Annotated in this window: 48 protein-coding genes (1 of these 48 running past the window's edge); 18 read left to right on the forward strand and 30 right to left on the reverse strand. The window is 70.2% G+C overall.

What is annotated here, in order from left to right; genetic code table 11:
- Positions 1-101: 101 nt before the first annotated feature.
- The 8 genes from ACGFU7_RS06785 to iolC form a co-directional block, all read right to left on the reverse strand.
- On the reverse strand, positions 102-1670 hold the full coding sequence (locus ACGFU7_RS06785; RefSeq protein WP_393693034.1) for a long-chain-fatty-acid--CoA ligase: 1569 nt from the start codon (positions 1668-1670) through the stop codon (positions 102-104).
- A 64-nt stretch (positions 1671-1734) separates the two neighbouring features.
- Positions 1735-4860: a beta-ketoacyl synthase N-terminal-like domain-containing protein gene (locus ACGFU7_RS06790; RefSeq protein WP_393693036.1), complete on the reverse strand. Its 3126-nt coding sequence runs from the start codon at positions 4858-4860 to the stop codon at positions 1735-1737.
- A 5-nt stretch (positions 4861-4865) separates the two neighbouring features.
- Complete coding sequence (locus ACGFU7_RS06795) at positions 4866-5330, reverse strand: acyl carrier protein (RefSeq protein WP_393693038.1); 465 nt, start codon at positions 5328-5330, stop codon at positions 4866-4868.
- 220 nt (positions 5331-5550) lie between these two features.
- The gene (gene mmsA / locus ACGFU7_RS06800; protein WP_393693040.1) at positions 5551-7050 is read right to left on the reverse strand and encodes a CoA-acylating methylmalonate-semialdehyde dehydrogenase; all 1500 of its coding nucleotides are present in this window, start codon (positions 7048-7050) and stop codon (positions 5551-5553) included.
- 12 nt (positions 7051-7062) lie between these two features.
- Positions 7063-8952: a 3D-(3,5/4)-trihydroxycyclohexane-1,2-dione acylhydrolase (decyclizing) gene (gene iolD, locus ACGFU7_RS06805; RefSeq protein ID WP_393693042.1), complete on the reverse strand. Its 1890-nt coding sequence runs from the start codon at positions 8950-8952 to the stop codon at positions 7063-7065.
- Positions 8949-9842, reverse strand: coding sequence for a 5-deoxy-glucuronate isomerase (iolB, locus tag ACGFU7_RS06810; protein ID WP_393693044.1), 894 nt, complete (start codon positions 9840-9842; stop codon positions 8949-8951). The genes iolD and iolB overlap by 4 nt, the downstream gene beginning before the upstream one ends.
- Entirely contained in the window at positions 9839-10774 is a 936-nt protein-coding gene (locus tag ACGFU7_RS06815; RefSeq protein WP_393693046.1) for a deoxyribose-phosphate aldolase, read from the reverse strand. The genes iolB and ACGFU7_RS06815 overlap by 4 nt, the downstream gene beginning before the upstream one ends.
- Positions 10771-11766, reverse strand: coding sequence for a 5-dehydro-2-deoxygluconokinase (gene iolC / locus ACGFU7_RS06820; RefSeq protein WP_393693048.1), 996 nt, complete (start codon positions 11764-11766; stop codon positions 10771-10773). The genes ACGFU7_RS06815 and iolC overlap by 4 nt, the downstream gene beginning before the upstream one ends.
- Before the next feature lie 132 nt (positions 11767-11898).
- Here iolC and ACGFU7_RS06825 point away from each other — a divergent pair, with 132 nt between their 5' ends.
- The 3 genes from ACGFU7_RS06825 (at position 11899) to ACGFU7_RS06835 (ending at position 13812) form a co-directional block, all read left to right on the forward strand.
- Positions 11899-12825: a sugar phosphate isomerase/epimerase family protein gene (locus tag ACGFU7_RS06825; protein WP_393693556.1), complete on the forward strand. Its 927-nt coding sequence runs from the start codon at positions 11899-11901 to the stop codon at positions 12823-12825.
- 128 nt (positions 12826-12953) lie between these two features.
- Positions 12954-13367 carry a peptidoglycan-binding protein gene (locus ACGFU7_RS06830; protein ID WP_393693050.1) on the forward strand — a complete coding sequence of 138 codons (414 nt, stop codon included), beginning with the start codon at positions 12954-12956 and terminating at the stop codon, positions 13365-13367.
- Between the two features lie 247 nt (positions 13368-13614).
- Positions 13615-13812: an AlpA family transcriptional regulator gene (locus ACGFU7_RS06835; RefSeq protein ID WP_093898674.1), complete on the forward strand. Its 198-nt coding sequence runs from the start codon at positions 13615-13617 to the stop codon at positions 13810-13812.
- Positions 13813-13863: 51 nt separating this feature from the next.
- Here ACGFU7_RS06835 and ACGFU7_RS06840 read toward each other — a convergent pair whose 3' ends face one another.
- A complete protein-coding gene (locus tag ACGFU7_RS06840; protein WP_393693051.1) occupies positions 13864-14937 on the reverse strand; it encodes a zinc-dependent alcohol dehydrogenase family protein in 1074 nt (357 codons plus the stop codon).
- 163 nt (positions 14938-15100) lie between these two features.
- Positions 15101-17350, reverse strand: a complete 2250-nt coding sequence (locus ACGFU7_RS06845; protein WP_393693053.1) for an MMPL family transporter — start codon at positions 17348-17350, stop codon at positions 15101-15103.
- A 281-nt stretch (positions 17351-17631) separates the two neighbouring features.
- On the opposite strand from ACGFU7_RS06845, the gene ACGFU7_RS06850 reads away from it, so the two are divergent.
- The 3 genes from ACGFU7_RS06850 to ACGFU7_RS06860 all read left to right on the forward strand — a co-directional run bounded on the left by ACGFU7_RS06850 (position 17632) and on the right by ACGFU7_RS06860 (position 21732).
- Entirely contained in the window at positions 17632-18411 is a 780-nt protein-coding gene (locus ACGFU7_RS06850; protein WP_393693558.1) for a TetR family transcriptional regulator, read from the forward strand.
- A gap of 372 nt (positions 18412-18783) precedes the next feature.
- Positions 18784-19092: a heavy-metal-associated domain-containing protein gene (locus tag ACGFU7_RS06855; protein ID WP_393693055.1), complete on the forward strand. Its 309-nt coding sequence runs from the start codon at positions 18784-18786 to the stop codon at positions 19090-19092.
- A gap of 120 nt (positions 19093-19212) precedes the next feature.
- Positions 19213-21732, forward strand: coding sequence for a heavy metal translocating P-type ATPase (locus tag ACGFU7_RS06860; protein ID WP_393693057.1), 2520 nt, complete (start codon positions 19213-19215; stop codon positions 21730-21732).
- A gap of 504 nt (positions 21733-22236) precedes the next feature.
- On the opposite strand, the gene ACGFU7_RS06865 is transcribed toward ACGFU7_RS06860, so the two are convergent.
- The 4 genes from ACGFU7_RS06865 to ACGFU7_RS06880 form a co-directional block, all read right to left on the reverse strand.
- On the reverse strand, positions 22237-23526 hold the full coding sequence (locus ACGFU7_RS06865; protein WP_393693059.1) for a citrate synthase: 1290 nt from the start codon (positions 23524-23526) through the stop codon (positions 22237-22239).
- Positions 23527-23655: 129 nt separating this feature from the next.
- Positions 23656-25956: an ATP-dependent RecD-like DNA helicase gene (locus tag ACGFU7_RS06870; protein ID WP_393693061.1), complete on the reverse strand. Its 2301-nt coding sequence runs from the start codon at positions 25954-25956 to the stop codon at positions 23656-23658.
- A 63-nt stretch (positions 25957-26019) separates the two neighbouring features.
- Positions 26020-26532 carry a DinB family protein gene (locus ACGFU7_RS06875; protein WP_393693062.1) on the reverse strand — a complete coding sequence of 171 codons (513 nt, stop codon included), beginning with the start codon at positions 26530-26532 and terminating at the stop codon, positions 26020-26022.
- Between the two features lie 60 nt (positions 26533-26592).
- A complete protein-coding gene (locus tag ACGFU7_RS06880; RefSeq protein WP_393693064.1) occupies positions 26593-27036 on the reverse strand; it encodes a hypothetical protein in 444 nt (147 codons plus the stop codon).
- Positions 27037-27209: 173 nt separating this feature from the next.
- Between ACGFU7_RS06880 and ACGFU7_RS06885 the strand changes: the two genes are divergently transcribed.
- Positions 27210-27716, forward strand: a complete 507-nt coding sequence (locus ACGFU7_RS06885; protein WP_393693066.1) for a DUF6584 family protein — start codon at positions 27210-27212, stop codon at positions 27714-27716.
- Positions 27717-28027: 311 nt separating this feature from the next.
- On the opposite strand, the gene ACGFU7_RS06890 is transcribed toward ACGFU7_RS06885, so the two are convergent.
- Positions 28028-28381, reverse strand: coding sequence for a hypothetical protein (locus ACGFU7_RS06890; RefSeq protein ID WP_393693068.1), 354 nt, complete (start codon positions 28379-28381; stop codon positions 28028-28030).
- Positions 28378-28662 (reverse strand): hypothetical protein, encoded by a 285-nt coding sequence (locus tag ACGFU7_RS06895; RefSeq protein WP_393693070.1) that lies wholly within the window; start codon positions 28660-28662, stop codon positions 28378-28380. The genes ACGFU7_RS06890 and ACGFU7_RS06895 overlap by 4 nt, the downstream gene beginning before the upstream one ends.
- 139 nt (positions 28663-28801) lie before the next feature.
- On the opposite strand from ACGFU7_RS06895, the gene ACGFU7_RS06900 reads away from it, so the two are divergent.
- Positions 28802-29626, forward strand: a complete 825-nt coding sequence (locus ACGFU7_RS06900) for a helix-turn-helix domain-containing protein (RefSeq protein ID WP_393693071.1) — start codon at positions 28802-28804, stop codon at positions 29624-29626.
- On the forward strand, positions 29613-29837 hold the full coding sequence (locus ACGFU7_RS06905; RefSeq protein ID WP_393693073.1) for a DUF397 domain-containing protein: 225 nt from the start codon (positions 29613-29615) through the stop codon (positions 29835-29837). The genes ACGFU7_RS06900 and ACGFU7_RS06905 overlap by 14 nt, the downstream gene beginning before the upstream one ends.
- Before the next feature lie 53 nt (positions 29838-29890).
- Here the strand turns inward: ACGFU7_RS06905 and ACGFU7_RS06910 are convergent, their stop codons facing one another.
- The 4 genes from ACGFU7_RS06910 to ACGFU7_RS06925 form a co-directional block, all read right to left on the reverse strand.
- A complete protein-coding gene (locus ACGFU7_RS06910; protein WP_393693075.1) occupies positions 29891-30250 on the reverse strand; it encodes a hypothetical protein in 360 nt (119 codons plus the stop codon).
- Between the two features lie 519 nt (positions 30251-30769).
- Positions 30770-31597: a sugar phosphate isomerase/epimerase family protein gene (locus tag ACGFU7_RS06915; RefSeq protein WP_393693077.1), complete on the reverse strand. Its 828-nt coding sequence runs from the start codon at positions 31595-31597 to the stop codon at positions 30770-30772.
- The gene (locus ACGFU7_RS06920) at positions 31594-32736 is read right to left on the reverse strand and encodes a dihydrodipicolinate synthase family protein (protein ID WP_393693079.1); all 1143 of its coding nucleotides are present in this window, start codon (positions 32734-32736) and stop codon (positions 31594-31596) included. The genes ACGFU7_RS06915 and ACGFU7_RS06920 overlap by 4 nt, the downstream gene beginning before the upstream one ends.
- A complete protein-coding gene (locus ACGFU7_RS06925; RefSeq protein ID WP_393693080.1) occupies positions 32733-33884 on the reverse strand; it encodes a Gfo/Idh/MocA family protein in 1152 nt (383 codons plus the stop codon). Before ACGFU7_RS06925 ends, ACGFU7_RS06920 begins: the two co-directional genes overlap by 4 nt.
- Before the next feature lie 139 nt (positions 33885-34023).
- Here ACGFU7_RS06925 and ACGFU7_RS06930 point away from each other — a divergent pair, with 139 nt between their 5' ends.
- Positions 34024-35091, forward strand: coding sequence for a LacI family DNA-binding transcriptional regulator (locus ACGFU7_RS06930; protein WP_393693082.1), 1068 nt, complete (start codon positions 34024-34026; stop codon positions 35089-35091).
- Positions 35092-35204: 113 nt separating this feature from the next.
- Positions 35205-35993, forward strand: a complete 789-nt coding sequence (locus tag ACGFU7_RS06935; protein ID WP_393693084.1) for a sugar phosphate isomerase/epimerase family protein — start codon at positions 35205-35207, stop codon at positions 35991-35993.
- A 9-nt stretch (positions 35994-36002) separates the two neighbouring features.
- Here ACGFU7_RS06935 and ACGFU7_RS06940 read toward each other — a convergent pair whose 3' ends face one another.
- Entirely contained in the window at positions 36003-36911 is a 909-nt protein-coding gene (locus ACGFU7_RS06940) for an EamA family transporter (RefSeq protein WP_393693086.1), read from the reverse strand.
- Between the two features lie 112 nt (positions 36912-37023).
- Between ACGFU7_RS06940 and ACGFU7_RS06945 the strand changes: the two genes are divergently transcribed.
- Positions 37024-37932: a LysR substrate-binding domain-containing protein gene (locus tag ACGFU7_RS06945; RefSeq protein ID WP_393693088.1), complete on the forward strand. Its 909-nt coding sequence runs from the start codon at positions 37024-37026 to the stop codon at positions 37930-37932.
- Positions 37933-38078: 146 nt separating this feature from the next.
- The gene (locus ACGFU7_RS06950) at positions 38079-39944 is read left to right on the forward strand and encodes a glycoside hydrolase family 3 protein (RefSeq protein WP_393693090.1); all 1866 of its coding nucleotides are present in this window, start codon (positions 38079-38081) and stop codon (positions 39942-39944) included.
- Positions 39945-40016: 72 nt separating this feature from the next.
- Here the strand turns inward: ACGFU7_RS06950 and ACGFU7_RS06955 are convergent, their stop codons facing one another.
- On the reverse strand, positions 40017-41486 hold the full coding sequence (locus tag ACGFU7_RS06955; protein WP_393693092.1) for a S28 family serine protease: 1470 nt from the start codon (positions 41484-41486) through the stop codon (positions 40017-40019).
- Between the two features lie 98 nt (positions 41487-41584).
- Positions 41585-41956 (reverse strand): hypothetical protein, encoded by a 372-nt coding sequence (locus ACGFU7_RS06960; protein ID WP_393693094.1) that lies wholly within the window; start codon positions 41954-41956, stop codon positions 41585-41587.
- A gap of 247 nt (positions 41957-42203) precedes the next feature.
- On the opposite strand from ACGFU7_RS06960, the gene ACGFU7_RS06965 reads away from it, so the two are divergent.
- A complete protein-coding gene (locus tag ACGFU7_RS06965) occupies positions 42204-42701 on the forward strand; it encodes a hypothetical protein (protein WP_393693095.1) in 498 nt (165 codons plus the stop codon).
- Between the two features lie 21 nt (positions 42702-42722).
- Here the strand turns inward: ACGFU7_RS06965 and ACGFU7_RS06970 are convergent, their stop codons facing one another.
- A complete protein-coding gene (locus ACGFU7_RS06970) occupies positions 42723-46466 on the reverse strand; it encodes an ABC transporter ATP-binding protein (RefSeq protein WP_393693097.1) in 3744 nt (1247 codons plus the stop codon).
- 191 nt (positions 46467-46657) lie between these two features.
- Between ACGFU7_RS06970 and ACGFU7_RS06975 the strand changes: the two genes are divergently transcribed.
- Together ACGFU7_RS06975 and ACGFU7_RS06980 are read left to right on the forward strand one after the other, a co-directional pair.
- Complete coding sequence (locus ACGFU7_RS06975; RefSeq protein WP_393693099.1) at positions 46658-47047, forward strand: type II toxin-antitoxin system RelE/ParE family toxin; 390 nt, start codon at positions 46658-46660, stop codon at positions 47045-47047.
- Positions 47047-47445, forward strand: a complete 399-nt coding sequence (locus ACGFU7_RS06980; RefSeq protein WP_393693101.1) for a helix-turn-helix domain-containing protein — start codon at positions 47047-47049, stop codon at positions 47443-47445. The genes ACGFU7_RS06975 and ACGFU7_RS06980 overlap by 1 nt, the downstream gene beginning before the upstream one ends.
- Before the next feature lie 98 nt (positions 47446-47543).
- On the opposite strand, the gene ACGFU7_RS06985 is transcribed toward ACGFU7_RS06980, so the two are convergent.
- A complete protein-coding gene (locus ACGFU7_RS06985; protein ID WP_393693103.1) occupies positions 47544-48506 on the reverse strand; it encodes a serine hydrolase in 963 nt (320 codons plus the stop codon).
- 167 nt (positions 48507-48673) lie between these two features.
- Here ACGFU7_RS06985 and ACGFU7_RS06990 point away from each other — a divergent pair, with 167 nt between their 5' ends.
- On the forward strand, positions 48674-49045 hold the full coding sequence (locus ACGFU7_RS06990) for a hypothetical protein (protein WP_393693104.1): 372 nt from the start codon (positions 48674-48676) through the stop codon (positions 49043-49045).
- A gap of 44 nt (positions 49046-49089) precedes the next feature.
- Here ACGFU7_RS06990 and ACGFU7_RS06995 read toward each other — a convergent pair whose 3' ends face one another.
- From ACGFU7_RS06995 to ACGFU7_RS07005, 3 genes are all read right to left on the reverse strand, one after another.
- Positions 49090-50775 carry a thiamine pyrophosphate-binding protein gene (locus ACGFU7_RS06995; protein ID WP_393693106.1) on the reverse strand — a complete coding sequence of 562 codons (1686 nt, stop codon included), beginning with the start codon at positions 50773-50775 and terminating at the stop codon, positions 49090-49092.
- Positions 50772-51740, reverse strand: coding sequence for an agmatinase (gene speB / locus ACGFU7_RS07000; protein ID WP_393693108.1), 969 nt, complete (start codon positions 51738-51740; stop codon positions 50772-50774). Before speB ends, ACGFU7_RS06995 begins: the two co-directional genes overlap by 4 nt.
- 139 nt (positions 51741-51879) lie before the next feature.
- Positions 51880-53349 carry a sodium:solute symporter gene (locus ACGFU7_RS07005; protein ID WP_393693110.1) on the reverse strand — a complete coding sequence of 490 codons (1470 nt, stop codon included), beginning with the start codon at positions 53347-53349 and terminating at the stop codon, positions 51880-51882.
- Between the two features lie 108 nt (positions 53350-53457).
- Here ACGFU7_RS07005 and ACGFU7_RS07010 point away from each other — a divergent pair, with 108 nt between their 5' ends.
- Entirely contained in the window at positions 53458-54957 is a 1500-nt protein-coding gene (locus ACGFU7_RS07010; RefSeq protein ID WP_393693112.1) for a PucR family transcriptional regulator, read from the forward strand.
- Between the two features lie 21 nt (positions 54958-54978).
- Here ACGFU7_RS07010 and ACGFU7_RS07015 read toward each other — a convergent pair whose 3' ends face one another.
- Positions 54979-55659, reverse strand: coding sequence for an epimerase (locus ACGFU7_RS07015; protein WP_393693114.1), 681 nt, complete (start codon positions 55657-55659; stop codon positions 54979-54981).
- 143 nt (positions 55660-55802) lie between these two features.
- Positions 55803-56926 carry the 3' portion of a cytochrome P450 gene (locus tag ACGFU7_RS07020; RefSeq protein ID WP_393693116.1) on the reverse strand. Its footprint extends 178 nt past the window's final position, so 1124 of the gene's 1302 nt are visible here — the last part of the coding sequence; the start codon falls outside the window, past its right edge; the stop codon is at positions 55803-55805.

Consider the following 56926-nt stretch of genomic DNA (forward strand, 5'->3'; position numbering starts at 1 on the left):
GCGTCCGGCGTCCGGCGTCCGGCGTCCGGCGTCCGGCGTCCGGCGTCCGGCGTCCGGCGTCCGGCGTCCGGCGTCCGGCGTCCGGCGTCCGGCGTCCGGCGTCAGTGGATCTTGCTGGCCCGTCCCGCCCAGAACCGGTCCCGCAGTTCGCGACGGAGCACCTTCCCGGTCGAGTTGCGGGGCAGGCCGTCCAGGAAGTCGTACCGGACGGGGATCTTGAAGTCGGCGATCCGCCCCTTCAGGGACAGCATCAGTTCCCTCGGGGTCGCGCGCATGCCCTCGTGCAGCACCACGCAGGCGTGCACCGCCTCGCCCCAGCGGGGGTGCGGGGCCCCGATGACCGCCACCTCGGCCACCGCCGGGTGCTTGCCGAGTGCCTCCTCGACCTCACCGGGGTAGACGTTCTCCCCCGCGACGATGATCGTGTCCTTGATCCGGTCGCAGAGGTAGAGATAGCCGTCCTCGTCGAGATAGCCGGCGTCCCCCATCCGCAGCCAGCCGTCCGCCAGGGTCTGCGCGCTGGCCTCCGGCAGGTTCCAGTAGCCCAGCATGACGGCGGGCGAACGCACCCATACCTCGCCGGTCTCACCGGTGGCGCAGGTCCTGCCGTCGGCGACGATCCGTATCTCCACCCCCGGGCAGGCACGTCCGGCGGCACGCAGCCGGGGGCTTCCCGGTACGTGGTCGGGCATCGGCAGAAGGGCCACCGCGTTGCCCGTCTCGGTGGCGGCGTACGCCTGCACCAGGTCGGCCTCCAGCACCTCGATGGAGCGGACCAGCAGCTCCTCGGCGATCGGCGAGCCGCCGTAGACCGCCTTGCGCAGTGTCGCGAAGGTTTCCCTGGACGCGGCGGGCTCGGCCAGCATCATCTGGAGCATGGCCGGGGCGACGAAGGTGGTGGTGACACCCACGTCCCGGATCAGGGCGACGGCGTCCTGGGCGACGAACATCCGCATGATCACGTTCGTCACGCCTGCGGTGAAGCCCTGCATGGACCAGGAGAGCCCTGCGATGTGCAGTCCCGGCAGCCCGATCAGACTCTTGTCGTCCGGCTTCCAGTCCACCCAGTCGAGACCGTTGTCGTCCATGGCCCGGCCCAGTGCGAAGAAGCTCCGGTGCGGCAGGACCACACCCTTCGGCAGCCCGGTGGTGCCGCTCGTGTACATCTGGGCGACGGGCTGGGCGGGATCGGGGCGGTACCCGGTGCCGGTGTCCGGGAAGGCGGACTTCCAGTCCAGGAAGCCCGCGCCGCGCCGTCCCTCGGTGTCCATGCCGACGACCGTTTTCAGCTCCGGCAGCTCGGGCTCGATCCGCTCGGCGGTGGCGCGGTACTCCTCCTCCACGAAGAGCAGCCGGGCGCAGGAGTCCCGCAGCTGGTGCTCGACCTCGCTCTCGGTGAGCCGCCAGTTGACCGGCACCAGGACGGTGCCGCTCTTGGCGCTGGCGAAGGCGATCTCGTAGTAGTGCTGCGACTCCATACCGAGGAACGCGACCCGGTCACCGGGAGCGAGCCCCGCGGCGAGCAGAGCGTGCGCGGCACGGTTGCTCTCGCGGTCGAGTTCGGCGTACGTCACCTCGGTGCCGAGATGGATCATGGCGACGTGATCGGGCCGGACGGCGGCGTGGTGTCCGGGGATGGCGGCGAGTGTCTCTGGCGTGGCCTCGTCCATGGTCTCTCCATCAACAGGTCCGGCTGATCCGGAGGTCGGTGCCCGGCCGTGTGCGGCGCGGGGTTCAGTCCGAGGTCAGCCGCTGCTCGGCGAACTCGGCCAGGGAACTGGCGCTGGGGTGGTCCATGACCTCGGACACCGTGGTCATGCGGCCCAGGGCCGTGCCCAGCTGCCCGCTGAGCCGGGCGGCGGCCAGCGAGTCGAGGCCCAGGTCGAGGAAGTGCGCACCGGGCTCGATCTCCGCGGGGTCGTCGAACTGCAGCTCGGCCGCCATCAGCGCACGGATGTGTCCGGTGAGGGCGGCGAGCCGTTCGCCCTGGTCCATGGAGAGCAGCCGTTCGGTGTCCAGCTCCGCCGGGGCGGTGGGCGCCACGGCGGGGCCTTCCGCAGCGGTGAGGGGCTGTGCGTCCTCTCCGGTACGGGGCGCGGAGCGGCGGGGGTTCGCCGACCGGAGCCAGTACTCCTGACGGTCGAAGGCGTAACCCGGCAGCACCACCCGGCGCATCCGCCGCTCCGCGTGGAAACCGGACCAGGACACCGGGTATCCGGCGGCGTACAGCTTGGCCGCCGAGGACAGCAGCGCCAGGTCGTCCTGTTGAGCGGGGCGCAGGCTGGTGAGCCAGGTGTCGCCCGGGGCATCGAGGTTCTCCCGGGCCAGCGAGGACAGCGTGGCGGACGGCCCGATCTCGATGAACGCGTGTCGGCCGCGCCGGGCCACGGTCCGCATACCGGCCGCGAAGTCCACCGGTTCGGCGATGTGCCGGACCCAGTAGTCGGGTTTGGAGATGTCCCGCCACCGGGCGACCTGGCCCGTGAGGTTGGAGATCAGGGTGAACTCGGGCTCGTGGAAGGCGATGTCGTCGAAGGCCGCGCGGAACTCCTCGGTGACCGCGCCCATCAGCGGCGAGTGGAAGGCGTGCGAGACGGGCAGCCGCTTGACCCGCACGCCCTTGGCGGACAGCCCGGCGGTCGCCGCGTCCAGCGAAGCGGCACCTCCCGAAATGACGCACTGCGTCGGTGCGTTGTACGCGGCGACGGCGAGGTCGTCGTACGGCTCCACCAGGGCGTTCGCCGTCTCCGCGTCGGCCCCGACGGCCGCCATGCCGCCGGGGGCGGTGACCGAGTCCATCAGCCGGGCCCGGACCGCGACCAGCCGGACCGCGTCGGGCACGGTGAAGAGGCCGGCGACGGCAGCGGCGACCACCTCGCCGATGCTGTGTCCGATGACGGCCGAAGGCCGCACACCCCAGGACAGCCACAGCCGCGCCAGCGCGTACTCCAGGACGAACAGGGCGGGCTGGGTGTACCGGGTGCGGTGCAGCTCTCCGGCGTCCTCGGTGCGGCCGAACATCAACTCCCTGATGGAGCGTCCCAGATGCGGGGTGAAGAGTTCGTCCAGCTCGTCGACGGTCCGGCGGAACAGCGGGTGACGCCCGTACAGGGCGAGGCCCATGCCCGGGTGCTGCGCGCCCTGCCCGGTGAACAGGAAGACCGCCTTGCGGATGGCCTCCGGCTTGGCCGTCGCGGGCCGGTCGGCCCGGTCGGCCCGGTCGGCGAGCAGCGCGGAGAGGCCGGCGTGGTCGCGGACGACTCCGGCGATCCGGTGGTCGAAGTGGGCACGCCCGGTGTTGCCCGTGTAGCAGATGGCGGAGACCGGAAGGCCGGGGCGGTCGGCCAGCAGTCGCTGATAGCGCTCGATCTGCAGGGCGAGCGAGCGGGCCGACTTGGCGGACAGGGTGAAGACATGGCCGCCGCGCTCGTTCGCGTCCCCGGCCCGCTCGTCCTCCTCACGGGCGGGACCGTCCGCACCGGCGGGCGCCTCTTCCAGCACGGCGGACGCCAGGGTGCCGGCGAAGCCGAAGGAGTTGACCATCGCCCGTCGGGTGCCGGACTTCCAGGGGCGGCACTCCGTGGGGATCTCGACCGGGGAGACCTCCCAGGGGATGCGTGTCGACGGCTTCTCGAAGTTGAGGTGGGGGAAGATCTCGCCGCTCCGCAGCTGGGCCACGGCCTTGATGACTCCGCCGATCCCCGCGGCCGGCTCCATGTGTCCGAGGTTGGTCTTGGACGAGCCGACGATCAGCGGATCGTTCCTGCTGTGCGAGTCCGCGAAGACCTCGCTGATCGCACCGATCTCGATCGGGTCGCCGAGGGGGGTTCCGGTGCCGTGCGCCTCCACGTACTGGATGTCGCCGGGCTCCAGCCGGGCGCTGCTGAGCGCCCGCCGTAACAGGGCCTCCTGTGCGGCACCGTTGGGCACGGTGAGCCCGGCGCTCTCCCCGTCCTGCCCGACGGCGCTGCCCCGGACGAGCGCCAGCACGGTGTCGCCGTCGCGCCGGGCGTCCGACAGCCGCTTCAGCACGATCATGCCGCAGCCCTCGGCCCGGCCGTAGCCGTCGGCCGTGTCGTCGAAGGTCTTGCACCGGCCGTCGGGCGAGAGCGCGCTCAGATCGGAGAAGAGCGCGGTGCTGCGGGGGTGGTGAATGGCGTTGACCCCGCCGGCCAGGGCGATGTCGCACTCGCGGCGGCGCAGCCCCTGGACGGCGAGGTGGAGTGCGACGAGGGAGGCCGAACAGGCGGTGTCCACGGTGAGGGAAGGGCCGCGCCAGCCGAGGAAGTACGAGAGTCTGCCGCAGATGCCCGAGTGCGAGACGCCGGCCGCGATCCGGCCGTCCAGTTCGTCGTCGCGGAGCTCGTCCATCTCCATCACGTAGTCGAGAGAGCTGGCCCCCACGTAGATGCCGCCGTTGCCGTGCCGCAGCGCGGTCGGGTCGATCCCGGCGTGTTCGAGGGACTCCCACGCGGTCTCCAGCACCAGCCGCTGCTGCGGGTCCAGGCAGTGCGCCTCGGCGGGGGCCGTCTTGAAGAACTTGGGGTCGAACCGTTCGAGCCCGTCGAGGAAGCCGCCGCCCGAGGTCCGGATGACACCGCGGCCCTCGCCGGACGCGTATGCCTCGACGTCCCAGCGGTCCTTCGGGAACGGTCCGATGGCGCTGCGTCCCTCGCGCAGGAACTCGGTGAATCCCTCCAGGGAGTCGTTTCCGCCGGGGAAGCGCAGGCCGACGCCCACGATCGCGATCGGTTCGTACTTCTCCTGCAGCAGCTCCTTCAGGAGTTCGCGCTGCTTGCGCAGGTCTTCCTGAGCCTGCTTCAGGGCGCTTTCGGTGGTCGCGTCGTCCAGATCTGCCATGTCTCCTACCCCTGGTAGAGGTTCGTGAGGGCTTCGTCGACCAGTGCGTCCGCCGAAGAGTCGGCCGAGCGGGGGGCAGCGGCGGATGCGGGCCCGTTCGGGGGCGCGGAGACGCTCGCGGGGCGGAACAGTCCGGGGAGCAGCTCGTCGCAGATGTGGTCCATCAGCTGCCCCACGGTGGGACTGTTGAACAGCAGGCTCGCGCTGAGTTCGTGTCCGATCATCGACTCCAGGCTCTGCTTCAGATCGGTGATCGTCAGCGAGGTGAGCCCCAGGTCGAAGTAGCTCTCGTCCAGGGGGAGTTCGTCATCGTCGTCCATGAGGAGCACGATCTTGAACTCGGCGACGACGAGATCCTCCAGTGCCTGCCGTCGCTCGGACCGGGGCAGATCGAGCAGGTCGTCCACAACCGTGGCGGCGCCCACCGCCTCAGGCCCCGAAGGGCGTTCGTCCACCGCACTCACTGCCATCGCCTCCGCCAGGTCGAGCCTCCGCAAGAGCCCCCGTACCGCGCTTCGTGGGTGCCTGCTCCATTCCAGTCGACGAGCACGAGAGCAGTCCAGCGCCGTCGGAACGGCGGTACGGGCATGTGTCCCCGGCGTCAGCGACACGTCAGCGCGGGGGTGCCGCGGACATGGCGACGGCCCGTACGGAACAGCTTCCGTACGGGCCGTCGGGCGTGTTTGTGGATCAGTGGTTGCGGGGGAAGCCCAGGTCCACGCCCGCCGGGGCGTCGGCCGGGTCCGGCCAGCGGGTGGTGACGACCTTGCCGCGGGTGTAGAAGTGCACGCCGTCGTTGCCGTAGATGTGGTGGTCGCCGAAGAGGGAGTCCTTCCAGCCACCGAAGGAGTGGTAGCCGACCGGCACCGGGATCGGCACGTTGACGCCGACCATGCCCGCCTCGATCTCCAGCTGGAAGCGGCGGGCGGCGCCGCCGTCGCGGGTGAAGATCGCGGTGCCGTTGCCGAACGGAGAGGCGTTCATGAGGGCGACGCCCTCTTCGTACGTCTCGGTGCGCAGGACGCACAGGACCGGGCCGAAGATCTCGTCCTTGTACGCGTCCGAGTCGGTGGACACGTTGTCGAGGAGGGAGAGGCCGAGCCAGTGGCCGTCCTCGAAGCCGTCGACGGTGTAGCCGGTGCCGTCGAGGACGACGTCGGCGCCCTGGGCGGCCGCGCCCGTGACGTAGGAGGCGACCTTGTCGCGGTGGGCGGCGGTGATCAGCGGGCCCATCTCGGACGTCGGGTCGTTGCCGGGGCCGATCTTGATCTTCTCGGCGCGCTCCTTGATCTTGGCGACGAGCTCGTCGGCGATGGAGGCGACCGCCACGACCGCGGAGATCGCCATGCAGCGCTCACCGGCGGAGCCGTACGCGGCGGAGACCGCGGCGTCGGCCGCGGCGTCGAGGTCCGCGTCCGGCAGCACCAGCATGTGGTTCTTCGCGCCGCCGAGCGCCTGGACGCGCTTGCCGTTGGCGGAGGCGGTGGCGTGGATGTAGCGGGCGATCGGGGTGGAGCCCACGAAGGAGACCGCGGCCACGTCGGGGTGGTTGAGCAGGCCGTCGACGGCGACCTTGTCGCCGTGCAGGACATTCAGCACGCCGTCCGGCAGACCGGCCTCGGCGGCCAGCTCGGCCAGCAGGTTGGCGGCCGACGGGTCCTTCTCGCTGGGCTTGAGCACAAAGGTGTTTCCGCAGGCGATGGCGAGCGGGAACATCCACATCGGCACCATGGCCGGGAAGTTGAACGGGGTGATACCGGCGACGACACCGATCGACTGGCGGATCGAGGAGACGTCGACCCGGCTGGAGACCTGGGTGGACAGCTCGCCCTTGAGCTGGGTGGTGATGCCGCAGGCCAGCTCGACGATCTCCAGACCGCGCGCGACCTCGCCCAGCGCGTCCGAGTGCACCTTGCCGTGCTCGGCGGTGATCAGCGCGGCGATCTCGTCGCGGTGGGCGTCGAGCAGTGCGCGGTAGCGGAAGAGGACCGCGGTGCGGGCGGCCAGCGAGGACGTGCCCCACGTGGCGTAGGCGTCCTTGGCGGCGGCGACCGCGGCGTCGACCTCTTCGAGGGAAGCGAGCGCGACCTGGGTGGTGACGGCGCCGGTGGCCGGGTCGGTGACCGGGCCGTAGTTGCCCGACGCACCCTCGACGGTCTTGCCACCGATCCAGTGGTTGACGGTCTTCATGACAGAACTCCTTCAAAGGTGGTGGCGTCGGTCGGCGACGTGACGGTCGTACTCTTCCCGGGCTTTCACGGCCGACGGCCGGGTGGCCGTTTCGGCTACGGGAACATCCCACCACGCCTGTGCCGGAGGGGGGCCCGACACTGTGTCTGTCGTTTCGGTCTCGACGTAGACACAAGTGGGACGGTCCGCGGCGCGCGCCTCGGCAAGGGCTTCGCGCAGGTCACGGACGGTCTTGGCACGCAGCACCCGCATCCCCAGCGAGCCGGCGTTGGCCGCGAGGTCGACGGGGAGCGGGGGGCCGGTGAAGCCGCCGTCCGCGGCGCGGTGGCGGTAGGCCGTACCGAAGCGCTCGCCGCCGACCGTCTCGGAGAGGCCGCCGATGGACGCGTAGCCGTGGTTCTGGAGGACGACCAGCTTCACGGGGAGTTCCTGCTGCACCGCGGTGACGATCTCGGTGGGATTCATCAGATATGTGCCGTCGCCGACGAGGGCCCAGACGGGGCGGTCGGGGGCGGCCAGCTGGACTCCGATCGCGGCCGGGATCTCGTAGCCCATGCAGGAGTAGCCGTATTCGACGTGGTACTGGTGCGGGGAGCGGGCCCGCCAGAGTTTGTGCAGGTCGCCGGGGAGCGAGCCGGCGGCGTTGATCAGGATGTCGTCCTCGGTGACGAGGGCGTCGAGCAGGCCGAGGACCTGGGCCTGGGTGGGGCGGGCGTGCGGGTCCTCGGCGGTGAACGCGGCGGTGACGCGCTGCTCCCACTTCTCCTTGGCCTCGGTGTACTCGGTCTCGTAGGACGGGTCGACGCGGTGGTTGCGTGCGGCGAGCTCGGCGGTGAGGGCTTCGAGGGCGGTGCGGGCGTCGGCGACGAGCGGGAGCGCACCGAGCTTGTGGGCGTCGAAGCCGGTGATGTTGAGGTTGAGGAAGCGGACCGCCGGGTTTGAGAAGAGCGTGGCGGAGGCGGTGGTGAAGTCGGAGTAGCGGGTGCCGACGCCGATCACCAGGTCGGCGGTGCGGGCCAGCTCGTCGGCGGTCGCGGTGCCGGTGTGGCCGATGCCGCCGACGTCGGCGGGGTGGTCGTGACGCAGGGAGCCCTTGCCGGCCTGGGTGGAGCCGACGGGGATACGGGTGGCGGCGGCGAACGCGGCGAGGGTCTCCTCGGCCGCGCTGTGGTGGACGCCGCCGCCCGCCACGATCAGCGGCCGGCGGGCGGTGCGCACGGCCCGTACCGCCCGGTCGAGCTCGTGCGGATCGGGGGCCGGCCTGCGTACGTACCAGATGCGCTCGGCGAAGAACTCCTCCGGCCAGTCGTACGCCTGGGCCTGCACGTCCTGCGGCAGCGCGAGCGTGACCGCGCCGGTCCCCGCCGGGTCGGCGAGGGTCCGCATGGCCTGGAGCGCGGCCGGGATCAGCGCCTCGGGGCGGGTGATCCGGTCGAAGTAACGGGAGACGGGACGCAGACAGTCGTTGACCGAGATGTCGCCGGCGGACGGGACTTCGAGCTGCTGGAGCACGGGGTCGGCGGGCCTGGTCGCGAAGGTGTCCCCGGGCAGGAGGAGGACGGGGAGATGGTTGATGGTGGCGAGGGCGGCGCCGGTCACGAGGTTGGTGGCGCCGGGGCCGATGGAGGTGGTGACGGCGTGCGCGGAGAGCCGGCCGGACTGGCGGGCGTAGCCGACGGCGGCGTGCACCATGGCCTGCTCGTTGCGGCCCTGGAGATAGGGCATGGCGCGGCCCGACTCGACGAGCGCCTGACCGACTCCGGCGACGTTGCCGTGGCCGAAGATGCCCCAGGTGGCGCTGATCAGGCGCTGCCGCCGGCCGTCGCGCTCGGTGTACTGGCGGGACAGGAAGGACACCAGGGCCTGGGCGGTGGTGAGCCTGCGGGTGCGTGGTGCGCTCATGAGGTCGCCTCCGTCCCGTGGTCCGTCCCGTAGAACGGCAGTCTGGGGTCCACCGGCTGCGACGGCCAGGTGTCGCGGATCCAGCTGTGGTCGGGATGGTCGCTGATCAGCCACTCCCGCTGTTCCCCCGGGCCCGCCATCACGTTGAGGTAGTAGAGGGTGCGGCCGGGGGCGGCGATGGACGGGCCGTGCCAGCCGTCGGGAATGAGGACCGCGTCACCGCTGCGGACCTCGGCGAGGACATCCGTACCGCCGTCCCTCGACGGCGACACCCGGTGGTAGCCGAGGCCGTCGTTCTCCACCTCGAAGTAGTAGATCTCCTCCAGGACGGACTCGACACCGGGACGGTGCTCGTCGTGCTTGTGCGGTGGGTAGGACGACCAGTTGCCGCCCGGGGTGAGGACCTCGACGGCGATCAGCCGGTCGCACTCGAAGGTGTCGGCGGCGGCGAAGTTGTTGACCTGGCGGGAGCAGTTCCCGGAGCCGCGCAGCTCGATGGGTACCTCCGGCGCGGGGCCGTAGCGAGCGGGGAGTCGTCGCTCGCACTTCGCTCCTGCCAGGGCGAAGCGGCCTCCTGCGCCGGAGGCGATCTGTGCATGGGCGTCACGCGGTACGTACGCGAAGTCGGATACCCCGCTGAACACGCTTTCCCGGCCCAGCAGTTCAAAGATCTCATCTGAGGTGTGCACCGTACAGCCACCGGTCAACGGCAGGACGATCCACTCGCTCTCCCCGGTGACGAGCGTGTGAATTCTGCCCGGCTCCAGTTCCAGCACACGCAGGCTCGACCGGTCCCAGCCGGCGCGCTTCGGATCGATGTCGAGGGTGTAAGGGCCGCTTGCCGCGCTCCCGGCGCCGAGGTGGTACCGCGGTTCGTTGTCCGTCGTCATACCCATTCCCTACCCGTTACCCGGTACGTGTCCGTTCCTCTCGGCTCCAGCAGCGATACGGCCGTGTCGACGGCCGCGGCCACCTCCCCGTCGGCCGGGTAGAGCAGCGAACGCCCCACCACCAGGCCCTGGACGGTCGGCAGTTGCAGCGCCGTGCGCCACTTCTCGAAGGCGCCGTCCAGGTTGTCGCCCACCTCGCCGCCCAGCAGCACGGCGGGCAGCGTCGAGGCCTTCATCACCCGGGCCATGTCGTCGGGGTTCTCGGTGACGGGGACCTTGAGCCAGGTGTACGCGGATGTCCCGGCCAGCCCCGAGGCGATGGCGATCGAGGTGGTGACCGCCTCCGCACCGAGGTCGTTGCGGACGTGGCCGTCCATGCGGCGACAGAGGAACGGCTCGACGAAGACGGGCAGCCGGTGCGCGGCCATGGCGTCGATGGCACGGGCGGTGGCGTGCATGGTGTCGAGCGAGCCGGGGTCGTCGTAATCGATACGGAGCAGCAGCTTGCCCGCGTCGAAGCGGAGCCGGGCGAGGTCTTCGGGGCGGTGGCCGGTGAAGCGGTCGTCGAGTTCGAAGGCGGCGCCCGCGAGTCCGCCGCGGTTCATCGAGCCGACGACGACCTTGTTCTCCAGTGCGCCGAGGAGCAGCAGGTCGTCGAGGATGTCGGCGGTGGCGAGGACGCCGTCGACGCCTGGGCGGGAGAGGGCGAGGCAGAGCCGTTCCAGGAGCTCGAAGCGGTTGGCCATGGCCAGTTCACGGTCGCCGACGGCGAGGGAGCCACGGGCCGGATGGTCCGCCGCGATGATCATCAGGCGGCCGCCGCTGCCGACGAGGGGGCGTCTGCGGCGCCGTGCGGCGGCTTCGGCGACGGCCTCGGGGTGGCGCACGCGCAACTGGACGAGTTCGGAGACCGAGGTGGCCGGGGGCGTCATGGGGTGGCTCCGGTGGGGCGGGAGGTGACGGCACCTTCGGTCAGGGCCGCTTCGACTTCGTACGGGAACGGCATGGCGGACGAGCAGGCAAGCCGGGAAGCGACGATGGCACCGGCGGCGTTGGCGTACCGCATGATGCGCTCGGTCTCCCAGCCGGCGAGCAGCCCGTGGCAGAGCGCCCCGCCGAAGGCGTCACCGGCACCGAGGCCGTTGACGACCTCGACGGGCAGCGGCGGCACATCGGCCACCGTGCCGTCGCGGCGGACGGCGAGGACGCCCTTGGGGCCCTGTTTGACGACGGCCAGCTCGACGCCCGCGGCGATCAGGGAGCGGGCGGCCGCGTACGGTTCGCGCTCGCCGGTCGCGATCTCGCACTCGTCGAGGTTGCCGACGGCGACGGTGGCATGGGCGAGGGCCTCGCGGTAGCGGGCGGTGGGGCGGGAGCCGGGTGCGGGTTCTGCGGTGTCCCAGAACATCGGGCGCCAGTCGAGGTCGAAGACGGTGATACCGGAGCGGTCGCGGGCCCGCAGCGCGGCGAGGGTCGCGGTACGGCTCGGTTCGGCGCACAGCCCCGTGCCCGTCATCCAGAAGACCCGGGCGGAGCGCACCGCGTCGAGGTCCAGCTCCGACTCGTGGATCTCCAGGTCGGGGGCCTTGGGCTGCCGGTAGAAGTAGAGCGGGAAGTCGTCGGGCGGGAAGATCTCGCAGAAGGTGACCGGCGTCGGATACGCGTCGACGGGCGTCACCCACCGGTCGTCCACCCCGAACTCCCGCAACTGGTGGTGGAGATACTCCCCGAAGGCGTCCCGGCCCGTGCGGGTCACCACTGCGGTCCGCCGGCCGAGCCGGGCTGCCGCGACGGCGACATTGGTGGGTGAGCCGCCGAGGAACTTCCCGAAGGTCTCGACCCGGGCCAGCGGCAGACCGGTCTGCAGGGGGTAGAGATCCACACCGATCCGGCCCATGGTGATCACGTCGTACAGCTCAGGCATATGCATCCCTTCGACCGGTGACCGGGGCGGCTGCTCCCAGGTCTAGCCCTCCCCCGCAACCCTGTCAATGCTTTGTCCGGACATACGGACGAATGATTGACACGCGTCGTCCGGGACTGGACGCTGGACGTCATGACCTCCTCCGCAGCGCCTCCGGCCCGTATCCGTATCGGTTCGGCACCCGACTCGTGGGGTGTGTGGTTCCCCGACGATCCGCAGCAAGTGCCCTGGCAGCGCTTCCTCGACGAGGTCTCCGCGGCGGGTTACGAGTGGATCGAGCTCGGCCCGTACGGCTACCTCCCGACCGACCCGGCCCGCCTCGCCGACGAGACCCGCCGCCGCGGGCTCACGGTCTCGGCCGGGACCGTTTTCACCGGATTGCACCATGGACCGGACGTCTGGGACCGGACCTGGGCGCATGTCGCCGGCATCGCGGCACTCACCCGGGCGATGGGCGCCGGGCATCTCGTCGTCATCCCGTCGTTCTGGCGCGACGACAGGACGGGCGAGGTCCTGGAGGACCGCAGCCTCACCGCGGAGCAGTGGCGCAACCTCACCACCCAGACGGAGCGGCTGGGCCGCGAGGTACGGGACCGTTTCGGGCTGCGCATCGTCGTCCATCCGCATGCCGACACCCATATCGACAGCGAGGAGAACGTCAGCCGCTTCCTCGACGCCACCGATCCCGACCTGGTCTCGCTCTGCCTCGACACCGGCCACTACGCCTACTGCGGCGGCGACAGCGTCAAGCTGATCGAGACCTACGGCGAACGGATCGGCTATCTGCATCTCAAGCAGGTGGACCCGGAGATCCTGGCCGAAGTCGTGGCCGACGAGGTGCCGTTCGGGCCCGCCGTGGCGCGCGGAGTGATGTGCGAACCGCCGGGCGGGGTGCCCGCGCTGGAGCCCGTACTCGCCGCCGCCCGCAAGCTGGACGTCGATCTCTTCGCCATCGTCGAGCAGGACATGTATCCGTGCCCGCCCGACAAGCCCCTCCCCATCGCCCGCCGCACCCGGGACTTCCTCCGCTCCTGCGGCAGCCCGCACCGGGCTCCCTGACACGCCGAGCGGCCCCGGGAAGTGACGTAGTGGCGGTACGCGGTGTTGTTCTCGGTGAGAAGCCGGTGCGCGGCCCCGGCCGCGCACCGCCACCGCACGCACCACCACCGCGCAAGGAGCAACTCGACATGATCCGGAAGATGCTGTCGTCCCGCAGGACGGCCGGGGCCTCGGCCCTGGCCGCGGTCGCCGTGGCCGCCGCCCTCGCCGCGGCCCCGGGCGCCTCGGCCGACGAGCACAACCCGCCGCCACCGCCAGGCTCCAGCCCGGTCTGCGCCTTCTACGACGGCAACGGGCTGACCGTGTACGGCGAGGAGGGCGAGCGGGTCTCCCAGGTGCAGTGCATGCTGGCCAACCGCCACTATCTGCCGTGGTCCGCGCTCGACGGAACGTTCGGGCCACAGACCCTCCTCGCCGTACAGCGCTTCCAGGCGGACCACCCGCCGCTCGTGCCGGACGGCCTGGTCACCCCGGCCACCTGGTCGGCGCTCTGGCACGCGGGACCGACCCGCACGACGCCTCTCCCCTATCCGCCGGTGTAACTCCGCGCACCGGCCCCCTCCCCCGTAACGCCCTTGGGCACCATGCGTGCCTTCTGTCACAGAGATCACCCCCTCGTCACGCATGTCTCCATTACGTGGGTCTTCCGTCACAGGCGCTCGACAGCCCCTCCCCGGAACTCACTCCCTGTCGTTGCACCGAGCACAGGCTGAGTGATCGTCAGCGTCCGCGCCGTAGCTCCCCCGACGGCCTTCCCGGCTGCCGCTGTGGTGCAGAGAGGTGTCATCTATGACGGACAGAAGACTCTGGTCCTACAAGGACATTGCCGCGCACATCCGGGTGCAGCCGGACACCGTCCGCTCCTACCGCAAGCACGGCCTCCTCCCGTCACCCGACCATGTGGAGAGCGGCAAGCCCTACTGGTACGCGGACACCATCCGTGCCTGGGTCGCCTCAAGACCCGGCAACAGAGGACGCAGGGACTGACACCTCCGGCCCCGTACGGCGAGCGAACCCCTCCCGCCGCCGTGCGGGGCTTCACTTCTTCGCCGGGGCGTACGCACCGCCCCTCGACGGTTCGATGATCGTCACCCCTGCTCCGGGCACCGTTCCCATCGCGGCGAGCGCCGCCGGGGCCGCGTCCAGGCCGATGGTGGAGGTCACCAGCAGGTCGGGGCGCAGAGTGCCGGCCAGGACCATGTCCATCATCGGCGGGTACGCGTGCGCGGCCATGCCGTGGCTGCCCAGGATCTCCAGCTCCAGACCGATCACTCGGGCCATGGGCACGACGGGGTCACCGGCCGCCGTGGGGAGCAGCCCGACCTGTACATGGCGGCCCTGTCGGCGCAGGCTCCGCACGGAGGCGGCGCAGGTGACCGGGGAACCCAGCGCGTCGAGCGACAGATGGGCCCCGCCGCCTGTCAGTTCGCGTACCGGCTCGTCCGCCCCGCCCGGGTACGCGGACGCGTCCACGCACTCCACCGCACCGAACGCCCGCGCCAGTTCGAGAGCGGCCGCCGAGACGTCGACCGCGACGACCCTGGCCCCACAAGCCACCGCGATCATGACGGCCGACAGCCCGACCCCTCCGCAGCCGTGCACCGCGACCCACTCCCCCGGCGCCACCCGTCCCTGAGCCACGACCGCCCGGAACGCCGTAGCGAACCTGCACCCCAGACCGGCCGCCGTGGCGAAGGACAGCCCCTCGGGCACGGAAACCAGATTGACGTCGCCCTGCTCCAGCGCCACGTACTCGGCGAACGAGCCCCAGTGGGTGAAGCCGGGCTGGGTCTGCCGCTCGCAGACCTGCTGGGCCCCGGCCGTGCAGGCGGGGCAGTGGCCGCACGCGCAGACAAAGGGCACGGTGACCCGGTCGCCGGGCCGCCAGTTGACGACACCGCTCCCCACTGCCTCGACCACACCGGCGAGTTCATGACCGGGCACATGAGGCAGGGCGATGTCCGGGTCGTGGCCCATCCAGCCGTGCCAGTCGCTGCGGCACAGCCCGGTGGCCTCGACGCGGACCACGACACCCTGGCCGGAGGGGCTCGGGTCCGGCACCTCCCGCACCCGGGCGTCCTGCCCGAACTCCTCGAACACCACTGCTCGCATCGGCCCAGCCCTTCGTTCAGCCCCGTTGTCCGGTCCACGCCGTCGTCCGGTCCACGCCGTTGTCCGCTCCGCGCCGTTGTTCAGTCGACGCCGGTGTTCGGTCCACGCCGGTGTTCGGTCCACGCCGTGATGCGCTCCGCGCCCGTCGTCCGGGCGCCCGAATCTACGCTCCGCTGGTGATCTTGTCCCGCTCCGGGGCGTCCATCGATATCTCCTCGGCCGGCACCGGCGCGGACTCCCCTTCGCTCAGGCCGAATCTCCGGTGGAAGGCCCGCAGTGGGGCGGGCGCCCACCAGGTGACCTTGCCCATCAGCTTCATCACGGAAGGAACCAGCAGGCTGCGCACCACCATGGCGTCCATCAGCACGGCCAGGGCGATACCGAGGCCCAGCATCTTGGTGTTGGCCACCCGTGACGTACCGATGGCGACCATCACCACCGCCAGGATCACGGCTGCCGCGGTGATCAGCCCGCCGGTGTGCCGCAGCCCGAAGGTCACCGATCGCTCGTGGTCCCCGGTGCGGTCGTACTCCTCCTTGATCCGGGAGAGCAGGAACACCCCGTAGTCCATGGAGAGTCCGAAGGCGACGCAGAACATCAGTACCGGCAGTGTCGTCTCTATGTCCCCGGTGCTGGTGAAGGAGAGCAGTCCGGACAGATGCCCGTCCTGGAAGACCCAGACGACCGCTCCGAACATCGCGGTGAGACTGAGCGCGTTGAGTGCGACCGCCTGGAGAGGGATCAGCACGCTTCCGGTGAGCAGGAAGACCAGGAGCAGTGTCACCACGACGATGATGCCCACCGCCCAGGGCAGCCGGTCCGCGATGGCGTGCTTGGAGTCGACCAGGACGGCTGCCGTGCCCGTCACCGAGGTGTCAAAGGGGGCGGGCTCGGCCCGGAGGTCCCGGACGAGCCGTTGGGACTCCTCCCCCACGGACTCGCCGGCGGGCAGCACGCTGAAGTAGGCGAACCGCCCTTCCGTGACCGGCCCGTCGACCCGCAGCACACCGGGAAGCCCGGTGATCCTTTTGCGGTATTCGGCGTACTGGGCCGGCGTCGCCGCACCCTTCGCGAGCACTTCGAGGCCTCCGCCCGGGCTGCCGGGGAAGCCGTCCCGGATGTGCTGCTGGACGACATGCGATTCGGCGGTCGCGGGCAGCTGGCGGTCGTCCGCCGTACCGAACTTCACCCCGAGGAACGGCAGCCCGAGCAGGACGAGACCCACGGCGGTGACAACGGCGAAGACCGGCGCCCGACGCATCACGAGGGTCGCGAACCGACCCCACCCGCTGGCGGATTCGACCGCGGCGGACGCGAACGGCTCGGCACTCCCACCCGGGCGCCCGCCCCCGCGTCGCAGCAGGCGGCGCAGATCCAGGGAGTTGACCCGCGGCCCGAGCAGCATCAGCGCGGCCGGGAGCAGGATCAGTGCGGCGGCGGCCGCCAGCAGCACCACGGCGATCCCCGCGTAGGCGAACGAGCGCAGGAAGTACTGCGGGAAGACAAGCATCGCGGCGAGCGAAACCGCAACGGTCAGCGCGGAGAACAGCACCGTGCGACCCGCGGTGCGCAGCGTCGCCCCCACAGCCGCCCGGGTGTCCGCCCCGGCCGCGAGCTCCTCTCTGAACCGGCGCACGATGAACAACGCGTAGTCGATGGCGAGTCCGAGGCCGAGAGCTGTGGTGAGGTTCTGAGCGAAGACCGAGACATCGGTGAATTCGGTGATGCCACGAAGCGCGGCGTTGGTCCCCAGGATCGCGACGATGCCCACGCCGAGCGGCAGCAGGGCGGCGATCGCGCTGCCGAAGACCATGACCAGCAGCACGAGTGTCACCGGCAAGGCGATCATCTCGGCCCGCAGCAGGTCCTCCTGGATGATCGTCTGCATCTCGTGCCGCACGGCGACCGGCCCGCCGACCGATACCTCCACCGGGCCGTGCGCACCCCGGTATGCAGGGGTTATCCGGTCCAGGACCTCGCCCATCGCCTTGTCGTCGCCCTCGATCCGGGCGGCGATCAACGCCTCCCGCCCGTCCTCGGCGCGGAGTGCGGGTGACTTGCTCTGCCAGTACGAGCCGACGCCCGTGATGTCCTTCTCGCCGGCCAGCCGCTCGGTCAGCCGGGCCGCCTCGGCGGCCACCGCGGGATCGTCGACCGATGCGCTGCCGCTGTCCACGAGCAGCAGCAGATTCGGCTGGGACGCGGGGAACTCACGCTCCAGCGTCTTGGTCGTATAGGTCGATTCGGCGCCCGGGGCCTCCCAGCCGCCGCTGCCCATCCGGTCGGCCACCCCGCTGCCCGCGAACACGGCGAGCGCCGTGATCACCAGGGCCGCAAGCAACGCGAGCCGTGGCCGCGCAGTGACGAAGCGGGTCCAGCCCCCCAGACGCTCCGGACTGTTGACTTCAGGCATGGTGCGGTGTCCCCTTCCCCCCAGATCCAGCAGCGCGAGGCGGCCACGCAAAGCGGCGGCACAAGGCAGCATGGATCAGTCGTTGCCAATTACACTGGCAAACACGAGTCATCGCTCGCGTTTCATCAAGAATGCGAGCGACCACTCGCGTTTGTCAACCGCGTCATGAAAGCTGGGGATTGACCGTGTCGGAGGTCGGAGCGAAGGGCACCGAAGGCGCCAGGGGCACGGGGGACGCCGCGGACCGGTCAGGCACGAGCGGCACCGGAGGCACGGGCGGCATCGCCGGCGGCACAGGCAGCACCGACAAAGCGGGAAGCGCTCGCAGCGCAGGCAGCACCGACAGCCCCCGTAGCGCGGGCAACGCCGACAGCACAGGAGGTGCAGGCAACGTCGGCAGCGCACGCCCCGAAGCAGCCGCCGGCGCCACCCGCCCCCGCCGCCGCCAGGCCCGCGGCGAAGCCCGTATCGCGCAGCTCCTCAAAGCGGCTGCCAGCGTCTTCTGCACAACCGGCTACACCGCGGCGAGCACCAACGCCATCGCCCGCGAGGCCGGCGTCTCACCGGGCACGCTCTACCAGTTCTTCCCCAACAAGGAGGCCATCGCCGTCGAGCTCGGCGACCAACTCCTGAACCGCTGGCGGGAGACGTACGGCGCCGCATTCCTTCCGGACCATCTGACGCTCCCGCTGGACCGGATGCTGGATGCCGTCCTCGACCCGCTGATCGCCTTCAACTGTGAGAATCCGGCCTTCACGGTCCTGATGCACGGTTCCGAGCTCCCCGGAATGATCACCCAGGGGCACGACGCGCTGCACATGACCATGCTCGACCGCGTAGAAACGATCCTCGGCGGCTACCTGCCGGACACCCCGCCCGCCCAAATCACCCGTATCGCCAACATGATCTTCATCCTCTTCAAGGGCGGGCTCGCCCTGATCATGGCTCACGAGGGCGACGAGCGGGACGCGTACGCCAGGGAGTTGAAGACCGTGTTGTTCCGTTACCTGGAGCCACTGGTCGGCACCGCCCTGCTCTCCACTCCCCCGAATGCCCCATAACCCCACAGGCCACTCTGCGCGCCCTACTGGAGACCGAGGTGCTCGCACCGTTCGGGCACGGCCTCCGGACGGTGATCGCCGATGGCGTCCCGTTCTCCTTCCGGAGGCCGAACGGGCGTTTCCGCTTCGCCGCGCCCGCGATCGCCACATACCTCGGCGTCGCCGTGCTGCACTCACCCTGGGACTCGATGCACTGCATCGATCCGGCTCGTCGCACCGGCCTGCCTGCAGCCGCCGGCGCGGAGCGCGCGCGGACAGCGGGGCGGTCGCATTCATACCCCCTAGGGGTATAGTGTGATGAGTGTTGGGGCACACCGGGTCTCCCGGGATTCCCGGCACCACACCCTTGCGCTCGTCGAAGAGGAGAACACCATGACCGCCGAGACCCAGCTCCCCCAGGCCACCGGCTCCTGCTGCTCGCCCAGCGGCTCCTGCCACGACGGTGCGGACTCCGGCGCCCCGGCGGACGGGGTGACCACCGTCTACCAGGTGTCCGGCATGACCTGCGGACACTGCGAAGGCGCCGTCTCCGAGGAGATCTCCGGCATCGATGGTGTCACCTCGGTGAAGGCCGTCGCCTCCACCGGCCAGGTGACCGTCGTCTCCCGGGCCCCGCTGGCCGAGGACGTCGTGCGCGCCGCGGTCGACGAGGCCGGCTACGAGCTCGCCGGCCGGGCCTGAACGCCATCGGGGCACACCCGATACGCCGGATACACCCGTATCACCCCCTTTGCCGCCGGGCCGGACCGACCAGCAGATACTGGTGGGGTACGGCCCGGTCGGCGTTTCAGGAGTTCGGACATGCACAGCGCAACAGAGGCCGCGACCCCGGCAGCGGAGAGTTCGCGGGCCGAACTCACGATCGGCGGGATGACCTGCGCCTCCTGCGCGGCCCGCGTCGAGAAGAAGCTCAACCGGATGGACGGCGTCACCGCCACCGTCAACTACGCGACCGAGAAGGCCCGTGTTGCCTTCGGTCCGGGAACCGACCTCGCGGATCTGATCGCCACGGTCGAGAAGACCGGCTATACGGCGCAGTCGGTACGCCGCCCTGAACCGACCCCGCCCGCCCCGGCACCGTCCGCCGCACGGGTCACGCCCGCAGACACCCCCGCGAGCGGCGGCCCGCAAAGCGCCCGAGTCCGCGCCGAGCAAGCCGCCGAAAGCCCGACCGAAATCCCGACCGGCACCGAAGCCGGCACCGAAGCTGCCCCTGAGGCCGAGACCGGTGCCAAGGCCGAGAGCGGCGCCGGCGCCGAATCCGGCACCGTGGCCGAATCCGGCGCCGTGGCCGAATCCGGCGCCGAATCCGGCATCTACGCCGACGACCCCGCCGAGCGGAAGGCCGCCGACGCCCTCGCCTCGCTGCGTCAGCGTCTGATCGTCTCGGCCGTCCTCGCCGCCCCCGTCGTCGTGCTCGCGATGGTCCCCGCCCTCCAGTTCGACAACTGGCAGTGGCTCTCCCTCACCCTCGCCGCCCCCGTCGTCGTCTGGGGCGGACTGCCCTTCCACCGCGCCACCTGGACCAATCTCCGGCACGGCGCGGCCACCATGGACACCCTGGTCTCGGTCGGCACCCTCGCCGCCTTCGGCTGGTCCCTGTGGGCGCTGTTCTTCGGCGACGCGGGCATGACCGGGATGCGGCACGGCTTCGACTTCACGGTCTCGCGGGCCGATGGTTCGTCCACCATCTATCTGGAGGTCGCGGCCGGCGTCGTCACCTTCATCCTGCTGGGCCGCCATCTGGAAGCGAAGTCCAAGCGGAAGGCCGGTTCCGCCCTGCGCGCGCTGATGCACCTGGGTGCGAAGGACGTCTCCGTCCTCCGGGGCGGCACGGAGGTACGTATCCCCGTCGGCCGGCTCACCGTCGGCGACCGCTTCGTCGTCCGCCCAGGCGAGAAGATCGCCACCGACGGCACCGTGGTCGAGGGCGCGTCCGCCGTGGACGCCTCCATGCTCACCGGCGAGTCCGTCCCCGTCGATGCGGGCGTGGGCGACTCCGTCACCGGGGCCACCGTGAACGTCTCCGGCCGGCTTGTCGTCGAAGCGACCCGGGTCGGCGCCGACACCCAGCTGGCCCGGATGGCGAAGCTCGTCGAGGACGCCCAGAACGGCAAGGCCGAGGTGCAGCGCCTCGCCGACCGGATCTCCGCGGTCTTCGTCCCCGTGGTGCTGGTGCTCGCGGTGGCCACCCTGATCGTGTGGCTGCTCGTCACGGGCGACGTGACCGCCGCGTTCACCGCCGCCGTCGCCGTACTGATCATCGCCTGCCCCTGCGCCCTGGGCCTCGCCACTCCGACCGCCCTCATGGTCGGTACGGGGCGCGGCGCCCAGCTCGGCATCCTGATCAAGGGCCCCGAGGTCCTGGAGACCACCCGTCGCGTCGACACGATCGTCCTCGACAAGACCGGCACGGTCACCACCGGCCGGATGACGCTCCAGGGCATCCACCCCGCACCCGGCACCGACGAGACCCGGCTTCTGCGGCTGGCCGGCGCGCTGGAGCACTCCTCCGAGCACCCCATCGCCCAGGCCGTCGCCGCCGGAGCCGCTGAACGCATCGGCGGCCCCCTGCCCGTCCCCGAGGACTTCGCCAACATCGCGGGCCTCGGCGTACGCGGCACGGTCGACGGGCACCAGGTACTGGTCGGCCGCCCGCAATTGCTCGCCGACGCGGGCATCGACGTCCCCGAGGCCCTGTCCCGCGCCGTGGCGGACGCGGCGGCCCGGGGCCGTACAGCAATCACGGTCGCCTGGGACGGGCAGGCGCGCGGCGTCCTCGCCGTCGCCGACGCGGTCAAGGAGTCCAGCGCGGCAGCCGTCGCCGAGCTGCGCGCGCTCGGCCTCCATCCCGTTCTGCTGACCGGCGACAACCGGGCCGTGGCGGACGCCGTGGCCCACGCGGTCGGGATCGACGAGGTCCACGCCGAGGTCCTGCCCGAGGAGAAGGTCCACGTCATCGAGCGGCTCCGGGCCCAGGGGCGCTCCGTCGCCATGGTCGGCGACGGGGTCAACGACGCGGCCGCACTCGCCACCGCCGATCTCGGCCTGGCGATGGGGACCGGTACGGACGCCGCGATCGAGGCGAGCGATCTCACCCTCGTTCGTGGAGATCTCAAGGTGGCGGCCGACGCCATCCGGCTCTCCCGGCGCACCCTGGCCACCATCAAGGGCAATCTCCTCTGGGCATTCGGTTATAACGTCGCCGTCCTGCCCCTTGCGGCATTTGGCCTGCTCAACCCTATGATTGCGGGAGCGGCGATGGCGTTCTCATCGGTCTTCGTCGTGACGAACAGCCTGCGGTTGCGCTCCTTCACGTAACTTCCACAAAGAGATTTAGATCACACCGGTTTCAGGGTAACCATCCGGTGGGTTCGCGAGTCTAAGAGTGCGATGCCAAGGATGTCTTGGGGGACGTCCGTCGAAGTGTCTTGGGGGATGCTTCGGGCAAGCGTTGGCCGGGGCACGTGCACCGGGGAGCTTTGAGCGGCCCTCCCGTGCGTACGTACCCCGGCAGACCGCACTGGAAGTACAAGTGAAGAGCGCAGCTCGCAGTAGGTGAGGAGCGCCCAGGAGCTTCGGCTCCCGCAGACGCCCGGCCGGATCCCGTGGGGGGAATCCGCTCCGGGATATGGGAAGCGCCTCGCTGTCGGCCCGTGGGGGGATCGATGGCGGGGCGCTTCTCGCTGTCTGCCCGGCGGGGGTCGGCGATGAAGAGCCGAGCACGCAAATCGCCCCGGACACCGCGCTCTGTGCGAAAGCGCGGTACTCGGGGCGAAGACGACCGGCCTCGGCGGCCGGGGTGGTGCAGGGGCGGTACGGGGCTCAGCGGCCCTCGACCGGGACGAAGTCGCGCAGGACCTCGCCGGTGTAGATCTGGCGCGGGCGGCCGATGCGGGAACCCGGCTCCTTGATCATCTCGTGCCACTGGGCGATCCAGCCGGGGAGCCGGCCGATCGCGAAGAGCACGGTGAACATCTCGCTCGGGAAGCCCATGGCCCGGTAGATCAGACCCGTGTAGAAGTCCACGTTGGGGTAGAGGTTGCGCGAGACGAAGTAGTCGTCGGAGAGCGCGTGCTCCTCCAGCTTGAGCGCGATGTCGAGCAGCTCGTCGGACTTGCCGAGCGACGACAGCACGTCGTGGGCCGCGGCCTTAATAATCTTGGCGCGCGGGTCGAAGGACTTGTACACCCGGTGGCCGAAGCCCATCAGGCGGACGCCGTCCTCCTTGTTCTTCACCTTGCGGATGAAGGAGTCGACATCGCCGCCGTTGGCCTGGATGCCTTCCAGCATCTCCAGCACCGACTGGTTGGCGCCACCGTGCAGCGGGCCCCACAGCGCCGAGATACCGGCGGAGATCGAGGCGAACATGTTCGCCTGCGAGGAGCCGACCAGACGCACGGTGGAGGTCGAACAGTTCTGCTCGTGGTCCGCGTGCAGGATGAGCAGCTTGTCGAGCGCGGAGACGACGACCGGGTCCAGTTCGTACTCCTGGGCGGGGACCGAGAAGGTCATGCGCAGGAAGTTCTCGACGTACCCGAGGTCGTTGCGCGGGTAGACGAAGGGGTGGCCGATCGACTTCTTGTACGCGTACGCCGCGATCGTCGGCAGCTTGGCCAGCAGCCGGATCGTCGAGAGGTGGCGCTGCTCCTCGTCGAACGGGTTGTGGCTGTCCTGGTAGAACGTGGACAGCGCGCTGACGACCGAGGACAGCATGGCCATCGGGTGGGCGTCGCGCGGGAAGCCGTCGAAGAACCGCTTGACGTCTTCGTGCAGCAGCGTGTGCTGGGTGATCTCGTTCTTGAAGGTCGACAGCTCGTCGACCTTGGGAAGCTCACCGTTGATGAGCGTGTACGCGACCTCGAGGAACGTCGAGCGCTCGGCGAGCTGCTCGATCGGGTAGCCGCGGTAGCGCAGGATGCCCTTCTCACCATCGAGATAGGTGATGGCGGATTTATACGCTGCGGTGTTGCCGTATCCGCTGTCCAGCGTGACCAGGCCCGTATTGGCCCGGAGCTTCCCGATGTCGAAGCCCTTGTCGCCGACGGTGCTGTCGATCACCGGGTAGGTGTACTCGCCATCGCCGTACCGCAGTACTACAGAGTTGTCGCTCACGTCATCCCTCACCGACGTAGTGCCTCTTCTTCGAGGTTCCCTGACTGTCTCCACCCTCCCCCATTTGGCTCAGGAGAGTGCACTCGGGGTCGTCCATTGGACCTACTCGCGGCACTCAGTGCCGCGAACTTACTCATCCTGCCCCCTTGACACCGGTTCCGGAAGACCTCCGTGATGTTTCCCACCGATTTGATCGATCATTTTTTCCGCGGATCCTCCGCCCGGACCCCCCGACAGCCGGTAATCCAGCGCCGTACAGCGTCTGCCTGCGGAAACTGTGCGGACCGCCTGGCCGATCGCCTGCCGCGAGCCGACCAGCACGACGAGCTTCTTCGCCCTGGTCACGGCGGTGTACAGCAGGTTCCGCTGGAGCATCATCCAGGCGCTCTTGGTGACGGGGATGACGACGGCCGGGTACTCGCTGCCCTGGGAGCGGTGGATCGTCATGGCGTACGCGTGGGCCAGCTCGTCCAGCTCGTCGAAGTCGTACGGAATCTCCTCGTCCTCGTCCGTGAGGACGGTCAGCTTCTGCTCATCCAGGTCGAGGGCGGTGACGACGCCGACCGTGCCGTTGAAGACGCCGTTCTCCCCCTTGTCGTAGTTGTTGCGGATCTGGGTGACCTTGTCGCCGACCCGGAAGACCCGGCCGCCGAACCGCTTCTCGGGCACGTCGGGCCGGGCCGGGGTGATGGCCTGCTGGAGGAGTCCGTTGAGCGTGCCCGCACCGGCCGGGCCGCGGTGCATCGGGGCCAGGACCTGTACGTCACGCCGCGCGTCGAGCCCGAATTTGGCCGGAATACGGCGGGCGGCGACGTCCACCGCGAGCACGCCCGCGTCCTCCGTCTCGTCCTCCACGAAGAGGAAGAAGTCCTTGAGGCCCTGGGTGAGGGGCGGTACGCCGGAGTTGATCCGGTGCGCGTTGGTGACGACTCCGGACTGCTGGGCCTGGCGGAAGATCGTGGTCAGCCGGACCGCCGGAACGGGGCCGCTGTCGGCGAGCAGGTCGCGCAGCACCTCCCCCGCGCCGACCGACGGCAGCTGGTCGACATCCCCGACGAGCAGCAGATGGGCACCGGGTGCCACCGCCTTCAGTAGCTTGTTGGCGAGCAGCAGATCCAGCATCGATGCCTCGTCGACGACGACGAGATCGGCGTCCAGCGGACGGTCCCGGTCGTACGCGGCATCGCCCCCCGGCTTCAGTTCGAGCAGCCGGTGCACGGTGGACGCCTCGGCCCCCGTCAGCTCGGAAAGCCGCTTGGCCGCCCTCCCTGTGGGCGCGGCCAGCACCACCTTGGCCTTCTTGGCACGCGCCAGCTCCACGATGGACCGTACAGTGAACGACTTCCCGCAGCCGGGCCCACCGGTCAGGACGGCGACCTTACGGCTGAGCGCGAGCCGGACCGCGGCCTCCTGTTCGGGAGCCAGCTTCGCCCCCGTACGGCCCGCGAGCCAGATCAACGCCTTGCCCCAGTCCACGTCGGCGAAGGCCGGCATCCGTTCCTCCGGTGTCCGCAGCAGCCGCTGCACCTGCGCGGCGAGCGCGACCTCGGCCCGGTGGAAGGGCACCAGGTAGACGGCGGTGACCGGCTCGCCGCCCTCGGGCGAGGGCACCTTCTCCCGTACGACGCCTTCCGGGTCCTCGGCCAGTTCGGCGAGGCACTCGATGACCAGTCCCGTATCGACCTGGAGCAGCTTCACCCCGTCGGCGATCAGCCGCTCCTCGGGGAGGAAGCAGTGGCCCTGGTCGGTGGATTGCGACAGCGCGTACTGCAGCCCGGCCTTCACCCGCTCCGGGCTGTCGTGCGGGATGCCGACGGCCTGGGCGATCTTGTCGGCGGTGAGGAAGCCGATGCCCCAGACGTCGGCGGCCAGCCGGTAGGGCTGGTTCTTCACGACGGAGATCGACGCGTCCTCGTACTTCTTGTAGATACGGACGGCGATGGAGGTGGAGACCCCGACCCCCTGGAGGAAGACCATCACCTCCTTGATCGCCTTCTGCTCCTCCCAGGCCGCGGCGATCATCTTCGTCCGCTTCGGCCCGAGACCGGGCACCTCGACCAGCCGCTTCGGCTGCTGCTCGATGATGTCGAGGGTGTCGACCCCGAAGTGCGTGGTGATCCTGTCCGCCATCACCGGGCCGATGCCCTTGATCAGGCCGGAGCCGAGGTACCGGCGGATGCCCTGGATGGTGGCGGGGAGGATCGTCGTGTAGTTCTCGACGGTGAACTGCTTGCCGTACTGGGAGTGCGAGCTCCAGCGCCCCTCCATGCGCAGCGATTCACCGGGCTGCGCACCGAGCAGCGAACCGACCACGGTGAGCAGATCGTTGGCACCGCGCCCGGTGTCGACGCGCGCGACCGTGTACCCGTTCTCCTCGTTGGCGTAGGTGATCCGCTCCAGGACCCCTTCGAGGACGGCCATGTTGGACATGGACCGACGCTATCGGCTCACACTGACAACCCCGGCCCGGCCCCCTCGCACGATCGTCGGCTCTCAGACCCCCGTCCGGCCGTCGATGCGCTCGCGGATGAGGTCGGCGTGCCCGCAGTGGCGGGCGTACTCACCGATCATGTGCGTGTAGATCCAACGCAGGGTGACCTGCCCGCCCATGAACGGGCTGGTGTCGTCGAGTGACCGGGCGGCGCAGTTCGCCCTGGCCCGCTCCACCTCGGACTGCCATATCGACAGCGCCGTGTCGTAACCGGCGCCCTCGGCGAGATCGAACCCGCCGTCGCTCGCCGACGGGTCGGCGTCGGGGGTGAAGATCGGCGGCGCGTCCTCCTGGACCAGGACCCGACAAAACCAGTTCCGCTCGACCTCCGCCATGTGCTGGACGAGGCCGAGCAGGCTGATCGGCGAGGGCTCCACGGATGCCTCACGCAACCGCTCGTCGTCGAGTCCCTCGCACTTCCGGGCAAGGGTGGTGCGGTAGAAGTCCAGCCAACTCGTCAGCGAGGTCCGCTCGTCGGCGTCCAGGGGCGGCATGGCGCGCTCGGGAGTACTCATGGACGACACCCTGGCACGAGGGTCCGACAGCGGCAGTGATCACCGGGGCTGCCGCCGCGCTCACACACGGCGGGGTTCGGGCTGGATGACGTCCTTCGTCAACGGCCACGGAGTCGCGGCTGACCAGCCGACGACCGGCATGGTCTCGTCATAGTGCGACGCGAAGTCGGCGCACACCAGCGCGGGCATGCGGTAATCGGAGTCGCGGACGTGGGCCAGGAACGTTTCGGGCAGGGCAACGTGATGCGTCGCGAGGTAATGCGAGAAGTCCTGCCGCCACAGCCAGGACCCGTCCGTGACCAGCGACGAGCACCCTGCGGAATAGCGGTGCGGAAGCCCGGTGAGGACGTCCCGCCCGGCTTCCATCACGTCCAGCAGCACATGACCAGCATCCAAATAGGCCACGATCTCGCCCTCGTCGGCCTCGCCGGCAGGACGCACGGCGTCACGCAGCCGGCCGTTCGGCCGCACCCCCGCGTCATTGAACTCGTCGTAGAAGCCCAACAGCCCCAACACCGCACCGACCTCCCCTACGCATGTGCGCCCACGTTGTCGGACCACCCTCGGCCGCATCGAGCGCACTTCCGACCATGCACAGAAGCTACAACCGGCCGGTCTCCGGGCACCTTGAAATAATTCACTCACACACATCCGCGGGCACGCCTGATGATGTGCACATGGCACTGAAGGAGACGCTGGAGCGCGTGGACGCGGACCTCGCCGCGGGACGTGTGCCCATGGCCCGCCAACGACTGCGCGGACTGGTCTCGTCCTACCCGCACTACCCGGCTCTGCGCCGACGCCTGGCCGAGATCTACCGGATGTACGGCGACCCTGCCGAGGCCGGCCGTTGGACGTACCTCGAAGAGGACAGGCTCCCGGAAGAGGTCGCCGCGTTCGAGAAGAGGTACAGCGACCCGGTGCGCCGGATGCGCACCCTGGCCTGGCAAGGCCCGGAATCGGCGGCCGGCTCCCCCTTCGTCGAGGAGCAGTTGGCAACCGTGCGGACCGCCGCCTCCGAGGCCCTCGGCCATCCGGTCACCTGGGACACCCTCGCCGAGGTACGGGGTGACGCGCCGGAGGCCGGGTCGTTCCGCCGGTCCCTGGCGGCCGTGGGCTGCGCGCTCTTGGCGATCGTGTTCGTTGCGATCTGGGTGAACGGGTTCCTCGACCTCTTCCGCTGACAGCGAATGCCTCGAAGCCACCCGTGGCTACGCCACCGCCCCTGTCCGCGACGCCGCCGTGCCCGGTGTCGGCGCGGGCGACGGTGTACCCGTTCTCCTCGTTGGCGTAGGTGATGCGCTCAAGCACACCTTCGGGGACGGCCGGCATCGACCATCTTGCGGGCGTAGGCGATGTTCGTGGTGAACGCCTCGAACTGGCTGGTGCGCGGCCCGGGAATGGCCCTCCGTAAGCCCCCGTACTGTCACATGTTCGCTGAGCTGCGTGAACAGGTTTGGTGACAGCCCGGGAGCTCGTCAAGCGGTTGGCCGACTCACCGGTTGTCGATGTCCGGTTCTCGATGCGCTGGCCGGTCGCTGTCCAGAACGGACGCACTCGCGTCCTGTCGCGAACCCCGGCTCTCCGCGACCCGCTTGACCTCCTGCAACGACTCGCTCAGCCGGCTGGCGAGGAAGTGGAGCTCCGGGCCCGTGACCCGTCGGTCCGCCAGAAGGTCGGCGGCGTGGCCGAGCAGGTCGTCCGCCATGCCGAGTTGGACGCTCTCGATACCGTCGGCCATCCGTGACACATAGCCGGTGCCGTCCCCCAGGACGTAACTCGGCTTGCCCTCCGCCCCTGTCCAGGGCAGCAACCTGAACGTGTGGCGTTCGCCCTGCTCCCCGTTCACGCGGCGACCTCGGCTCGGCGAAGGGGCTGGGGCCTGATGTCCACACCGCGCACGGCGATCCACAACGTGCGCCGCCGACGCCGCGCCTCGGCCATCCGCCGCTCGTGCACTTCGAGATACGGACGGACCAGCGGGCTGTCCTCCCCGCGCGGCGGACGCTCACCGGTACGGCGGGCGGTGGGACCGGCCACGTATACGCAGGAGTATGGATGGACGGTGGCGGGTGCCGGACGCACCAGCCGCACCAGCGACTCGGTGAACCGGCGGACGAGATCCTTCATGTCGGCGTGCTCTCCTTCTGACTTACCCACGAACGGATGCGTTCTGTGGCGAACTCATCACAGAATGGGTTCAGGCGTGGCTACGCTCCAGAGGTTCGGGCTTGACAGCCCGCCGGTCAGGCAAGGGAGTTGAGGCTGGATGGCGATGAACCGGAAGCCGCGTACGCCGAGGGAGAAGTACGGGGAGGAGCTGAGGCTGCGGCGGACGGCTGCGGGCCTGACTCAGGAGGCCCTGGGTGATCAGGTGGTGTGCTCGCCGACGCTGATCAGTCATTACGAGGCGGGGCGGCGGCTGCCGAAGCCGGATGACGCGCACCGCCTCGACATCGCGTTGCGGACTGACGGCTTCTTCGTCCGCTGGCTGGATGACTTGGACTCGAAGTTCGCCCAGTACTTCGCGGCAGTCGCCGAGTTGGAGCGTGAGGCTACGGAGATCCGCCAGTACGCCGCGTCTCTCATCCCCGGCCTGCTCCAGACGGACGCATACGCCCGTGCCGTGTTCCAGGCATATCACCCCAACTTCCGCGCGGAAGAACTTGACGAGTTCGTTGTCAACCGCTTGGAGCGCGGCCGGCTGCTCACCAAGTCATCGACTCCGGTTGCCTGGACACTGCTCGACGAAGCCGCGCTCAGGCGCCGCATCGGCGGGCCACACGTCATGGCGCAACAGCTGCACAAGGTGGCAGACATGGCCGAGTCCGGTCGCCTGCGCCTGCACGTGCTGACTTTCGCATCAGGAGCACACGCACTCCTGGAAAGCATGGTCTACCTGCTGAACTTCGCGGATGCCGCTCCGATCTCGTACGTCGAGGGTCTTCGCACTGGACATCTGATGGACGATCCGGCGCTGGTCGAGGCGTGTCACACGTCCTACACTCTCGCCTTGGGCGACGCGGCCCCGCATCAGGAGTCAGTGGCCCTCGTCAGAGCCATCGCGGAGGAGCACGAGCATGCACAGCACTGAGCCCACCATCGTTGACGGCAGGGCGCTGACCGGGTGGCGCAAGTCCAGCTACAGCGGAGGCTCCAACGGCGAGTGCCTTGAGGTCGCCGACGGCTACGACACCGTCCCCGTACGCGACAGCAAGACCCCGAGCGGCCCCGCACTCGTCTTCTCCGCCGACGGGTGGTCGTCGTTCATCGCTGCGGTCAAGGGCAACCGCATCACGGTCTGACGCGTTCCATGCCTCGCAACCGATCGACCTGGGCGAACGGATGCGAGGCATTGTCACGCACCCCCGAGAAACCCTTCACGCACGGTCGGATCGCATAGCAGGCCCAGCACGTCGTCCTCGCCGTCGAAAAGGCTCTCGGCGACCGGGAGGACGGACTGGTGGAACATCGCGGCCAGTACATCCACCAGCGGGCGGTCCCAGGCGATGCGGACCACGTCCCGCGCCTTGTCGTGCTGTCCCCTGTGCATGGCAATCCACCACTGAATGAGGAAGAGGCCCGCGGTTCGGTACGCATAGAGGCGTCCCTTGAGCAGTGAGCCTCGATTGAGCCCGAACACATCAATGCTGTCGATTCCTTGAGGACTCAACGCTTCGTATCGTCCTGCGCCCAGAATCGAGTGAAGGTGCTCCAACGGGTCCTGGATCGCCGGATCCAGAAGCAGCGGGTGTCCGTCCTCATCGCGCGGGAAGGTGTGCCGCTTTTACGCGGAGAACGCGGCAAGTTTCGAACCGCTGGACGCCGCCGACGAGGAAGGCTACAAAGCCGGGCTCCTATGGTTGGAACGGCTGCGCTCTGCGTACGATCGCGGCCTCGCACCGTCCGAGGCCCTGAGTCGGCTGGCCGACCTGCCGGACGAAAACGGGTCCGGGCACGTCGATGCGGCGGTGGCTCCGGACCGAACGGACCTCGATTCGCTGCGGGAGCTGGCGGCCGGTCACTGAGCAGGGAGCTCAACTCTTTGTGACGGTCCCGACCATGCGAAACGGGGCCCGGTCAGAAGACCGGACCCCCCTCGCTTTCCCCCTCCGTCGGTGCTTCCCGATCCCCCCGGATCCCTCCCCGGAAGCGACCGACGCCAGATATGACCCGGCAGGGTGCCGAACGGTTGCACGTCTTGGCGATCTCTTTACCCTGGCGGCAAAATGCCTTCTCAGCAGGCGTGTTCGGCGTACCGGGACGCGACCTCCGCGAGGACTTCGGCGCCGTCCCGGGCCCAGAGGTTCTCGTTGAAGATCTCCACCTCGATGGGGCCGTCGAAGCCGGTGGCCTCGACCAGCGAACGGAACGCGCGGAAGTCCACGGCCCCGTCGCCCAATTGCCCCCGGCCGACCAGGACGCCCGCCGGAAGCGGGGTGATCCAGTCCGCAAGTTGGAAGGAGTGGATACGGCCGCCCGCGCCCGCCCGGGCGATCTGCGCGGCCGCCTGGTCGTCCCACCAGATGTGGTACGTGTCGACGACCACCCCGACCTGCTCGGCCGGGAAGCGTTCCGCGATGTCCAGTGCCTGGGAGAGCGTGGAGACGACGCAGCGGTCCGAGGCGAACATCGGGTGCAGCGGTTCGATCGCCAGACGTACACCGCGCTCGGCCGCGTACGGGGCGAGTTCGCCCAGGGCGTCCGCGATGCGTTCGCGGGCGCCGTGCAGGTCCTTGCTGCCCGCCGGGAGGCCGCCGGAGACGAGGACCAGGGTGTCGGTGGACAGGGCCGCCGCCTCGTCGAGCGCGGCACGGTTGTCGTCCAGGGCGCGGGCCCGTTCCGCCGGGTCGAGTGCGGTGAAGAAGCCGCCCCGGCAGAGGCTGGTGACGGAAAGGCCGCAGTCGGCGAGCAGTCGGGCGGTGCGCTCGATGCCGTATTCCTGAACGGGGGCCCGCCACAGGCCGACCTTGTCGATGCCTGCCTTGACGCAGCCCTCGGCGAGCTCGGGCAGCGACCACTGCTTGATGGTCTCCTGGTTGATGGAGAGACGGCCGTCGCTCATCGTGTGCCTCCGTTGACCGCGAGCAGGGCGCGCATCCGGGATTCGGCCAGCTCCGGGTCGGGGAACAGGCCCAGCCGGTCCGCGAGTTCGTACGCCTTCGCCAGATGCGGCAGCGAGCGGGCGGACTGCAGGCCGCCGACCATGGTGAAGTGGTCCTGGTGGCCGGCCAGCCAGGCGAGGAGGACCACGCCCGTCTTGTAGAAGCGGGTGGGCGCCCGGAAGAGGTGGCGGGACAGTTCGACCGTGGGGTCGAGGAGGTCCCGGAAGCCCTTCGCGTCACCCGTGTCGAGGACCCGTACCGCGTGTGCGGCCAGCGGGCCCAGCGGGTCGAAGATGCCGAGCAGGGCGTGGCTGAAGCCCCGGTCGTCGCCCGCGATCAGCTCGGGGTAGTTGAAGTCGTCGCCGGTGTAGCAGCGGACTCCGCTGGGAAGGCGGCGGCGTACGTCGATCTCGCGCTCGGCGTCCAGGAGCGAGATCTTGATGCCGTCGACCTTGTCCGGGTGCTCGGCGATGACCTTCAGGAAGGTGTCGGTGGCGGCGTCGAGGTCCGTCGAACCCCAGTAGCCCTCCAGCGCCGGGTCGAACATCGGGCCGAGCCAGTGCAGGACGACCGGTTCCGAGGCCTGGCGCAGGAGGTGCGCGTACGTCTCCAGGTAGTCCTCGGGCCCCTTTGCGGCGGCGGCGAGCGCGCGGGAGGCCATCAGGATGGCCTGGGCGCCGCTCTCCTCGACGAGGGTGAGCTGCTCCTCGTACGCGGACCGCACCTCGGAGAGGGAGGCGGGGCCGGTGAGTTGGTCGGTACCGACGCCGCAGGCGATGCGGCCGCCGACCGCCTTCGCCTCGGCGGCGGAGCGGCGGATCAGCTCGGCGGCGCCCGCCCAGTCCAGCCCCATGCCGCGCTGGGCGGTGTCCATCGCCTCGGCGACGCCGAGACCGTGCGACCAGAGATGGCGGCGGAAGGCGAGGGTGGCGTCCCAGTCGACGGCGGCCGGTGAGTCGGGGCTGATGTCGGCGTACGGGTCGGCGACGACATGGGCGGCGGAGAAGACCGTACGGGAGGCGAGGGGTGCGCCGCCGGGGGCGAGGTCGAGCGGGGTGGTGCGGGGTTCGTAGGGGCCCTGCGGGAGGTGGATCGTCACAGCGTCAGCTCCGGTACGTCGAAGCGGCGGCCGTCGGCACAGGACTTCAGGCCCAGCTCGGCGAGCTGCACACCGCGGGCGCCGGCCATCAGGTCCCAGGTGTACGGCTCGTCGAGCACGATGTGGCGCAGGAAGAGCTCCCACTGGGCCTTGAAGCCGTTGTCGAAGACGGCGTTGTCGGGGACTTCCTGCCACTGGTCGCGGAACGACTCGGTGACCGGGAGGTCCGGGTTCCAGACCGGCTTGGGGGTGGCCGAGCGGTGCTGGACACGGCAGTTGCGGAGTCCGGCGACGGCGGAGCCGTGGGTTCCGTCGACCTGGAACTCAACGAGCTCGTCGCGGTTGACGCGGACCGTCCAGGAGGAGTTGATCTGCGCGACGGCGCCGCTCTCCAGCTGGAAGATGCCGTATGCGGCGTCGTCCGCGGTGGCGGCGTACGGCTTCCCCTGCTCGTCCCAGCGCTGCGGGATGTGCGTCTGGACGTGCGCCTGGACGGTGGAGACCCGGCCGAACAGCTCGTGGAGCACGTACTCCCAGTGCGGGAACATGTCGACGACGATGCCGCCGCCGTCCTCGGCGCGGTAGTTCCACGACGGGCGCTGGGCCTCCTGCCAGTCGCCCTCGAAGACCCAGTAGCCGAACTCGCCGCGTACGGAAAGGATCTCGCCGAAGAAGCCGCCGTCGATGAGGCGCTTCAGCTTCAGCAGACCCGGCAGGAAGATCTTGTCCTGGACGACACCGTGCTTGATTCCGGCGTCACGGGCCAGGCGGGCCAGCTCCAGGGCGCCCTCGACGTCCGTGGCGGTGGGCTTCTCGGTGTAGATGTGCTTGCCCGCGGCGATCGCCTTCTTGATCGCCTCGACGCGGGCCGACGTGACCTGGGCGTCGAAGTAGATGTCGATGGTGTCGTCCGCGAGGACCGCGTCGAGGTCGGTCGACCACTCGGTCAGACCGTGCTGTGCGGCGAGTTCCTCCAGCGCATGGGCGCGGCGGCCGACCAGAACGGGCTCGGGCCACAGCACGTCGCCGTTGCCGAGAGCGAGGCCGCCCTGCTCGCGGATCGCGAGGATCGAGCGCACCAGGTGCTGCCGGTATCCCATGCGACCCGTGACGCCGTTCATGGCGATGCGCACTGTCCTGCGTGTCACGAAAGTTCCTCCATACAGTCGTAGCAAGCGCTTTCTATCGGTGATGACGCTAGCCTGCCGACAGCGGCCCGGACAAGAGGGGGCGCGCTGCCGGTCGGTCCTACTCCTCTCACTCCTCGTCACTCCTCGGAGGAAAGCGATGACAGTCACCCTGGCGGATGTGGCCGCCCGCGCCCGGGTGTCCCCGGCCACCGTCTCCCGCGTGTTGAACGGCAACTACCCGGTGGCCGCATCCACCCGGGAGCGGGTGCTGCGCGCGGTGGACGACCTGGACTATGTGCTCAACGGGCCCGCGAGTTCACTGGCGGCGGCCACGTCCGACCTGGTCGGCATCCTGGTCAACGACATCGCCGACCCGTTCTTCGGGATCATGGCGGGGGCGGCGCAGACCGAGATCGGCGGGCCCGGGGACGGTTCGGGCCGGGCGGGCGGCGAGAAGCTCGCCGTCGTCTGCAACACCGGCGGCTCCCCCGAGCGCGAACTCACCTATCTCACCCTGCTCCAGCGCCAGCGAGCCGCGGCGGTCGTCCTGACCGGAGGCGCCGTGGAGGACCCGGCGCACCAGGCAGCGATGTCCGCCAAGCTGACGAAGCTCGCGGACGCGGGTACGCGGGTGGTGCTGTGCGGGCGGCCCCCGCTGCCGGACAGCGAGGCGATCGTCGCCGCGCTGGCCTTCGACAACCGGGGCGGGGGGCGTCGCCTCACCGAGCATCTGCTCTCGCTCGGCCACCGGCGGATCGGGTACGTCGCGGGCCCGTTGGAGCGGACGACGACCCGCCACCGTCTGGAGGGCCACCGCGACGCGATGAGGGCGGCGGGCCTCGTCGGCGACGAGGAGCGCCTCACCGTCCACGGCCCCTACGACCGCCGCTCCGGCTACGACGCCACCCTCGAACTCCTGCGCCGCGAACCGGAGGTGACGGCCGTCGTCGCCGCCAACGACACGGTGGCGCTGGGCGCGAGTGCGGCGATCCGGGACCGCGGTCTGCGTATCCCCGAGGACATCTCGGTGGCGGGCTTCGACGATCTGCCGTTCTCGGTGGACGCGGTCCCGGCGCTGACGACCGTACGGCTGCCGCTGTTCGAGGCGGGCGCGCGGGCGGGCCGGCTGGCGATGGGCAAGGAGGCGCCGCCGCCGGGGGGCATCGCGACGATCGCGGCGGAGCTGATGGTGCGGGGGTCGACGGCGCCGCCGCGGGTGGGCTGAGGTTGTACCCCCGGGCCGGGGGTACCGGTATGTCACACCCCGGGCCGATGATGTGCTGGCCGCTGTCCGGTGCGTACGGCGCGGTGGCACGTACCGATGGAAGGAACACGCACGTGAAGCTCGCTTTCTCGACCCTCGGAGTGCCGGGGATGCCGATCGCCGACGTCGTCCGGCTCGCCGTCGACCACGGCTACCAGGGGGTGGAGCTGCGCGCCCACCCCGAGGAGCCGGTGCACCCGGGCATTTCGGCGCTCGAACGGGCCGATGTCGTCGAGGCGTTCAAGAAGGGTGGCGTCGAGATCCTGACGGTCGCCGGGTATGTCCGGGTCGCGGCCGAGGGGGACGACCGGGCCGCGCTGGACGAGCTCGCCGGGCTGGTGGAGCTGGCGCACGACCTGGGTGCGAAGAACGTCCGGGTCTTCCCGGGCGGCGGCGACCAGGACCCCGCCGTGGCCGACGCGACGGCCGCGCGCCGGCTGGCCGCCGCCGCTCCGCACGCCGCCGACATGGGCGTACGCATCCTGCTCGAAACCCATGACTCGCACCGGGCGGGCGCCGATGCGGCCCGGGTCGTCGGGACGGTCGGGCACGGGCAGATCGGTGCGCTGTGGGACATCATGCACACCTGGCTGGCGGGCGAGGAACCGGCCGCGAGCCATGCGGTGCTGGCCCCGCACCTGGGCTACGTTCAGGTGAAGGACATCGCGTCGGCAGAGGACAGGGAGCCGTTGGCGCTGGGCGCCGGGGTGCTGCCGCTGGGGGCCTGTCTGGACACGCTGGACCCGGACAGCTGGGTCTGCTGGGAGTACGAGAAGCGGTGGCACCCGGGGGCGGCGGAGCTGCCGGGGATGCTGGCCGCCGGGCGGGAGCATCTGCTGCGGCTCGGCGCGCCCAAGCAGTAGTCACACCGTTCAGGCCCGCACCGGCTGCGGCTCCGGGGTTTCCGGTGCCGCAGCGCGGACCCGGCGCGCCCCCGCCAGAGACGTCAGCGCCACCCCGCCGACCAGCAGCGCCGCCGCGCACCACCGCAGCGGGCTCACCGACTCGCCCAGCAGCAGCGCGGCCGACGACATCCCGAAGACCGGGACGAGCAGGGTGAACGGCGCCACGGACGACGCCGGGTAGTGACGCAGCAGGAAGCCCCACGCCCCGAAGCCGAAGACCGTCGTGATCCAGGCGACGTACACGATGATGCCGACGCCGCTCCAGTCGAGCGCGGCCAGCGCGTCGGCGTCGCGGTCCCAGCCCTCGAAGAGGAGGGAGAGGCCGAGCAGCGGGAGCACGGGCACGGTCGAGACCCACACCATGAAGTTGAGGGAGTCGGGCGGCGCGGCCTTGCGGGTCAGCACGTTGGACACGCCCCAGCAGGCCGCCGCCGCGATCACCAGGACGAAGGCGAGTACGGGCCCGCTCGCGCCCTCGTCGACCGCGGCCACCCCAATGCCCGCGAGGGCCACTCCCATCCCCGACACCCTTGCCTTTCCTGGCCGTTCGCCCAGAGCGAGCGCCGCGAAGAGGGCCGTGAAGACCGCCTGGACCTGGAGCACGAGGGAGGAGAGACCTGCGGGCATACCGCGGTCCATGCCGATGAAGAGCAGTCCGAACTTCGCCACTCCGAGGGCGAGCCCGACACCCACGATCCACTTCCACGCGACCTTGGGCCGGCCGACGAAGAAGACCGCGGGCAGCGCGGCGACCAGGAAGCGCAGGGCGGAGAAGAGCAGCGGCGGGAAGTGCCCGAGGCCGACCTCGATGACGACGAAATTGACACCCCAGACGGCGGCCACCAGGGCGGCCAGGGCGATGTGGAGGGGACGCATGCACCGAGGATCGCCCGCACCGACCATGTAGCACCAGCGCGGATTTCTTCATGGTGAAATTGAGCGTTGCTAACGAATCACCTAATGAATCACCGAGATCCGGGAGGTTCCGGTGCTCGATCTGTCCCGGCTGCGCGCACTGCACGCCATCTCCGTCCATGGCTCCGTCGCGGGCGCCGCCGCCGCGCTCGGCTACACCCCGTCGGCGGTCTCGCAGCAGATCACCAAGCTGGAACGGGAGACCCGCACGACGCTCCTCGAACGCCGCGGGCGCGGTGTCGCGCTGACCGAGGAGGCGCTCCATCTGGCCGCCACCGCCCAGCAGTTGCTGGCGATCGTGGAGCGCGCGGAGACGACGCTGGAGGAGCGCAGGGGGCTGCCGACGGGCCGGCTGTCGATCGGCGCGTTCGCGTCCGCGGCGCGCGGACTGCTGCCCGGCGTACTGGCGGAGCTGGACCGGGACCATCCGGCCCTGGACGTCCGGCTGACCGAGGTCGATCCGCATCTCTCGGTCGACCTGGTGGCCAAGGGTGTGATCGATCTGGCGGTCGCGCACGACTGGGACATCGCCCCGCTGCCCGCCCCGGAGGGGGTGGCACAGGCGGTGATCGGTGACGACCGGTGCGATCTGCTGGTGCCCGAGGGCCATCGGCTCGCCGGGCGGAACGCGGTGCGGCGCGCGGAGCTGGCGCAGGAGCGGTGGATCTGCCAGCCGCCGGGGACGGTCTGCCACGACTGGCTCGTACGGACACTGCGCGCGGCGGGTTACGAGCCCGACATCCGGCACCAGGCGGAGGAGAACCACACCCAACTGGCCCTGCTCGCCGCCGGTCTCGGGGTCGCGATGATCCCGCGGCTGGGGCGGGGGCCGCTGCCGGCAGGGGTGGTGGCGGTGCCGCTCGATCCCGTACCGGTGCGTCGGCTGTACGCGCTGTGGCGTACGGAGGCGGCCCGGCGGCCCGCGATCACTGCGGCGGTGTCGGCGCTCCAGGCGCACGGGGCCGCGGTGGGGCTGAGCTGACCCGCTTACGCCGCCCGGGCCCCGTCGGCGCAGGACAGACTCAAAACGGTCCGGGCCCTTGACCGGAAGTTATTTTCTGGATATCCGTGCTCCTTGGAAGTTTCTTTCACCACCCCTCGTCCCCGAGTACGGCCGAAGGAGCTCACGTGCACCACCGCACCTCCAGACGCACCCTCCTCACCGCCACCGCCGCGACCGCCGCAGCCGCCGTCACAGGCGGGGTTGTCGCCCCCGGCGCCGTCGCCGCCCAGAGGTCCGCGAGCAGCGGGCCCAGCAGCGGGCACCACACCTCAGCCGCCACCACCAAGCGCCTCAAGCGGCTCATCTCCCGGATGACCCTGGAGGAGAAGGTCGGGCAGCTCTTCGTGATGCGGGTGTACGGACACTCCGCCACCGAGCCCGACCAGGCCGACATCGACGCCAACATGGCCGAGATCGGGGTCCGCACCGCCGCCGAGATGATCGCCAAGTACCACGTCGGCGGGATCATCTACTTCACCTGGGCGCACAACACCCGCGACCCGCACCAGATCGCCGACCTCTCCAACGGCATCCAGCGCGCCGGTCTCGCCGGCCCCACTCCCCTGCCGCTCCTCGTCTCCACCGACCAGGAGCACGGCATCGTCTGCCGCGTCGGCGAGCCCGCCACCCTGATGCCGGGCGCGATGGCGCTGGGCGCGGGCGGTTCGCGCTCGGACGCCCGCCGGGCCGGGCAGATCGCGGGCGCCGAACTGGCCGCGATCGGCATCAACCAGAACTACGCCCCGGACGCCGACGTCAACGTCAACCCGGCCAACCCGGTGATCGGCGTACGCTCCTTCGGCTCCGACCCGCAGTCCGTGGCCGGAATGGTCGCCGCCCAGGTGAAGGGGTATCAGAGCAGCGGTATCGCCTCGACGGCCAAGCACTTCCCGGGCCACGGCGACACCAACACCGACAGCCACACCGGGCTGCCCGTCATCCTCCACACGCGGGAGCAGTGGGCGGAGCTGGACGAGCCGCCGTTCCGGGCCGCGATCGCCGCGGGCATCGACTCGATCATGACCGCGCACATCGTGGTCCCGGCGCTGGACCCGGCCGAGGACCCGGCGACGCTGTCCCGCCCGATCCTCACCGGCATCCTGCGCGAGGAGCTCGGCTACGACGGTGTCGTGGTGACCGACTCGCTCGGCATGGAGGGGGTGCGGACGAAGTACGGCGACGAGCGCGTACCGGTACTCGCGCTGCAGGCGGGCGTCGACCAGCTGCTCAACCCGCCGAGCCTCGACGTCTCCTGGAACGCCCTCCTGGAGGCCGTGAAGAGCGGTGAGATCAGCGAGGCCAGGATCGAGGAATCGATCCTGCGGATCCTGCGGCTGAAGACGAAGCTCGGGCTGTTCGACGACCCGTACGTCAGCCACGCGGGAGTGGACCGTACCGTCGGGACGCGGGCCCATCTCGCCGCGGCCGACCGGATCGCCGAGCGCACCACCACACTGCTCGCCAACGACGGCGCGGTGCTGCCGCTCTCCCGCCGCTCCCACAAGAACCTCCTCGTGGTCGGCGCCGATCCGGCCTCCCCGTCCGGCACCACCGGACCGCCGACCACCACCCTGGCCACCGCCTTCGGCGAACTGGGGTACGCGGCGACCGCGCTGTCCACCGGCACTGCCCCCACCAAGGCGCAGATCGACCAGGCGGTGGCGGCCGCGCAGGGCAAGGACGCGGTGATCGTGGGGACGTACAACGTCTCGGCGACCAGCTCGCAGCGCACCCTGGTGAGCGCCCTCGCGGCGACCGGCATCCCGGTGATCACGGTCGCGATCCGCAATCCGTACGACATCGCCCAGCTCTCCGGGACCGGGTTCGCGGCGAACCTGGCCACGTACTCCTGGACCGATGTCGAACTGCGGGCCGCCGCCCGGGTGATCGCGGGCCGCGCCGAACCGGAGGGCACCCTGCCGGTGCCGGTGCAGCGCGCGGACGATCCGACGCAGGTGCTGCACCCGGTGGGTTACGGGCTGACGTACTAGACCCCCGGAAACCGGAAAGGGGCTGTGCACACGCACAGCCCCTTCCTTGGCAAGACGTGGCGCGAGGACCGCTTACGGCCGCAGCCTGCGCTCGCTCGTCACGTCCCGCTTGTCGAGCCGTTCGTCGAACTTCGCGAGCGGCTTCGCCTTCGCCGGGTCGTCCTGCACGGCGGCCGGGGCGACGCCCGCCCAGCGCAGGATGGCCGCGGTGGCCTTCGCCTTTTCGTCGTCGGCGAGCCCGGCCACGTTGGAGCCGTGGTTGCCGCCGGCCACAGTCATGACATAGCTGTCACGGGCGCCCGCCCCGAGCCGGAAGCGCTCCGCGCCCCACGGGTCGTTCTGCCCGTACACGTACAGCATGTGGTCGGCGTGGTGCTTCACCCAGCTGTCGACGTCGCGCATCACCGACGGCTGGAACTTCATCGGGATGGAGCGCGGCACGAAGTTGCGCGGCGGCTGGTACCCGTACCGGCTCAGCTTGCCGAGCCACGGCTGCTCGATGTTTGGTGAGCCGAGCTGGGTGCCCGCCTGGTAGTAGTACGGCGTGTACGTGTTCAGGCCCTGGTCCGCGTAGGCGGAGAAGCCGGAGATACCGTCGATCGAGTCCCAGATCGCCTGGTCGGGGGCGGTCTCGGCGTCGGCCGGGATGGTGTCGCAGTCGGACAGCAGGCTGTACTGCCAGAACGCCCAGACATAGTCCATGACGACGGCTTCGTACGCCTTGTCGAGCGAGCCGACGGTGTTGAAGGTGTAGCCGTTCTCGGCGGCGTACTCCTCGTACTTCTTCTCCAGCGGCTCGCGGCGTATCAGCGCCTCGCGCTGCACACCGTTCAGCTTGTCGCGGCACTCCTTGGTGCCCACGTTCTCGAAGAACCGGTCGTACGCCGAGTCCTCCTTGTTGACCACGTCGTTCGGCGCGACGTACGCGACGACGCCGTCCATGTCCTTGGGGTAGAAGCGCTCGAAGTACGTGGCGGTCATGCCGCCCTTCGAGCCACCGGTGGTCAGCCAGTTCTTGGAGTAGATCTGCTTCAGCGCGGTGAAGACGCGGTGCTGGTCGCTGGCGGCCTGCCAGATGTCGAGCTTGGACCAGTCGGCGGGCGCCGGGCGGGACGGGGTGAAGAAACGGTACTCCAGAGAGACCTGGTTGCCGTCGACGATCCGGGTCGGCTCGGAGCGGCTGGGGTTCGTGGAGACGTTGTAGCCACTGGTGTAGAAGACCGTCGGGCGGGACGTGTCCTTGTGTAGCAGGGTGATGCGCTGCTGGAAGGTGCCCTTGGACGGGTGCCGGTGATCGATCGGCTGGGTGTAGTCGAGGACGAAGTAGCGGTAGCCCGCGTAAGGCTTCTCCTCGATGAGACTCATTCCCGGGATGGCCAGGATGCGGTCCTTGATGTCCGTGTTCGTGCCGCTGTCACTGCCGGCCGTGCTCCGGAACGCGGTCGGTTCCGCGGCGGTGGCCGCCCCGGCCGAGGCACCCGTAGCACTCACTGTGCCGATGAGCACCGCGAGCGACAGGAACCCTCTGAGCGCCTTGCGCATGCACCCTCCCCTTGATTCACAACAGACGTCGTGAACCTAGCGGGGCAACACCCGTGCCGCCAGACCCTGTTGGCACGGAGCGACGACGAGCGCCCGCCTCAGCAGAGAATCCAGCCCGTGGAGCCGGACTTTCCCGAGATCGTGGCCGAGGCCCGGACGCACCGGTTCAGCGCATGGACCGTCACCGGGCCGGCCTGTGTGGTGTATCTGCCGCTGTCGGCGACGGGGCTGCCGCCGCGCGCCTGGATGCGCACGGACATAGTGCGGCGGGGGCCAGCCTTCTTCGCGACAGCGACGGCGCAGGCGTAGGAGCGGCTCTTGTAGATGCGCAGCTCGCCGGTCTTGAACGTGACCGTCTTCGCGGGGCGCCCGGCACAGGCCGTTGAGGCGTCGGCGCTGTTCGCCGCAGTGCCGCTCAGCACCAGACCTACGGCGGCCACCAATGGCAGGACGAACAGACGGATGAGCATCCGGCACCCCCGGCCGCTTCCGCCCCCGCCGACCGCTCCGGCTCCTCCGGCCTCTCCGGTCCCTCTGATCACCAGCAGCCCCATCGTCTGATCGAACACTTACGCCCTTGCTCGGCCCTTACACGTACATGCGTACGACGCAGGAGGCCATCCGGAGGTTGCACCCGGCGCGCTCCGCCTCCCGGGCAACCGAATCGCCACAGCATGGCTCCAACAGGGCAGAGCCATACGAAAGGCAGGAACTGCCATGCTCCAACTCCGCAACTCACAGGGCCCCCGCGGCCGGCGCGCCATCGGCCGGACGCTGCTCGCCACCGCTCTCCTCACCGTCGTCGCCGCGGTCCCGGCCGCCGCGGCGGCTCCGCAGGCCCCGGTGGCCGCGGCGCCGGTACGCAGCGACGCCGGCACCCCGGCGTTCCAGCAGGTCGCCCACTTCTACGCCTCCTACATCGATGCCGTCACGGCGGAGGGCGGCGGCAAGCTCGCCACCGCCCTGAGGTCGTTCTATCTGACGCCTCACCTGCGCACCCAGCTGAACACCTGGGAGAAGCGCAACCACGCGGACGGCGTGCTCCGCGCCCAGAACACCCCGCTCGCCTTCCGGGTCACCTCCGGCGACAGCGGCGCGGGCCACACCTGGTCGAAGGTGCGGCTCACCTGGAGCAACGGCAAGCACCCCACGTACTCGTATCTGACCGTGCGGTCGGATCTGCAGACCGGCAAGATCTCCGGCATCGGCGAGTGAACCGGTGGGCGGGCCCGGCTCTCACACCCCCGCGGGCTCGTCCTCCCCGATGAAGGTGCGCCACAGCACGGCGTAGTGCCCCTCCCTGGCGAGGAGCTCGTCGTGCGTGCCGTCCTCGACGACCCGGCCGTGGTCCATCACCACGACCCGGTCGGCGCGGGCGGCGGTGGTCAGCCGGTGGGCGACGACGAGGGTGGTGCGTCGGCCGGTGAGCCGGTCGGTCGCCTGGTTGACCAGGGCCTCGCTGGCCAGGTCGAGGGAGGCGGTCGCCTCGTCGAGCAGCAGGACGTCCGGGTCGACGAGTTCGGCGCGGGCGAGGGCGATGAGCTGGCGCTGGCCGGCCGAGAGGTTACGGCCCCGCTCGGCGACCTCGTGCAGATAGCCGCCGTCCAGGGTGGCGATCATGTCGTGGGCACCGACCGCCCGCGCCGCCGCCTCCACCTCGGCGTCGGTGGCCTCGGGCCGCCCGTACGCGATGGCGTCGCGGACCGTGCCCGCGAAGAGGTACGCCTCCTGCGGTACGACTCCGAGCCGGTGCCGGTACGCGGTGAGGTCGAGGCGGCGCAGATCGGTGCCGTCCGCCGTGACCCGGCCGCCCGTCGGGTCGTAGAACCGGGCGACGAGCTTGACGAGGGTGGACTTCCCGGCGCCGGTCTCGCCGACGAACGCGACCGTCTGACCGGCCGGAATCCGCAGGTCGACACGGGAGAGGGCCTCCTCCTCGCCCCCGTACGCGAAGGACACGTCCTCGAAGGCGATCTCGCCGCGCAACGACAGCACGTCCAGCGGTTCGTCCGGGGCGTCGGTGGAGGTCGGCTCCCGCAGGAGTTCCTGGATGCGGCCGAGGGAGACGGTGGCCTGCTGGTAGCCGTCGAAGACCTGGGAGAGCTGCTGCACCGGGGCGAAGAACAGGTCGATGTAGAGGAGGTACGCGACCAGCGCACCGGTGGTGAGCGTGCCGTTGTCGACCCGGCCCGCACCGACGATCAGTACGGCGGCCGCGGCCACCGACGACAGCAGCTGCACGAACGGGAAGTAGACCGATATCAGCCACTGCCCGCGGACCCTGGCCTCGCGGTAGTGGTCGCTGCGCCCCGCGAACCGGTCCGCGCCGTCGCGCTCGCGGCGGAACGCCTGCACGATCCGCAGCCCGGAGACGGACTCCTGGAGGTCGGCGTTGACGACGCTGATGCGTTCCCGGGCCAGCTCGTACGCCTTGACGCTCTTGCGGCGGAAGAAGAACGTACCGATGACCAGCGCCGGCAGCGTCGCGAAGACGACGAGGGCCAGCTGTACGTCCAGGACCAGCAGCGCGACCATGATGCCGAAGAAGGTGACGACGGAGACGAAGGCCGTGACCAGACCGGTCTGGAGGAACGTCGACAGCGCGTCCACGTCCGTCGTCATCCGGGTCATGATGCGACCGGTCAGCTCGCGCTCGTAGTAGTCCAGGCCGAGCCGCTGGAGCTGCGCGAAGATCTTCAGCCGCAGTGAGTACAGCACCCGCTCGCCGGTGCGGCCCGTCATCCGGGTCTCGCCGATCTGGGCGGCCCACTGCACGAGCACGATCACCAGGGCCAGCGCAGACGCCGCCCAGACGGCACCGAGTGCGAGCTGCGAGACACCCTGGTCGATGCCGTGCCGGATCAGTACGGGCAGCAGGAGTCCGGCTCCCGCGTCCACCGCCACCAGCGCCAGGCTCACCAGGAGCGGCAGCCCGAAGCCGCGCAGCAGCCTGCGCAGCCCGTACGACTCCTCGGCGCGGACGGCCCGCGCCTCGTCGATGTCGGGTGTGTCGGTGGCGGGCGGCAGGGCCTCGACCTGGGCGAGCAGCTCGGGGGTCGCGGGCATGCCGGCGGACCCGGTGTCGCGCGGCTCCTCCTTGCGGATCCACAGGTGGGGGCTGATGCCGCGTTCGGCGTCGAACTCGGCGTCCAGTTCCTCCTGGAGCGCGCGGTCGTCCTCGGGGATCGTGTCGGCGGTGGTCAGCGGCTGGTGTCCGGGCGAGGTGCCGCCCAGCTCGTCCGGATCGGTGAGCAGCCGCCGGTAGAGCGCACAGCGGCGCTCCAGCTCCTCGTGCGTACCGATGTCGGCGAGCCTGCCGTGCTCCAGGACGGCGATCCGGTCGGCGAGGCCGAGGGTGGAGCGGCGGTGGGCGATCAGGAGGGTCGTCCGCCCGGCCATCACCTGCCGCAGCGCCTCGTGGATCTCGTGTTCGACGCGGGCGTCGACGGCGGAGGTGGCATCGTCCAGGAGGAGCAGCCGGGGGTCGGTGAGGATGGCGCGGGCGAGCGCGACGCGCTGGCGCTGGCCGCCGGAGAGGGTGAGTCCGTGCTCGCCGACCTTGGTGTCGTAGCCCTCGGGCAGGTCCGCGATGAACCGGTCGGCCTGGGCGGCTCTGGCCGCTTCCTCGATCTGTTCCTGGGTGGCGTCCGGGAATCCGTACGCGATGTTGGCGCGGACGGTGTCGGAGAACAGGAAGCTGTCCTCCGGTACGAGGCCGATGGCGGCACGCAGGGACTGCTGGGTCAGCTCGCGGACGTCGTGGCCGCCGACCAGGACCGCGCCGTGCGACACGTCGTAGAAGCGGGGCAGCAGCAGCGAGACGGTGGACTTCCCGCTGCCGGACGCGCCGACGACGGCGACGGTCTCACCGGGCTCGATGGTCAGCGAGAACCCGTCGAGGACGGGGCGGTCCTCGTCATATCCGAACCGTACGTCGTCGAACTCGACGCTCGCGGGGGCGTCGGCCGGGAGTTCCTTGGTGCCGTCCTTCATGGTCGGCTCGGTGTCGATCAGTTCCAGTACGCGCTCGACGCCGGCCCTGGCCTGCTGTCCGACGGTGAGGACCATGGCGAGCATCCGGACCGGGCCGACGAGCTGGGCCAGGTAGGTGGAGAACGCGACGAACGTGCCGAGGGTGATCTCGCCCCGGGTGGCGAGCCAGCCGCCGAGGGCCAGCATCGCGACCTGGCCGAACGCGGGGACGGCCTGGAGGGCGGGGGTGTAGCGGGAGTTCAGCCGGATCGTCCGCAGCCGTCCGGCGAAGAGCTTCCGCCCGACCTCGCGCAGCTTGCCGGTCTCCTGGTCCTCCTGCCCGAACCCCTTGACGACCCGGACCCCGGAGACGGCCCCGTCGACGACTCCGGCGACGGCGGCGGCCTGCCCCTGGGCGTACCAGGTGGCGGGGAAGAGACGGGAGCGGGAGCGGCGGGCGATGAACCAGAGGGCGGGGGCGACGGCGATCGCGACCAGGGTGAGCAGCGGCGAGAGCCACGCCATGATCACCAGGGAGATGATGAAGAGCAGTACGTTCCCGATGGTCATCGGGAGCATGAACAGGAGCCCCTGGATCAGCTGCAGGTCGCTGGTGGCACGCCCGACGACCTGCCCGGTGGACAGCTCGTCCTGCCGCTTCCCGTCGAGGCGGGTGATCGTCCCGTACATCTCGGTACGGAGATCGTGCTGTACGTCGAGGGCGAGCCGGCCGCCGTAGTAGCGGCGGATGTACGTGGATATGTACACGAGCACGGCGGCGACCAGGAGGAGTCCGGTCCACACGGCGAGGGACCGTGTGTGGTCGCCGACGACATCGTCGATGATCACCTTGGTGATCAGCGGGACGAGGGCCATCACGGCCATGCCGGCGAGCGACGAGCCGAGCGCCAGCAGCACATTGCGCCGGTAGCGCCATGCGTAGCCACTCAGCCGCCGAGCCCACCCCGGGGCCTGCGCCGCGCCTTCTGCGTCCCCTGTGTCCGTCACCGGTGCCTCCCGTTCGACCTGCTCTACCGGAAGGCACCAACGCGGTGGGCAGCGGATTTCATCCCGCCGTTACAAAGACGGGTCCTGCGGCGTAGGGCGGTCCGTCATCGGCCCTAGGTGCGCTCACCCGTATGGGCGAATGCGCAACAAACCCAGCCGTCATACACTGAGACATCTATACGTTCCAGCATATGGACAGTGGCTACACCATCGAGATCGAACCCGAGGTTCGGCTGTGGTTGATGAATCTGCGCGGCGACGACTATCTCGCGGTCGAGCACATCACCGACCTGCTGCGGGAACGGCCGACCACGCTCGGAGAACCGTACTCCCGGCATCTCGGCGACGGCGTCCGGGAACTGAGATTCCACCTGGGCTGCAATCGGGACGCCACAAGGATTCCCTACTGGCTCGCACCCGGTCGGAGGATCGTCCTGCTCACCGTCTTCCGCAAGACCCGACAGCGGGAGAACACGGAAGTGGCACGGGCCAGGCGCACCAAAGCACTATGCGAGGCCGAGCACGAAGCGGCACACGACGTGTACACACGCGATGTGGATGCGGAGAGGAAGGACCGGTAATGGTCAGCCACGCACACTGGAAGATCGCCCGCGACAAAAAGGTCGCCCAGGGAATCGCCGAAGATCCCGATGTGGAGAAACGCCGCGAGGAGATCCGGCTCCGCTACGACCTCGGGCAGGCCGTGTACGACCGCCGGACCGAGGCCGGGCTCTCGCAGACCGAGCTGGCCAGGCGCGCCAGGATGACTCAGCCGCAGGTGTCGAAACTTGAGCTGGGCGGCACACTGCCGACCGTCGCGCTGCTGGCCCGCCTGGCGCGGGCCATGGACTCCACGTTCAGCATGGAGCTCGACGGCGACACGATGCGGGTGGCATTCACCGCCCATGCGGGTTCCGAGGCGGAGGCGGCGGATACAACGGTGGAGGCGGCTGCCGATGCGCAGGCGGTCAGCGGCTGACCAGGACCGTGGCTGGTCGGTCGCCGCGGCCCGCGACGGCCTCGATCGCCGAACGGACATGCCGCGTCCGGCGATCGAGGACAGCTTCGGCCCGTCGACTACGACCGCGGCGTCGCGGTGAGCATCCGTACGGCCGGTGCCTCCGGTACCGCAGGCACCGCTTCCTGCGGAGCGGCGGGCGGGGTGACGGTCGCCTTCGTGGCAGCGGCCGGGTTGAGGTCCTTGTGCACGGCGCGGGCGACGGCCTGAATGGTGTTGATGCCGTCGTTCATCGTCTTGTTGTCCTGGGTGAGCACGGTGATCGCGTAGTCGTGCCCCTTGCCCGTGAAGGCGCCGATGCTGTGCACCCGCCAGCCGTGGGTGGCGCGCGGCAGCCAGCCGTTCTTGACCTGGACGGTCACTCCGGACGGCGCACCGGCGGGCGTGCCCCAGCGCTGGGAGGAGATGACCTTGCGCATCAGGCCCAGTTCGTACGCCCGCGAGTTGTCGCTCAGCACGGAGTTCTTGGCGGTCAGCAGGGTCAGCAGCCGCTGCTCGTCCTGGGCGGTGACCTGGGTCAGCCCCCAGTAGCCACCGGAGCCGGGCACGGTGTGCGTCATCCCGGCGGCCTTCAGGAACGCCTTGACCTTGGTCACCCCGAGCTGCTTCCACAGGCTGCTGGTCGCGTTGTTGTCGGACTTGGTGATCATGGCGGTGGTGAGGTTGGCCTCGCGCTGGGTGAGATAGCGGTTGTGCTTCTTGTTGTCCCAGAGCAGCGTCGCCAGCACGGTCGCCTTCACGACGCTGGCGGAGTCGTACTTCGTCGTCGCCCGCAAGGAGCACGTCGTCCTGGTGGTCCGGTCGTAGAGCGCCACCGCCGTCGTCGACTTCCGCCCCTTGAGTGCGGCGGTGATGTCCTTCGACAGCTTGGCGGCCAGCCCCGCCTTGCCTGATGTGCAGCTCACCGTCGGCGTCGCGGCGGCGGCGGGCGCGGCGCCGAGCGCCACGGGTGCGAGCGCGCCTGCGGCGAGCGCGACGGACAGCGCGGCCTGCGCACGGCGGGATATACGAGTCTGTTTCATACGGCATTTCCCCCTGGGTGAATTCATACGGTGTGCCCCCGGCACACCCGAATCTGATGACTTCTGACGGACGGAAAGGTTGTACACCGCGAGCCGGTGTTCCTCGGCCGGGTGGCCCGGGTAGGGATGACTTCCGTCAGCGGAACGGGGAGCGACGGGGAGGGATCATGCCGGACGACCGGCCGACCGATGCCTGTCTCTGCGGGCAGCTGTACGCCGCCCTGGAGGTGCTGCAGCGGCTGGGTGACATCGGCTTCCGCGCGCTGGGGCGCGAGGAGTCGAGACAGAAGGCCGCAAAGAAGCCTCGTACGGAGATGACGGTGCCTCTGCACACGGTCGGCAAGTCCTTGTACTGGGCACGGCTACGGGGCCACGGCCCCGCAGCAGGCGCCGTCTTCCGGTCGATCCCGGACCTGATGCCCTCGACCAGGGATCTGCCGGCCACCCTGAATCCGGATCAGCAGAAGGAGTTCCTGCAGGGTCGGCAGACGCAGCTGGGTGCCATCGAGAAGATCGGGAAAGAGGCCGCCGGGCGCTGAACCGCCCGCGCCCCCGGCCGGCGGGGCGCGGGCGGGCAGAAGTCCTACAGATGCGTCGGCTCGAACATCCTCAGCAGGGCCGGGAGCACGACCACCGAAGGGCCCGGCTCCGCGAAGGACTTCGCCAGGTCGTCGGCGAGCGTCTCGGGGGTCGTACGGACCGCCGGGACGCCGAAGGACTCGGCGAGGGCGACGAAGTCGGGGCGGGAGAGTTCCGTCGCCGTGGCCTCGCCGAAGGCACCCGTCATGTATTCGCGCAGGATGCCGTAGCCGCCGTCGTCGACGATCAGCCAGGTGACCGGCAGGTCGTACTGGCGGGCCGTGGCCAGTTCCGCGATCGAGTACATCGCGCCGCCGTCGCCGGAGACCGCCAGGACCGGCTTCGTACGGTCGGCCGCCGCCGCGCCGAGGGCGGCCGGGAAGCCGTATCCGAGGCCGCCCGCACCCTGGGCCGAGTGCATCGTGTTCGGGTGGCGGGCGTCGAAGGCGGACCACGCCCAGTAGGCGAGGATCGTCATGTCCCAGAAGCTCGGGGACGTGTCGGGCAGCGCCTGGCGGACCGAGGCGATGAGCTGCTGCTCCAGGGTGAGTTCCTGGCCGGCGATCCTGTCCCGTACCGCTTCGAGCACCGTACGGACCCGGTCCGGCGCCGACGGGTCCTCGCGGCGGTCGACCGCGTCGAGGAGGTCGACGAGGGCCTCACGGGCGTCGGCGTGGATGCCGAGCGCGGGGTGGTTGGACTCCAGCTTCCCGGCGTCGGCCTCGATCTGGATGACGCGGCCGCGCGGGGCGAACGTGTGGTAGTTCGAGGAGAGTTCACCGAGTCCGGAGCCGACGACCAGCAGGACGTCTGCGGACTCCAGGAAGTCCGTCGTGTGGCGGTCCTCCAGCCAGGACTGGAGCGAGAGCGGGTGCTCCCACGGGAAGGCGCCCTTGCCGCCGAAGGTGGTGACAACTGGGGCGTCGAGCTTCTCCGCGAGGGCGAGCAGCTTGCCGGACGCGTCGGACCGTACGACTCCACCGCCCGCGATGATCGCCGGACGTTCGGCCTTCGACAGCAGGTCGGCGGCCACGGCGGTCAGTTCCGGACGGGCGTGCAGTTCGCGCGGGGTGGCGTCCATCGCCGTGACGACGGGCAGGGTGGTCTCGGCGAGGAGCACGTCCTGCGGGATCTCGATCCAGACCGGGCCGTGCGGGGCGCTCAGCGCGGACTCCCAGGCGGCGGCGATAGCCGACGGGATCTGGGAGGCCGTACGGACGGTGTGGACGGACTTCACGATGTCGCGGAACGACGCCTTCTGGTCCCTCAGTTCGTGCAGGTAGCCGTGGCGTCCGCCGCCCAGACCCGCGGTCGGGATCTGGCTGGAGATGGCCAGCACAGGGGCGGAGGCCGCCGCCGCCTCCTGGAGCGCGGCGAGGGACGTGAGGGCCCCGGGGCCGGTGGAGAGCAGCAGCGGCGCCACTTCCCCGGTGATGCGGCCGTACGCGTCGGCGGCGAACCCCGCGTTGTTCTCGACGCGCAGGCCGATGTACGTCAGTGCCGAGCGGCGCAGCGCGTCGAACATGCCCAGCGCGTGCTGGCCGGGCAGGCCGAAGACGGTGGTCGCGCCGAGGCCCTGGAGGGTCTCGACGACGAGGTCGCCGCCGTTGCGTCCGGCCGGGGGGTTCAGGGCGGCCGCGATCTGCTCGGGGGTGAGCTGCGGGCGCTCGTCGTGGTGGTCGTGGCTCACTTCGTACGGGCCTCTGCGATCTGGCGGGACATGATCGTCGTCAATTCGTACGCCGTGTGGGAGGCGGCGACGGAGGTGATCTCGGCGTGGTCGTACGCGGGGGCGACCTCGACCAGGTCGGCGGAGACCAGGTTGCAGGAGGACAGTCCTCGAACGATTTCGAGCAGCTCGCGGGAGGTCAGGCCACCGGCCTCGGGGGTGCCGGTGCCGGGGGCGTGCGCCGGGTCCAGGACGTCGATGTCGATGGAGATGTAGAGCGGCCGGTCGCCGATGCGCTGGCGCAGCTGGTCGGCGACCTCGTCGACACCGCGGCGCATGACGTCGGCGGAGGTGACGATGCCGAAGCCCATCTTCGCGTCGTCGTCCAGGTCCTGCTTGCCGTAGAGCGGGCCGCGGGTACCGACGTGGGAGAGGGCGGAGGTGTCGAGGATGCCCTCCTCGACAGCCCGGCGGAACGGGGTTCCGTGGGTGTACTCGGCGCCGAAGTAGGTGTCCCAGGTGTCGAGGTGGGCGTCGAAGTGAAGCAGGGCGACGGGGCCGTGCTTCTTCGCGACGGAGCGCAGCAGCGGCAGCGCGATGGTGTGGTCGCCGCCGAGCGTCATCAGGCGGGCGCCGGTGGAGAGGAGGTCGTCGGCTGCGGCCTCGATCGTCTCGACGGCCTCGTTGATGTTGAACGGGTTCGCGGCGATGTCACCGGCGTCGGCGACCTGCGCGAGGGCGAACGGCGAGGCGTCCTGCGCCGGGTTGTACGGGCGCAGCAGGCGCGACGCCTCACGGATCGCGTTGCCGCCGAAGCGGGCACCGGGTCGGTAGGAGACACCCGTGTCGAAGGGCACGCCGACGACGGCGACATCGGCAGTGCCGACCTCGTCGAGGCGGGGCAGCCGGGCGAACGTCGCGGGTCCGGCGTACCGCGGGACGCGGGAGGAGTCGATCGGACCGCGCGGCGTTTCGTTGCTGCTCATAGGGGGTGGCCTTTCCTTCGGGTTTCGTACGTTATTCAGTGTGCGGGGTGCGATGGCGTGCGCGGTCCCCACGGCAACGGTTCCGTCCTCAATCGCCGGACGGGCTGGAATTGCCTGCCCGGCGATTGAGGACAAAGCCTTACGTGGTGACCGGTTCCGCAACGGGCTCGGCCACGTCGGCCGCACCCCGCCCCGCCAACCGCTCGCGCCAAGCGAGAAGCACCGCCTCATCCGTCGGCTTCGTCGCCAGGGAGACGATCACGTACACCGCGAGCGAGGCCAGCAGCCCGTAGTAGACCGGTTCGTTGGCCAGGATTCCGTACGTCGCCATCAGGCCGATCACGGCGACGCCACCGACCGACACCGCGGCCAGCGCACCCGCCGCGGTGCCACGGCGCCACAGCAGACCGCCCAGGATCGGCACCAGCAGACCGCCGACGAGCAGGTTGTACGCGACGGTCAGGGCCTCGACCACGTTGTTGAGCGCGATGGCGATGGCGATGACGGCGACACCCATGACGAGGATGAAGATCCGGTTGCCCTTCACCTCGTCGTGCTCCTCGCCGCCGCCCCGCGACACCACGCCCCGCAGCCGGGACCAGATGTCGTTGTTGGCGACGGTGGCGCAGGCGATCAGCGCACCGGAGGACGTGGACATCACCGCGGCCAGTGCGGCGGCCAGGACCAGCCCTCGTACACCCACCGGCAGTTCGTCCTTGACGATGGTCGCGAACGCGGCGTCCGCGCTGGGCAGCTTCGGGTACATGACCTTGGCCGCAGTGCCGATGACGGCGCCGGCGACCGCGTACACCAGACAGTACGTACCGGCGACCGTGCCGCCCCAGCGCGCCGTCCGGTCGCTCTTCGCGGTGAACACCCGCTGCCAGATGTCCTGGCCGATCAGCATGCCGAAGGTGTAGATCAGCACATACGTGAAGATCGTCTCGCCGCCGATGCCCAGCGGGTCGAAGTACTCGGTGGGCAGCTTGGCCTTCATCTCGCTGAAGCCACCCGCCTTGATCACCGCGATGGGGAGCAGGAGCAGCAGCACACCGATGGTCTTGACGACGAACTGCACCATGTCGGTGAGCGTGATCGACCACATGCCGCCGAGCGTCGAGTACGCGACGACGATGGCGCCGCCGAGGATGATCGCGACGGTCCGGTTCATGTCGAAGAGAACGTCGAAGATGGTGGCGTACGCGATGGTCGAGGTGACCGCGAGCATCAGCGTGTACGCCCACATGACGACACCGGAGATGAGCCCGGCCCGGCCGCCGTAGCGCAGGTCGAGCATCTCGGAGACGGTGTAGACCTTCAGCCGGGCGATGCGCGCCGAGAAGAAGACGGACAGGGCGAGCAGGCCGAGGCCGATGGTGAAGACCATCCAGGCGCCGGAGAGTCCGTACTGGTAGCCGAGGCCGACGCCGCCGATGGTGGAGGCGCCGCCGAGGACGATGGCGGCCATCGTGCCGGAGTACATCCAGGGGCCGAGGCGGCGGCCCGCCACCAGGAATTCGCTCTTGGACTTGGCGCGGCGCATGCCCCACCAGCCCATGGCGAGCATGCCGGCCAGATAGACGATGATCACCGCGTAGTCGACAGCCATGGGCTTCCTCCATTTCAGTCACATGTGCGCACGTCGTATGTGGTGAAGACGGTAGGTGGCCCGCAGGCGGCGCTGAAGTGTACGTTTCATCCATAATTGAAGTCACCGATGGATGGACCATCCATGCCGGAAGCCATGGCCGGGCTCACCCCGTCCACTCCCCCCTCCCCCTCCTCTCCCCCCACTCCCCCGATTCCGCTCACCGAGCTGCTCTCCCGCGAGGAGCTCGGGCTGCACCGGATCGCGGGTCCGGCGGAGGCGGATCTGCTGTGGGTGCACACCTCGGAGATGGCCGACCCGTACCCGTATCTGCTCGGCGGTGAGCTGCTGCTGAGCGCCGGGGTGCTGCTCAAGGACCCGGACGCGTACGTGGCCCGGCTGGTGGAGGCGGGGGCGGCGGCGCTCGGTTTCGGGGTGACGCCGGTGTTCGACACGGTGCCGCAGGCGCTGATCGAGGCGTGCGACCGGCACGGCCTGCCGCTGCTGGAGGTGCCGCCCGAAACCCCGTTCACGGCGATCGCCCGGGCGGTGTGGCGGCTGATGGCCGAGGCCCGGCACCGCGAGCTGCGCCGGGTGACCCGGGCCCAGCAGGCCCTGGCCACGGCGGCGGCCCGGCCCGACCCGATCCCCGCGGTGCTGCACCAGTTGGCGGCGCAGCTGGAGGGCCGGGCGGTGCTGCTCTCCGCGGACGGCGAGGAGCTGCACGCGGCGGGCCGCCGCCCGGCCCCCGACATCGGGGCGGCGCTGGCCCGGCTCACCCGGGTGCTCTCCGCCGTGACGCGCCCCGCCCCGACGTCCGCCACCGACACACTGCGGGACGCGCACCTGTCCGCGTACGCACTGGGTGGCGGCCAGGGTCTCGTCCTGGCGCTGGCGACGGACCGGCGCGAGGCGGGCGACCACACGATCGCGGGGGTAGCGGTCGTCCTGCTCTCGCTCCTGGCCGCCCCGCATCAGGGGGCCGACGCGGCGGGCCGGTCGGCCGCCCTCGTACGGATGCTGCTGGGCACGGACCCGCAGGACGTCGCCCCGCTGCTCGGTGGCGCCGAGCAGTGGACGGTGGTGCACGCGCGCCGCAGCGACGACGGCCCGGTCGACCCGCTCACCGCCGGCGCACTGGGCGCCGCTCTCGGCTCGGCCCTGGTCGACGCGGGCCGGGGCGGCGACGCCGTCAGGGTGCTGATCCCCGGCGGCGACCGGATCACCCCGCAGCCCGGCTGGACGCTCGGCGCCTCCGCCCCCGCGCCCATCACGGCTCTGGACCTCGCCGACGGCCAGGCGTCCCGCGCCCTGGGCCGCGCCGTGGCCACCCGCACCCCGCTGGCCCACCACCGCACCGACACCGGGGCCGGCCTGGCCGCCCTGATCCCTCCCGACCAGGCCGAGGCCCATGCCCGGGCCCTCCTCGCACCCCTCACCGAGCCCCTGTCCGAGACCCTGCGCTGCTGGCTGAGCCTCCACGGCAGCTGGGACCGCACGGCGACGGCCCTCCAGGTCCACCGCAACACGGTCCGCCAACGCATCGCCCGCTGCGCGACGCTGCTGGACGCGGACCTGGACGACATGGACGTACGGACGGAACTGTGGTTCGCGCTGCGGCAGCGGTGAACAGCCGACTCCCGACGCCGGTCACAGGCTCCGGACCGCGGCTTCGTTGATCTCCCGGGCGTGGAGGACATGGTGGGGCGCGCCGACGGTGGCCACGGTGATCATCGCGCGCCCCAGTTGCTCGGTGCTGGTGATCCGGTTCGGCGCCAGCTTCCTGATGAGGGGATAGAGGGGCGCGACCACTGCGTAGAGGGCCCGGTACAGGGGGGTCTTCGACGTGATGCCGTGCATCGGCTGGATGTATCCGGGGCGGAAGAGGTAGGTGCGCATGGGCAGCGTGAGCAGATGGTTCTCGGTCTTTCCCTTGACCCGGGCCCACATGGTCCTGCCCTGTTCGGAGCTGTCCGTACCCTGCCCGGACACGTAGACGAACGTGAGATCCGGGTTCCAGGCGGCGAGCGCACGAGCCACCGTCAGCGTCAGGTCGTAGGTGACGCGGTGGTACGCCTCCTGCTTCATGCCTGCCGAGGAGACACCGAGGCAGAAGAAGCAGGCGTCGTACCCGGACAGCTCGTCCTCGATGCCGGCCCCGCTCATCAGCTCTTCCAGGTCCGGGTGGACGATCTCCCGCAGTTTCGGATGCTCGACGCCGGTCGCCGTTCGCCCGGCCACCAGGACCTCGCTCACCGCCTCGTCGAGCAGACACTCACGCAGCACGCCCTGGCCGACCATGCCGGTCGCTCCGAAAACGATCGCCTTCATCAGTACGCCTCTCGCTGTGGTGGTGGCCGTCTGGCGGCCGTCTCCCACAGTTGCTCACACCGGGCAGGCGACGCAGGTCGGTTCCCCGGAGACCGTCCGGAGCCGGTGCTGCACTCCCTTGTCGTGCGACCTCGCGTCGGACTTCACGACCTTCGGGTGTCCGCGCGTTCCTGGGCGGGGTGCGCGGGGTTGACGCCGTCGATCTCGACCAGAAGGTGGCGGGGGCCGCGCAGACTGGGGCTCGCGCGGTAGGGCGGTGGGTCGGCGACGAGTCGGGGGTTCTTCAGCCGGTGTGCCAGCTCGGTGAGGGCGATCTGTGTCTCGGGACGGGCCAACGGGGCACCGAAGCAGTAGTGGATGCCGCCGCCGAAGCCGAGGTGCTCGTTGTGCTCGCGGTCGGGGTCGAAGTGGTCGGGGTCCGGGACGAAGTCGGGGTCGCGGCTGCCGGACGCGAGCGCGAGTACGACCGGTGAGCCCTTGGGGATGGTGGTGCCGGCGATCTCGATGTCGTCGAGGGTGTTCCGGCTGTTGGACAGCAACTGCACCGGTGGTTCGTAGCGCAGGAGTTCCTCGACCACCCGGGCGGCCAGACCGGGTTCGTCGCCGCGGCGCAGCCGGTCGAGTACCTCGGGGTGGCGCAGGAGGGTGAGCATGCCGTTGGTGACGAGGTTGACGGTCGTCTCGTGGCCGGCGACGAGCAGCAGGGCCGCGTTGCTCAGTATCTCTCCGGGTGACATCGGCGCCTCGTCGCCGTCGCCGCTGAGGAGTCCGGAGAGCAGGTCGTCGCCCCGTCGGCCGTGGCGGGCGTCGAGAAGCTCGGCGAAATACTGGCCGAGGGCGGCGACGGCCTTCGCCCGTCGGCGCTGCCGCTCCACGATCCCGCCGGTGCTCGGGTCGGCGGCCCGGACGACCGCGTCGGACATTGCCTGGAATCGTGATTCGTCCTCGCGCGGGACTCCCAGCAGTTGGCAGATCACCGTGACCGGGAAGGGGTAGGCGAAGTCGTCGACGATGTCGACCCGGGTCGCGCCCGACCGGTCCTTCCCCACGAAGCCGTCGATCGCGCTGGTCACGATCTCGGACATGTGGGGAATCATGCTGTCGATGCGACCGGGACGGTGCGGTGGGCCGAAGTTCCGCGTCAGCAACCGCCGGAGCCGGTCGTGCTCGGGTGCGTCGGTCAGGATGAAGCTGGGCGGGAGCGTGGCAGGGCCCTCGTCGGGCCCTTGCGCCGACGCCCCGGCGGCCACCTCGGGGAGGTTACGCA

The organism is Streptomyces sp. NPDC048473 (assembly GCF_043200155.1).
Taxonomy (GTDB): domain Bacteria; phylum Actinomycetota; class Actinomycetes; order Streptomycetales; family Streptomycetaceae; genus Streptomyces.

What these genes read in the sequence shown, in the direction of transcription:
- ACGFU7_RS06885 (WP_393693066.1), top strand. Translation starts at nt 27,210, where the DNA reads ATGGCACTGAAGGAGACGCTGGAGCGCGTGGACGCGGACCTCGCCGCG.
- ACGFU7_RS06815 (WP_393693046.1), bottom strand. Translation starts at nt 10,774, where the DNA reads ATGACGCCCCCGGCCACCTCGGTCTCCGAACTCGTCCAGTTGCGCGTG.
- ACGFU7_RS06955 (WP_393693092.1), bottom strand. Translation starts at nt 41,486, where the DNA reads ATGCGCAAGGCGCTCAGAGGGTTCCTGTCGCTCGCGGTGCTCATCGGC.
- iolC (WP_393693048.1), bottom strand. Translation starts at nt 11,766, where the DNA reads ATGCCTGAGCTGTACGACGTGATCACCATGGGCCGGATCGGTGTGGAT.
- ACGFU7_RS06975 (WP_393693099.1), top strand. Translation starts at nt 46,658, where the DNA reads ATGGACAGTGGCTACACCATCGAGATCGAACCCGAGGTTCGGCTGTGG.
- ACGFU7_RS06795 (WP_393693038.1), bottom strand. Translation starts at nt 5,330, where the DNA reads ATGGCAGTGAGTGCGGTGGACGAACGCCCTTCGGGGCCTGAGGCGGTG.
- ACGFU7_RS06905 (WP_393693073.1), top strand. Translation starts at nt 29,613, where the DNA reads ATGCACAGCACTGAGCCCACCATCGTTGACGGCAGGGCGCTGACCGGG.
- ACGFU7_RS06900 (WP_393693071.1), top strand. Translation starts at nt 28,802, where the DNA reads ATGGCGATGAACCGGAAGCCGCGTACGCCGAGGGAGAAGTACGGGGAG.
- ACGFU7_RS07015 (WP_393693114.1), bottom strand. Translation starts at nt 55,659, where the DNA reads ATGAAGGCGATCGTTTTCGGAGCGACCGGCATGGTCGGCCAGGGCGTG.
- ACGFU7_RS07010 (WP_393693112.1), top strand. Translation starts at nt 53,458, where the DNA reads ATGGATGGACCATCCATGCCGGAAGCCATGGCCGGGCTCACCCCGTCC.
- ACGFU7_RS06790 (WP_393693036.1), bottom strand. Translation starts at nt 4,860, where the DNA reads ATGGCAGATCTGGACGACGCGACCACCGAAAGCGCCCTGAAGCAGGCT.
- ACGFU7_RS06990 (WP_393693104.1), top strand. Translation starts at nt 48,674, where the DNA reads ATGCCGGACGACCGGCCGACCGATGCCTGTCTCTGCGGGCAGCTGTAC.
- ACGFU7_RS06985 (WP_393693103.1), bottom strand. Translation starts at nt 48,506, where the DNA reads ATGAAACAGACTCGTATATCCCGCCGTGCGCAGGCCGCGCTGTCCGTC.
- ACGFU7_RS06785 (WP_393693034.1), bottom strand. Translation starts at nt 1,670, where the DNA reads ATGGACGAGGCCACGCCAGAGACACTCGCCGCCATCCCCGGACACCAC.
- ACGFU7_RS06860 (WP_393693057.1), top strand. Translation starts at nt 19,213, where the DNA reads ATGCACAGCGCAACAGAGGCCGCGACCCCGGCAGCGGAGAGTTCGCGG.
- ACGFU7_RS06930 (WP_393693082.1), top strand. Translation starts at nt 34,024, where the DNA reads ATGACAGTCACCCTGGCGGATGTGGCCGCCCGCGCCCGGGTGTCCCCG.
- ACGFU7_RS06940 (WP_393693086.1), bottom strand. Translation starts at nt 36,911, where the DNA reads ATGCGTCCCCTCCACATCGCCCTGGCCGCCCTGGTGGCCGCCGTCTGG.
- ACGFU7_RS07005 (WP_393693110.1), bottom strand. Translation starts at nt 53,349, where the DNA reads ATGGCTGTCGACTACGCGGTGATCATCGTCTATCTGGCCGGCATGCTC.
- ACGFU7_RS06870 (WP_393693061.1), bottom strand. Translation starts at nt 25,956, where the DNA reads ATGTCCAACATGGCCGTCCTCGAAGGGGTCCTGGAGCGGATCACCTAC.
- ACGFU7_RS06855 (WP_393693055.1), top strand. Translation starts at nt 18,784, where the DNA reads ATGACCGCCGAGACCCAGCTCCCCCAGGCCACCGGCTCCTGCTGCTCG.
- ACGFU7_RS06835 (WP_093898674.1), top strand. Translation starts at nt 13,615, where the DNA reads ATGACGGACAGAAGACTCTGGTCCTACAAGGACATTGCCGCGCACATC.
- mmsA (WP_393693040.1), bottom strand. Translation starts at nt 7,050, where the DNA reads ATGAAGACCGTCAACCACTGGATCGGTGGCAAGACCGTCGAGGGTGCG.
- ACGFU7_RS06965 (WP_393693095.1), top strand. Translation starts at nt 42,204, where the DNA reads ATGCTCCAACTCCGCAACTCACAGGGCCCCCGCGGCCGGCGCGCCATC.
- ACGFU7_RS06915 (WP_393693077.1), bottom strand. Translation starts at nt 31,597, where the DNA reads ATGAGCGACGGCCGTCTCTCCATCAACCAGGAGACCATCAAGCAGTGG.
- ACGFU7_RS06825 (WP_393693556.1), top strand. Translation starts at nt 11,899, where the DNA reads ATGACCTCCTCCGCAGCGCCTCCGGCCCGTATCCGTATCGGTTCGGCA.
- ACGFU7_RS06895 (WP_393693070.1), bottom strand. Translation starts at nt 28,662, where the DNA reads ATGAAGGATCTCGTCCGCCGGTTCACCGAGTCGCTGGTGCGGCTGGTG.
- ACGFU7_RS06875 (WP_393693062.1), bottom strand. Translation starts at nt 26,532, where the DNA reads ATGAGTACTCCCGAGCGCGCCATGCCGCCCCTGGACGCCGACGAGCGG.
- ACGFU7_RS06960 (WP_393693094.1), bottom strand. Translation starts at nt 41,956, where the DNA reads ATGCTCATCCGTCTGTTCGTCCTGCCATTGGTGGCCGCCGTAGGTCTG.
- iolD (WP_393693042.1), bottom strand. Translation starts at nt 8,952, where the DNA reads ATGAGCGCACCACGCACCCGCAGGCTCACCACCGCCCAGGCCCTGGTG.
- iolB (WP_393693044.1), bottom strand. Translation starts at nt 9,842, where the DNA reads ATGACGACGGACAACGAACCGCGGTACCACCTCGGCGCCGGGAGCGCG.
- ACGFU7_RS06830 (WP_393693050.1), top strand. Translation starts at nt 12,954, where the DNA reads ATGATCCGGAAGATGCTGTCGTCCCGCAGGACGGCCGGGGCCTCGGCC.
- speB (WP_393693108.1), bottom strand. Translation starts at nt 51,740, where the DNA reads ATGAGCAGCAACGAAACGCCGCGCGGTCCGATCGACTCCTCCCGCGTC.
- ACGFU7_RS06980 (WP_393693101.1), top strand. Translation starts at nt 47,047, where the DNA reads ATGGTCAGCCACGCACACTGGAAGATCGCCCGCGACAAAAAGGTCGCC.
- ACGFU7_RS06840 (WP_393693051.1), bottom strand. Translation starts at nt 14,937, where the DNA reads ATGCGAGCAGTGGTGTTCGAGGAGTTCGGGCAGGACGCCCGGGTGCGG.
- ACGFU7_RS06845 (WP_393693053.1), bottom strand. Translation starts at nt 17,350, where the DNA reads ATGCCTGAAGTCAACAGTCCGGAGCGTCTGGGGGGCTGGACCCGCTTC.